The organism is Acinetobacter sp., from assembly GCF_041919735.1.
Classification (GTDB): Bacteria; Pseudomonadota; Gammaproteobacteria; order Pseudomonadales; family Moraxellaceae; genus Acinetobacter.
The window spans coordinates 57,672-115,016 of sequence record NZ_JAYRTF010000005.1; the positions used below are offsets into that span (position 1 = coordinate 57,672).

General features: G+C 48.6%; 55 protein-coding genes, 5 tRNA genes and 1 riboswitch (2 of these 61 running past the window's edge). Of the genes, 25 read left to right on the forward strand and 35 right to left on the reverse strand.

The window, feature by feature from the left end; all coding sequences use genetic code 11:
* The 3 genes in view from ACE3T3_RS04250 to ACE3T3_RS04260 are tightly spaced (at most 11 nt apart) and all read left to right on the forward strand, a layout consistent with a single transcriptional unit that may run on beyond the window.
* On the forward strand, positions 1-381 hold the 3' portion of the coding sequence (locus ACE3T3_RS04250) for a Na+/H+ antiporter subunit E (RefSeq protein ID WP_374664395.1). 141 nt of this gene lie to the left of the window's left edge; 381 of the gene's 522 nt are visible here — the last part of the coding sequence; the start codon falls outside the window, past its left edge; the stop codon is at positions 379-381.
* On the forward strand, positions 378-653 hold the full coding sequence (locus ACE3T3_RS04255; protein ID WP_374664397.1) for a monovalent cation/H+ antiporter subunit F: 276 nt from the start codon (positions 378-380) through the stop codon (positions 651-653). The genes ACE3T3_RS04250 and ACE3T3_RS04255 overlap by 4 nt, the downstream gene beginning before the upstream one ends.
* An 11-nt stretch (positions 654-664) precedes the next feature.
* Positions 665-1,063, forward strand: a complete 399-nt coding sequence (locus tag ACE3T3_RS04260; RefSeq protein ID WP_374664398.1) for a Na+/H+ antiporter subunit G — start codon at positions 665-667, stop codon at positions 1,061-1,063.
* A 9-nt stretch (positions 1,064-1,072) separates the two neighbouring features.
* Here ACE3T3_RS04260 and ACE3T3_RS04265 read toward each other — a convergent pair whose 3' ends face one another.
* From ACE3T3_RS04265 to tpiA, 12 genes are all read right to left on the reverse strand, one after another.
* Positions 1,073-1,717, reverse strand: a complete 645-nt coding sequence (locus ACE3T3_RS04265) for a hypothetical protein (RefSeq protein ID WP_374664400.1) — start codon at positions 1,715-1,717, stop codon at positions 1,073-1,075.
* 83 nt (positions 1,718-1,800) lie between these two features.
* Complete coding sequence (locus tag ACE3T3_RS04270) at positions 1,801-2,205, reverse strand: ribosome-binding factor A (protein WP_374664402.1); 405 nt, start codon at positions 2,203-2,205, stop codon at positions 1,801-1,803.
* Complete coding sequence (gene infB, locus ACE3T3_RS04275) at positions 2,205-4,916, reverse strand: translation initiation factor IF-2 (protein ID WP_374664404.1); 2,712 nt, start codon at positions 4,914-4,916, stop codon at positions 2,205-2,207. The genes ACE3T3_RS04270 and infB overlap by 1 nt, the downstream gene beginning before the upstream one ends.
* A gap of 10 nt (positions 4,917-4,926) precedes the next feature.
* Complete coding sequence (nusA, locus tag ACE3T3_RS04280) at positions 4,927-6,411, reverse strand: transcription termination factor NusA (protein ID WP_374664406.1); 1,485 nt, start codon at positions 6,409-6,411, stop codon at positions 4,927-4,929.
* Positions 6,412-6,446: 35 nt separating this feature from the next.
* Complete coding sequence (gene rimP, locus ACE3T3_RS04285) at positions 6,447-6,971, reverse strand: ribosome maturation factor RimP (RefSeq protein WP_374664408.1); 525 nt, start codon at positions 6,969-6,971, stop codon at positions 6,447-6,449.
* A gap of 213 nt (positions 6,972-7,184) precedes the next feature.
* Positions 7,185-7,261 (reverse strand) — tRNA-Met (locus ACE3T3_RS04290).
* Between the two features lie 90 nt (positions 7,262-7,351).
* A tRNA-Met gene (locus ACE3T3_RS04295) sits at positions 7,352-7,428 on the reverse strand.
* 70 nt (positions 7,429-7,498) lie between these two features.
* Positions 7,499-7,575: transfer RNA gene (locus ACE3T3_RS04300), tRNA-Met, on the reverse strand.
* 70 nt (positions 7,576-7,645) lie between these two features.
* Positions 7,646-7,722 (reverse strand) — tRNA-Met (locus ACE3T3_RS04305).
* Between the two features lie 47 nt (positions 7,723-7,769).
* Positions 7,770-7,854 (reverse strand) — tRNA-Leu (locus ACE3T3_RS04310).
* 52 nt (positions 7,855-7,906) lie between these two features.
* The gene (gene secG / locus ACE3T3_RS04315) at positions 7,907-8,236 is read right to left on the reverse strand and encodes a preprotein translocase subunit SecG (RefSeq protein WP_374664410.1); all 330 of its coding nucleotides are present in this window, start codon (positions 8,234-8,236) and stop codon (positions 7,907-7,909) included.
* A 13-nt stretch (positions 8,237-8,249) separates the two neighbouring features.
* Positions 8,250-9,041 (reverse strand): triose-phosphate isomerase, encoded by a 792-nt coding sequence (gene tpiA / locus ACE3T3_RS04320; RefSeq protein WP_374664412.1) that lies wholly within the window; start codon positions 9,039-9,041, stop codon positions 8,250-8,252.
* 276 nt (positions 9,042-9,317) lie between these two features.
* Here tpiA and pilB point away from each other — a divergent pair, with 276 nt between their 5' ends.
* Genes pilB through coaE form a run of 4 tightly spaced genes read left to right on the forward strand, consistent with a single transcriptional unit; the run spans position 9,318 to position 13,764 of the window.
* Positions 9,318-11,024: a type IV-A pilus assembly ATPase PilB gene (gene pilB / locus ACE3T3_RS04325; RefSeq protein ID WP_374664414.1), complete on the forward strand. Its 1,707-nt coding sequence runs from the start codon at positions 9,318-9,320 to the stop codon at positions 11,022-11,024.
* A 35-nt stretch (positions 11,025-11,059) separates the two neighbouring features.
* Entirely contained in the window at positions 11,060-12,286 is a 1,227-nt protein-coding gene (locus tag ACE3T3_RS04330) for a type II secretion system F family protein (RefSeq protein WP_374664416.1), read from the forward strand.
* A complete protein-coding gene (locus ACE3T3_RS04335) occupies positions 12,286-13,146 on the forward strand; it encodes an A24 family peptidase (protein ID WP_374664418.1) in 861 nt (286 codons plus the stop codon). Before ACE3T3_RS04330 ends, ACE3T3_RS04335 begins: the two co-directional genes overlap by 1 nt.
* 9 nt (positions 13,147-13,155) lie before the next feature.
* The gene (gene coaE / locus ACE3T3_RS04340) at positions 13,156-13,764 is read left to right on the forward strand and encodes a dephospho-CoA kinase (protein ID WP_374664420.1); all 609 of its coding nucleotides are present in this window, start codon (positions 13,156-13,158) and stop codon (positions 13,762-13,764) included.
* A 23-nt stretch (positions 13,765-13,787) separates the two neighbouring features.
* Here the strand turns inward: coaE and ACE3T3_RS04345 are convergent, their stop codons facing one another.
* The 3 genes from ACE3T3_RS04345 to ACE3T3_RS04355 all read right to left on the reverse strand — a co-directional run bounded on the left by ACE3T3_RS04345 (position 13,788) and on the right by ACE3T3_RS04355 (position 15,961).
* Positions 13,788-14,708: a DMT family transporter gene (locus ACE3T3_RS04345; protein ID WP_374664422.1), complete on the reverse strand. Its 921-nt coding sequence runs from the start codon at positions 14,706-14,708 to the stop codon at positions 13,788-13,790.
* A gap of 41 nt (positions 14,709-14,749) precedes the next feature.
* The gene (gene rlmB / locus ACE3T3_RS04350; RefSeq protein ID WP_374664424.1) at positions 14,750-15,499 is read right to left on the reverse strand and encodes a 23S rRNA (guanosine(2251)-2'-O)-methyltransferase RlmB; all 750 of its coding nucleotides are present in this window, start codon (positions 15,497-15,499) and stop codon (positions 14,750-14,752) included.
* Positions 15,500-15,637: 138 nt separating this feature from the next.
* A complete protein-coding gene (locus tag ACE3T3_RS04355) occupies positions 15,638-15,961 on the reverse strand; it encodes a pyrimidine/purine nucleoside phosphorylase (RefSeq protein WP_374664426.1) in 324 nt (107 codons plus the stop codon).
* A 531-nt stretch (positions 15,962-16,492) separates the two neighbouring features.
* Between ACE3T3_RS04355 and recN the strand changes: the two genes are divergently transcribed.
* Positions 16,493-18,157 (forward strand): DNA repair protein RecN, encoded by a 1,665-nt coding sequence (gene recN / locus ACE3T3_RS04360; RefSeq protein ID WP_374664428.1) that lies wholly within the window; start codon positions 16,493-16,495, stop codon positions 18,155-18,157.
* 87 nt (positions 18,158-18,244) lie between these two features.
* Here recN and ACE3T3_RS04365 read toward each other — a convergent pair whose 3' ends face one another.
* The gene (locus ACE3T3_RS04365; RefSeq protein WP_374664430.1) at positions 18,245-18,481 is read right to left on the reverse strand and encodes a hypothetical protein; all 237 of its coding nucleotides are present in this window, start codon (positions 18,479-18,481) and stop codon (positions 18,245-18,247) included.
* A gap of 365 nt (positions 18,482-18,846) precedes the next feature.
* Here ACE3T3_RS04365 and ACE3T3_RS04370 point away from each other — a divergent pair, with 365 nt between their 5' ends.
* Complete coding sequence (locus ACE3T3_RS04370; RefSeq protein WP_374664432.1) at positions 18,847-19,401, forward strand: YqgE/AlgH family protein; 555 nt, start codon at positions 18,847-18,849, stop codon at positions 19,399-19,401.
* Positions 19,394-19,837 carry a Holliday junction resolvase RuvX gene (gene ruvX / locus ACE3T3_RS04375; RefSeq protein ID WP_374664434.1) on the forward strand — a complete coding sequence of 148 codons (444 nt, stop codon included), beginning with the start codon at positions 19,394-19,396 and terminating at the stop codon, positions 19,835-19,837. Before ACE3T3_RS04370 ends, ruvX begins: the two co-directional genes overlap by 8 nt.
* A 77-nt stretch (positions 19,838-19,914) precedes the next feature.
* Here ruvX and ACE3T3_RS04380 read toward each other — a convergent pair whose 3' ends face one another.
* The 3 genes from ACE3T3_RS04380 to ACE3T3_RS04390 all read right to left on the reverse strand — a co-directional run bounded on the left by ACE3T3_RS04380 (position 19,915) and on the right by ACE3T3_RS04390 (position 23,268).
* The gene (locus tag ACE3T3_RS04380; RefSeq protein ID WP_374664567.1) at positions 19,915-20,880 is read right to left on the reverse strand and encodes an HlyD family secretion protein; all 966 of its coding nucleotides are present in this window, start codon (positions 20,878-20,880) and stop codon (positions 19,915-19,917) included.
* Between the two features lie 68 nt (positions 20,881-20,948).
* The gene (locus tag ACE3T3_RS04385) at positions 20,949-21,152 is read right to left on the reverse strand and encodes a DUF1656 domain-containing protein (RefSeq protein WP_374664436.1); all 204 of its coding nucleotides are present in this window, start codon (positions 21,150-21,152) and stop codon (positions 20,949-20,951) included.
* Positions 21,145-23,268 carry an FUSC family protein gene (locus ACE3T3_RS04390; protein ID WP_374664438.1) on the reverse strand — a complete coding sequence of 708 codons (2,124 nt, stop codon included), beginning with the start codon at positions 23,266-23,268 and terminating at the stop codon, positions 21,145-21,147. The genes ACE3T3_RS04385 and ACE3T3_RS04390 overlap by 8 nt, the downstream gene beginning before the upstream one ends.
* A gap of 451 nt (positions 23,269-23,719) precedes the next feature.
* Between ACE3T3_RS04390 and ACE3T3_RS04395 the strand changes: the two genes are divergently transcribed.
* Complete coding sequence (locus ACE3T3_RS04395; RefSeq protein WP_374664440.1) at positions 23,720-24,493, forward strand: IclR family transcriptional regulator; 774 nt, start codon at positions 23,720-23,722, stop codon at positions 24,491-24,493.
* 199 nt (positions 24,494-24,692) lie between these two features.
* On the opposite strand, the gene ACE3T3_RS04400 is transcribed toward ACE3T3_RS04395, so the two are convergent.
* Complete coding sequence (locus ACE3T3_RS04400) at positions 24,693-25,340, reverse strand: alpha-ketoglutarate-dependent dioxygenase AlkB (protein WP_374664442.1); 648 nt, start codon at positions 25,338-25,340, stop codon at positions 24,693-24,695.
* 135 nt (positions 25,341-25,475) lie between these two features.
* On the opposite strand from ACE3T3_RS04400, the gene ACE3T3_RS04405 reads away from it, so the two are divergent.
* Positions 25,476-27,272 (forward strand): ABC transporter ATP-binding protein, encoded by a 1,797-nt coding sequence (locus ACE3T3_RS04405; protein WP_374664444.1) that lies wholly within the window; start codon positions 25,476-25,478, stop codon positions 27,270-27,272.
* An 87-nt stretch (positions 27,273-27,359) separates the two neighbouring features.
* On the opposite strand, the gene ACE3T3_RS04410 is transcribed toward ACE3T3_RS04405, so the two are convergent.
* The 4 genes from ACE3T3_RS04410 to ACE3T3_RS04425 form a co-directional block, all read right to left on the reverse strand.
* Complete coding sequence (locus tag ACE3T3_RS04410; RefSeq protein WP_374664446.1) at positions 27,360-28,313, reverse strand: hypothetical protein; 954 nt, start codon at positions 28,311-28,313, stop codon at positions 27,360-27,362.
* Positions 28,310-29,647: a glycosyltransferase family 2 protein gene (locus tag ACE3T3_RS04415; protein ID WP_374664448.1), complete on the reverse strand. Its 1,338-nt coding sequence runs from the start codon at positions 29,645-29,647 to the stop codon at positions 28,310-28,312. Before ACE3T3_RS04415 ends, ACE3T3_RS04410 begins: the two co-directional genes overlap by 4 nt.
* Before the next feature lie 344 nt (positions 29,648-29,991).
* Positions 29,992-30,708, reverse strand: coding sequence for a phosphate signaling complex protein PhoU (gene phoU, locus ACE3T3_RS04420; protein WP_374664450.1), 717 nt, complete (start codon positions 30,706-30,708; stop codon positions 29,992-29,994).
* An 85-nt stretch (positions 30,709-30,793) separates the two neighbouring features.
* Positions 30,794-32,158, reverse strand: coding sequence for a TolC family outer membrane protein (locus ACE3T3_RS04425; protein WP_374664452.1), 1,365 nt, complete (start codon positions 32,156-32,158; stop codon positions 30,794-30,796).
* 278 nt (positions 32,159-32,436) lie between these two features.
* Between ACE3T3_RS04425 and ACE3T3_RS04430 the strand changes: the two genes are divergently transcribed.
* On the forward strand, positions 32,437-33,477 hold the full coding sequence (locus ACE3T3_RS04430; RefSeq protein WP_374664454.1) for a hypothetical protein: 1,041 nt from the start codon (positions 32,437-32,439) through the stop codon (positions 33,475-33,477).
* Positions 33,478-33,593: 116 nt separating this feature from the next.
* Positions 33,594-33,719: riboswitch (TPP riboswitch) on the forward strand.
* Here the strand turns inward: ACE3T3_RS04430 and ACE3T3_RS04435 are convergent.
* Complete coding sequence (locus ACE3T3_RS04435) at positions 33,680-33,874, reverse strand: hypothetical protein (RefSeq protein WP_374664456.1); 195 nt, start codon at positions 33,872-33,874, stop codon at positions 33,680-33,682. It overlaps the preceding riboswitch by 40 nt.
* Before the next feature lie 13 nt (positions 33,875-33,887).
* On the opposite strand from ACE3T3_RS04435, the gene thiC reads away from it, so the two are divergent.
* The 5 genes from thiC to gluQRS all read left to right on the forward strand — a co-directional run bounded on the left by thiC (position 33,888) and on the right by gluQRS (position 38,973).
* Positions 33,888-35,801: a phosphomethylpyrimidine synthase ThiC gene (gene thiC, locus ACE3T3_RS04440; protein ID WP_374664458.1), complete on the forward strand. Its 1,914-nt coding sequence runs from the start codon at positions 33,888-33,890 to the stop codon at positions 35,799-35,801.
* 83 nt (positions 35,802-35,884) lie between these two features.
* Positions 35,885-36,505, forward strand: a complete 621-nt coding sequence (locus ACE3T3_RS04445) for an NUDIX domain-containing protein (protein ID WP_374664460.1) — start codon at positions 35,885-35,887, stop codon at positions 36,503-36,505.
* A gap of 10 nt (positions 36,506-36,515) precedes the next feature.
* On the forward strand, positions 36,516-37,325 hold the full coding sequence (cpdA, locus tag ACE3T3_RS04450) for a 3',5'-cyclic-AMP phosphodiesterase (RefSeq protein WP_374664462.1): 810 nt from the start codon (positions 36,516-36,518) through the stop codon (positions 37,323-37,325).
* 209 nt (positions 37,326-37,534) lie between these two features.
* The gene (dksA, locus tag ACE3T3_RS04455; RefSeq protein ID WP_374664464.1) at positions 37,535-38,050 is read left to right on the forward strand and encodes an RNA polymerase-binding protein DksA; all 516 of its coding nucleotides are present in this window, start codon (positions 37,535-37,537) and stop codon (positions 38,048-38,050) included.
* Positions 38,051-38,052: 2 nt separating this feature from the next.
* On the forward strand, positions 38,053-38,973 hold the full coding sequence (gene gluQRS, locus ACE3T3_RS04460) for a tRNA glutamyl-Q(34) synthetase GluQRS (protein WP_374664569.1): 921 nt from the start codon (positions 38,053-38,055) through the stop codon (positions 38,971-38,973).
* Here the strand turns inward: gluQRS and ACE3T3_RS04465 are convergent.
* From ACE3T3_RS04465 to ACE3T3_RS04495, 7 genes are all read right to left on the reverse strand, one after another.
* Positions 38,968-40,059, reverse strand: a complete 1,092-nt coding sequence (locus tag ACE3T3_RS04465; protein ID WP_374664466.1) for an MATE family Na+-driven efflux transporter — start codon at positions 40,057-40,059, stop codon at positions 38,968-38,970. The genes gluQRS and ACE3T3_RS04465 overlap by 6 nt on opposite strands.
* Positions 40,041-40,316, reverse strand: a complete 276-nt coding sequence (locus ACE3T3_RS04470) for a hypothetical protein (protein ID WP_374664468.1) — start codon at positions 40,314-40,316, stop codon at positions 40,041-40,043. The genes ACE3T3_RS04465 and ACE3T3_RS04470 overlap by 19 nt, the downstream gene beginning before the upstream one ends.
* Before the next feature lie 87 nt (positions 40,317-40,403).
* Complete coding sequence (gene ftsW / locus ACE3T3_RS04475; protein WP_374664470.1) at positions 40,404-41,600, reverse strand: putative lipid II flippase FtsW; 1,197 nt, start codon at positions 41,598-41,600, stop codon at positions 40,404-40,406.
* Positions 41,601-41,621: 21 nt separating this feature from the next.
* On the reverse strand, positions 41,622-42,968 hold the full coding sequence (murD, locus tag ACE3T3_RS04480; protein ID WP_374664472.1) for a UDP-N-acetylmuramoyl-L-alanine--D-glutamate ligase: 1,347 nt from the start codon (positions 42,966-42,968) through the stop codon (positions 41,622-41,624).
* A gap of 161 nt (positions 42,969-43,129) precedes the next feature.
* On the reverse strand, positions 43,130-43,381 hold the full coding sequence (locus ACE3T3_RS04485) for a DUF6587 family protein (RefSeq protein WP_374664474.1): 252 nt from the start codon (positions 43,379-43,381) through the stop codon (positions 43,130-43,132).
* 29 nt (positions 43,382-43,410) lie between these two features.
* Complete coding sequence (locus ACE3T3_RS04490) at positions 43,411-45,273, reverse strand: ferrous iron transporter B (RefSeq protein ID WP_374664476.1); 1,863 nt, start codon at positions 45,271-45,273, stop codon at positions 43,411-43,413.
* On the reverse strand, positions 45,270-45,533 hold the full coding sequence (locus ACE3T3_RS04495) for a ferrous iron transport protein A (protein ID WP_374664478.1): 264 nt from the start codon (positions 45,531-45,533) through the stop codon (positions 45,270-45,272). Before ACE3T3_RS04495 ends, ACE3T3_RS04490 begins: the two co-directional genes overlap by 4 nt.
* A gap of 173 nt (positions 45,534-45,706) precedes the next feature.
* Here ACE3T3_RS04495 and xerD point away from each other — a divergent pair, with 173 nt between their 5' ends.
* The 4 genes from xerD (at position 45,707) to thrC (ending at position 50,169) form a co-directional block, all read left to right on the forward strand.
* The gene (gene xerD, locus ACE3T3_RS04500; RefSeq protein ID WP_374664480.1) at positions 45,707-46,624 is read left to right on the forward strand and encodes a site-specific tyrosine recombinase XerD; all 918 of its coding nucleotides are present in this window, start codon (positions 45,707-45,709) and stop codon (positions 46,622-46,624) included.
* Positions 46,625-46,722: 98 nt separating this feature from the next.
* Positions 46,723-47,538 carry a DsbC family protein gene (locus ACE3T3_RS04505; protein WP_374664482.1) on the forward strand — a complete coding sequence of 272 codons (816 nt, stop codon included), beginning with the start codon at positions 46,723-46,725 and terminating at the stop codon, positions 47,536-47,538.
* A 124-nt stretch (positions 47,539-47,662) separates the two neighbouring features.
* Complete coding sequence (locus tag ACE3T3_RS04510; RefSeq protein ID WP_374664483.1) at positions 47,663-48,967, forward strand: homoserine dehydrogenase; 1,305 nt, start codon at positions 47,663-47,665, stop codon at positions 48,965-48,967.
* A 62-nt stretch (positions 48,968-49,029) separates the two neighbouring features.
* Positions 49,030-50,169: a threonine synthase gene (thrC, locus tag ACE3T3_RS04515; RefSeq protein ID WP_374664485.1), complete on the forward strand. Its 1,140-nt coding sequence runs from the start codon at positions 49,030-49,032 to the stop codon at positions 50,167-50,169.
* A gap of 122 nt (positions 50,170-50,291) precedes the next feature.
* Here thrC and ACE3T3_RS04520 read toward each other — a convergent pair whose 3' ends face one another.
* A complete protein-coding gene (locus ACE3T3_RS04520; RefSeq protein WP_374664571.1) occupies positions 50,292-51,353 on the reverse strand; it encodes a serine hydrolase in 1,062 nt (353 codons plus the stop codon).
* Positions 51,354-51,562: 209 nt separating this feature from the next.
* Here ACE3T3_RS04520 and ACE3T3_RS04525 point away from each other — a divergent pair, with 209 nt between their 5' ends.
* The 3 genes from ACE3T3_RS04525 to ACE3T3_RS04535 are packed head-to-tail and all read left to right on the forward strand — an operon-like array spanning position 51,563 to position 55,215.
* A complete protein-coding gene (locus ACE3T3_RS04525) occupies positions 51,563-52,198 on the forward strand; it encodes a response regulator (RefSeq protein ID WP_374664487.1) in 636 nt (211 codons plus the stop codon).
* 20 nt (positions 52,199-52,218) lie between these two features.
* Positions 52,219-53,784, forward strand: coding sequence for a PAS domain-containing sensor histidine kinase (locus ACE3T3_RS04530; RefSeq protein ID WP_374664489.1), 1,566 nt, complete (start codon positions 52,219-52,221; stop codon positions 53,782-53,784).
* Positions 53,785-53,799: 15 nt separating this feature from the next.
* Entirely contained in the window at positions 53,800-55,215 is a 1,416-nt protein-coding gene (locus tag ACE3T3_RS04535; RefSeq protein WP_374664573.1) for a sigma-54-dependent transcriptional regulator, read from the forward strand.
* A gap of 28 nt (positions 55,216-55,243) precedes the next feature.
* Here the strand turns inward: ACE3T3_RS04535 and ACE3T3_RS04540 are convergent, their stop codons facing one another.
* Both ACE3T3_RS04540 and gpmI read right to left on the reverse strand, forming a co-directional pair.
* Positions 55,244-56,416, reverse strand: coding sequence for a S41 family peptidase (locus tag ACE3T3_RS04540; RefSeq protein WP_374664490.1), 1,173 nt, complete (start codon positions 56,414-56,416; stop codon positions 55,244-55,246).
* A 27-nt stretch (positions 56,417-56,443) separates the two neighbouring features.
* Positions 56,444-57,345: the 3' portion of a 2,3-bisphosphoglycerate-independent phosphoglycerate mutase gene (gene gpmI, locus ACE3T3_RS04545; protein ID WP_374664492.1), read on the reverse strand. The gene runs 643 nt beyond the window's last position; only the last 902 of its 1,545 coding nucleotides appear in the window; the start codon falls outside the window, past its right edge; its stop codon occupies positions 56,444-56,446.

Here is a 57,345-nt window from a genome sequence, read left to right on the forward strand (position 1 = left end):
CGCCTCGTCAGCCCGTTCATCACCAAGACCCCCCATATTGCCTGGCTGCCCGCCATCCGGTTATTTTTTGTCGTGCTGTGGGACATCATTGTCTGCAACCTTCAAGTGGCTAAACTGGTACTAGGGCCGATGCACAACATGCATCCGAAATGGTTCCGCGTGCCGCTGGAAACCCAGCATGAAGAGGTCAATACCCTGCTGGCGATGATCATCACCACCACCCCCGGCACGGTCTCAGCCGGCATTGATCAAGAGCGCGGTGATATTTTGGTGCATGCTTTAAGCGCCGATGATGCTGAGGCTGAAATTCAAAATATTAAAGACCGTTATGAAAAACCGCTGATGCAGATTTTTGGCGCCCAATCCGGAGAGCAGTCATGACCATCTTGCCCTATGCGCTGGCGATTTGCCTGGGCGCAGTTACCATTTCCATGCTGCTGTGCCTGATCCGCCTGATTATCGGCCCGTCCATTGTTGACCGCTTGCTGGCCTTGGATACCTTGTTCCTGAATGCCACCTGCCTGGTCGTGATCTTAGGCATTTATTGGGTCAACACATCAATGTTTGAAGGCGCGCTGCTGGTGGCCATGCTCGGCTTCGTTTCGACAGCGGCGCTGGCGCGCTACTTTACCACCGGCCATGTGATTGATTAGGAGCACACGCTATGCAGCTTGCTATGGAAATTGCTGTTTCAATTTTTCTCATTATCGGCACATTTTTTATGCTGGTCGGCGGGATCGGGATCGTGCGCCTGCCCGATTTATTCATGCGCCTGCATGCGCCAACCAAATCCAGCACCTTAGGGCTCGGCAGTTTTTTAATCGCCGCCATTATTTTTTCGGCATTTCATGGCCGTTTCGGTTTTGCAGAATTGCTGCTGACGCTCTTGGCTTTCATTACTGCGCCTGTATCAGCCAATTTGATTGCACAGGCTGCGCTGCACTTGCGCCTGCGCTCCATGAGCGGTGATGTGCCTGAAACGCTGAACCGCCCCTTACCCTGGCAACGCACCCGCCGCCGCGCTTTTCACCCAAAGCATGAAGATAAGGAAGATCAGCTGTAAAACATAATGCTATTCATCATACAAAAATAAATACATTTCTAGCGCTTCAGCACTAACTTGGTGCTGTTGCGCCAATTGATGCATCTGGGCATTGTACTGACGGTAATGTTCAAATTTATCAGAGGGTTTCACATCAATTAAATTTACCAGTGTTGGCGGGCAACTCAATCTGACTAATGACCGAGCAACTCGGATATCAAATATTAAAAAGTAATCTGAGTGCCCCAAAGCGCGAGTTGAAAAATAAAGCAATTTAGAAATATAACTAATATTCAATCCTTTAATCGATTTTAATATTTTATATGCTTGCTGAATATTCTCCTCTTTTACATGCATAAAAGCTGACTGCATTCGCTTTATATTCTCTGCAGTATAATATTTATTGGTTCTATATGTGCCATAGCCAGTATCAGCAAAACCCCAAATCATTGTCAGCACAAAAGGAAGTTCCACCCCAACTTTCTGATCAAAATAATTTTTAAAACTTTCAATCACATCTTCCCTTGAAATATCATCATCACAATAATTTTGTGCAGCAGATTTCAAGTCTGGATGCAGATTACTCCATCGCTTAGAATTATATTCAAATTTGGATGCATTTAACGGATCAAGGTTTCGAATCACCAATAATTGGCGCTCGCTCAGATATAGCATTTTTAAGATCCCTCACTATTTTATCTAATCACAAGTCATAAAAAAGCCGCCCGAAGGCGGCTTTTTTAGTGTCCTAGCAGGACTTATTCATCATCTTTTTGCGCTTCAGCAGGAGGCAAATCCTTCACTGCTTCCGCAATCAGGCCAAACATATAGTTGCCGTAAGCATTGGTCTTGTCATAATGGAAACGCAAACGCGGCGTTACACGCGTTTTAATGCGGTGGCCAAGCTCGTGGCGCAGGAAACCGGATGCCTTATTCAAGACTTCCAGAGTTTCCTTATTCGCCGCTTCGCTTTGCTCATCGCCTAATTCACGTCCCATCACAGTGACATAAACTTCAGCATAGCCTAAATCTGGGCTGACTTTCACTGCTGAGATGGTCACCAGACCACCTAAGCGCGGATCTTTAAGCTCCTGACGGATCAGTTCAGACAACTCGCGCTGAACTGTATCGGCCATACGCTTAAGACGCTGACTACCCGCCATTAAAGACTCCGTTTAATCAATTGAACATCATAAACTTCGATCTTATCTTTCGCTTTGATGTCTTTATAGCCTTTCACTGCAAGGCCGCATTCCATGCCGGCGCGAACTTCTTCAACCACTTCTTTATAGCGGCGAAGCGATTCAAGCTCACCTTGGAAAATCACCACGTCATCACGCAATACACGGATTGGCTTGTTGCGGTGCAATACGCCTTCCAGAACCATACAGCCTGCTGCAGCGCCGAATTTGCTTGAGTGGAACACTTCACGCACTTCAGCAACACCCAGAATTGTTTCACGGTGTTCTGGCGCAAGCTTGCCGCTCATGGCTGCTTTCACGTCATCAATCAGTTCATAAATCACTGAGTAATAACGGATATCAATGCCGTCTGCATCCGCTTTTTGACGCGCTGCAGTATCCGCACGAACGTTAAAGCCGAGAAGCACAGCTTCTGAAGATTCTGCAAGAATTACGTCAGATTCAGTGATCGCACCGACACCTGAACTGATCACGCGCACTTTCACTTCATCAGTTGCAAGCTCAGCAAGCGCAACATGCAAGGCTTCCAAAGTACCGCGCACGTCTGTTTTCAGAACCACATTCACGATAGGCACATCTTTTTTGCCCATCGACGCCATGAGGTTCTCAAGACGCATCGCGCTTTGACGTTCAAGACGCTTTTGGCGCTCACGGTCCATACGCGCATCAGCCACTTCACGCGCTTTTTTCTCGTCATCAACCACAAGCACTTCATCACCTGCCATTGGCGCTTCTGGAAGACCCAGAATTTCCACAGGAATAGAAGGACCCGCTGATTTGATGCGCTGGCCGTTTTCATCGGTCATTGCACGGACACGGCCGTAAGATGAACCGGCAAGGACCAGGTCACCAATTTTCAATGTGCCGTTTTGAACCAGAATAGACGTTACCGCACCGCGGCCTTTGTCTACACGCGCTTCAATAACCACACCTTGCGCTGCGCCTTCTTCAGATGCTTTCAGCTCAAGCATTTCCGCTTGAATAGAAATCAAATCAAGAAGTTCATCAATACCCATGCCTGAATGCGCAGAAACTAGCGCAACCGGCACATCACCGCCCCACTGTTCAGGAACGATTTCTTTTGCAGTCAATTCGTTCAATACGCGGTCTGGATCAGCAGACTCTTTATCCATTTTGTTGATGGCAACAATAATTGGCGTACCTGCTGCACGCGCATGGTCAATCGCTTCTGCAGTTTGCGGCATAACACCGTCATCTGCAGCAACAACCAAGACTACGATATCTGTCGCTTTCGCGCCGCGCGAACGCATGGCTGTAAACGCTGCGTGTCCCGGTGTATCCAAGAAAGTAATAATGCCTTTCTCAGTTTTCACATGGTATGCGCCGATGTGCTGCGTGATGCCGCCCGCTTCGCCTTGTGCAACTTTAGCGCGGCGGATGCGGTCAAGAAGCGATGTCTTACCATGGTCTACGTGACCCATGATTGTCACCACTGGCGGACGGGTTGTTTGCACACCGCGCGCTTCTTCTGCCGCTTCAAGCAGGTTGTCTTCTGCCGCTGTTTCAGAAACAAGAACCGGATTATGGCCCATTTCTTCAACAACCAAAGCTGCAATCTCTTGATCAATGGCTTGGTTTTGCGTAACCAATTCACCCATTTTCATCAATGATTTAATAACTTCGCGCACCTTGATCGCCATTTTGGCTGCCAAGTCAGCAACAACAATCGTCTCACCAATTTCAACATCATAAACTTGTTTTTTAACTGGTTTTTCGAAGCCGTGCTTGTTCGCCTGGCTGGTTTTCAAACCGCGTTTATGCTGATTATGGCTGAAAGACTGCTCTTCCTGGCCGCGTCGGCCGCCTTTCTTCGGACCGCGGCTTTCTTTAGTGCCGCCGCCGCGCTTGATTTCACGGTCTTCTTTGTTGAATGAATCTTCATACGCTTGGCCAACCAGGCCTGCAGCCAATGGAGAATCATCGACAACACGGATTGTTGCAGCGGTGTCTTCAGCAGAATACTTAGACGCCATTTGACGCATCTGCTCTAAAGTGCGCTGCTGCGCTTCTTCAGCGGCTTTGCGGCGTACTGCTTCTTCTGTTGCTTTCAACTGAGCAGCTTGCGCTTCACGCGCTTTTTTCTGTTCAGCCGTTTCAGCGACTTTAACCGTTTGCTTTACAATCGGCTTGTTGTTTGATTTGCGTTTCACCACAACGGCAGCTTTAGGCACTTCCTGCTTGGCAGTTTCCTGTTTTGCTGCTGCGCGCATCGCTTCCAAAGCTTGCTTCGCTTTAGAATCACCTTGTTTTGGCGCTTCTTTGTGCTGAACGGAAGCCGGCTTTTCAGCTTCTTCACGCGCTTTTTGATCCGCTTGAGCTTTCGCTAAAGCTTCAGCTTTAATCTGTTCTGGATCCGGCTTGGTAAACGTATGCTTCTTGCGAACTTCTACGTTAATAGTCTTAGCCTTGCCTGAGGTACTCGCTACTTTAGCTGTACTGGTCGTTTTACGTTTCAACGTGATCTTTCCTGCATGTCCATCGTCTTGGCCATGAACTTTCTTCAAATGGTTGACGAGCACATTTTGTTGTTCGGCGGTAATAATGTCATCAGCTTTACCTTGCGGCAAACCTGCTTCACGAACCTGTTCCAGCAGCTTCTCAACTGGGGTCCCCACGTTGAGCGCCAACTCTTTAATCGACTTGTCCGTCATATATTACCTCCTAGTTAAACCATGATTCGCGCGCTTTCATAATCAGTTGACCTGCTTTTTCTGTACCTAGGCCTTCGATATCAGCAATATCGTCAGTCGCTTGGTCAGCCAAGTCATCTACTGTAATCACACCGCGGGCAGCAAGTGCGTACGCGATCTCTTGAGTCATGCCTTCCATCGCAGCAAGTTCAGGACTCGGCTCTTGAATATTTTCCTGCTGTTTCAATGCATCCGCCAAAGCCACTTCTTTTGCGCGGCTTTGCAGCAATTCAACAGTTTCGGCATCCAATTCAATTTCGTCGAATGTTTCCGCAGGAACATAAGCAACTTCTTCAACTGAAGTGAAGCCCATTTCAACCAATGCCATCGCAAGGTCTTCTTCAATATCCAGACGTGTGACAAACATATCCAAATATTGCTGCGCTTCATTTTGCTGACGTGCGTGATACTCGTCTTCCAGCATCATGTTCAGCTTATAGCCTGTCAATTCAGACGCCAAGCGCACGTTTTGGCCTTGAGAGCCAATGGCGCGCGCCAACTGATCGCTGGCAGCGAAGATGATGTCCGCAGTACGCTCTTCTTCATCAATCACAATGCCGGATACATCCGCAGGCTCTAAAGCGCTGGCGATATACTGCGCAGCATCATCAGACCAGACAACCACGTCAATGCGCTCGCCGTTCAGCTCTTGCTGCACCGCTTGGATACGCGTGCCGCGCATGCCGATACACGCGCCGACTGGGTCAATGCGGTGATCGTTGGTTTTCACAGCGATTTTAGCACGGACGCCCGGCTGACGCGCAGCTGCTTTAATTTCAATGATTTCTTCAGAAATTTCAGGAATTTCCTTTTTCATCAAAGCAATCAGCATTTCAGGCTTAGAACGCGACAATAACAATTGTGCGCCGCGGCCTTCACGGTTCACACTGTAAAGAATCGCATTCACACGCTGTTTAGGACGCAGAATTTCTTTGGCGATCATTTCTTCACGCGCAAGATACGCTTCCGCATTGTCGCCTAAATCAATGATAAAGCCGTCTTTGGTTTGCTTTTTCACTTCACCGTAAATCAGCTCGCCGACTTTGGATTCATACGCATCCGCGATTAAAGCGCGTTCAGCTTCACGGATCTTCTGCACGATCACTTGCTTCGCGATTTGCGCAGCAATACGGCCGAAATCAATCGATTCAACTTCCAGCTCGCGGATATCGCCGATTGACCATTTTGCAGGATCAACATCAGAAATCGCGTCCTGGCATGCAGGCATTTCATGATCTTCATCAGCCACCACTTCCCATTGACGGAAAGTTGCATAGTCACCGGTACGGCGGTCAATTTCTACACGAAGGCGCGCTTCTTCAGAATTTGTGCCTTCGTAGAATTTCTTTTTAGTCGCAGCAACGAGAGCTTGTTCAAGCGCTTCAAAAATTGCATCGCGAGGTACACCCTTTTCATTACTAACCGTTTCTACTACGGTAAGAATTTCACGTGCCATAAGTCACCTATTCGTTCAGATTCTTATTTATTGAATTAATCTTGGTAGATTAAATTTGCTTTATCAATATTGTGACTGTCAATATCCAGTACTTGCTGCTTTTCAACTTCAACCTGAATCATTTCATTTTCAAGGTCGACTGCAACCAGTTTTGCCTGGAATTTACGGCGGTTCTCTACAGCACTGATAAGGCGCAATGCAATCTGCTGGCCAACATAGTCAGCCATTTGCTCCAGCTTGAAGAACGGTCGGTCCCAGCCTGGAGAGGATACTTCTAAAGCGTATTCGCCTGAAATCGGATCATGCACATCCAGCATAGCGCCAACCTGCTGCGTTACACGCACGCAGTCCTGCACGCCAATGCCGCGGCCTTGCTCTTCTTCACCATCTTCATTCAGAACGGGCGCTGCGTTTTCATCTACCGGCTTGTCGATATAAATGCGCAATAGCGAGCGCTTGCCCTGAGGCACAAAATCAATACCCCAAAGATCTACATCACATGCCTGCACAGCGGGTGCAATTAAGTCCTGAAGTGCTTGAGTTTTATTTGATAGCTTCATTTACTCTCGTCAAAATTATGAGATTTCATGGCCGGAATGACCACCACAGATCGTGCCGGCTATTGTAGTAGCGAAACATGACGATTTGACCAAATTTCTATCAATACTACGCAATAGCCAATAAAAAAGGGCGTAATCGCCCCAATTGTGCACAGAAAACCTTAGTCCACTGTGCAAAAAGGCCCACCTAGTTGTGAGCCTCTTTTAGAAACTTGGTAGCGGGAGCTGGATTTGAACCAACGACCTTCGGGTTATGAGCCCGACGAGCTACCAGACTGCTCCATCCCGCATCAACGTGCAAAAATTATATACAATTCTTAAGTGATTTTCAATCGAAAACAACCTGAAGAATTGCCCTGCTGATTTGCAAATCAGAGGATTGGTAGCGGGAGCTGGATTTGAACCAACGACCTTCGGGTTATGAGCCCGACGAGCTACCAGACTGCTCCATCCCGCAACAATATGCAACAATTTATCCCGCTTTAAATCGATAAAGCGCCTATTTCAGTGTGCTTCTAAAATAAGATTGGTAGCGGGAGCCGGATTTGAACCAACGACCTTCGGGTTATGAGCCCGACGAGCTACCAGACTGCTCCATCCCGCATCAATGTGCAACAATTTATCCCGCTTTAAATCAATAAAGCGCCTATTTCAGTGTGCCTCTAAAATAAGATTGGTAGCGGGAGCTGGATTTGAACCAACGACCTTCGGGTTATGAGCCCGACGAGCTACCAGACTGCTCCATCCCGCATCAATGAAATCCGCTGCATACACCAACTTATGTTCTGGATTATAAGTTGGTGCGGAAGGGGGGACTTGAACCCCCACGCCCGAAAGCACTACCACCTCAAGGTAGCGTGTCTACCAATTCCACCACCACCGCAGCTGTGACGCATTCTAGTCGCAACACGTCAAAAAAGAAAGAACTAAATAAATTATTCAGCCGTTTTTGGCGCAGTTGGCGAAGTTTCAGCCGGTTTTACTGGCGCAGCTGGTGCTGAAGAAATTGAATTCAGGCTATATGCATCTGTGGTTTGCTTCTTCGCATAGACCGCCAAAGTCAAGCTGGTCACAAAAAATAACGCCGTCAAAATTGCAGTGAGCCGGGTTAAAAAGTTAGCCGAACCGGAAGCGCCGAATACAGTCGCTGCGCCGCCGCCGCCAAAAGATGCGCCCGCATCCGCCCCTTTGCCATGCTGAACTAAAATCAAGACAATCATCATAATGGCTAAGATAATATGCACTACCAGCACAAAAGTTTGCATGCTGCACTCCTAATTATTTTGTATTTGCAAATGCTTGAGCAATTTTATAGAACGACTCGGCATTTAATGATGCACCGCCAACCAATGCACCATTGATGTCTGGGCAGGCTGCTAACTCTACTGCATTTTCAGGCTTTACACTACCGCCGTATAAAATCGCCATGCCCTGACCTGCCGGGCTGATTTGACTCAGGCCTTCACGGATTTTGGCATGCATCGCCTGCGCATCTTCAGGAGATGCGGTTTTGCCGGTGCCAATCGCCCAGATCGGCTCATATGCAACGATGATTTTATTCCATTGTTCAGGCTGAACAACAGACGCAATATCGCAAATTTGCTGCAAAACCGTATGTTCCGCTTGGCCGCTTTCACGCTGCTCCAAGCTTTCACCTACGCAATAAATGACGGTTAAGCCTGCATTGAGCGCATTTTTAATTTTTTCATTCAAGACGGCTGGCGTATCACCAAAAACCTCACGGCGTTCAGAATGACCCACCAGTACACATTCAACAGCGCTGTCTTTAAGCAATTCCGCACTGATTTCACCCGTATAGGCGCCCGTTCCAGCAACGCGCGACAGGTCTTGAGCCACCATGCTGATGCTGCGGCTGCAATCTGAAAATTGCGCTTGAATGCTTTGCAGCTCCAAAGCAACCGGTGACACGCCAATATGGCACTTCGACTCTTCAATATTTTGATTTAGAAGCAGTTGTTTTAATTCTTGCACCAACTGTTTGGCATCAGCCCGCATTGGGTTCATTTTCCAATTGCCAACAACCCAAGGTGTAATCGCCGGACCCGACATAAATAACCTGCAGAAACTTTAGATGAAAACGGCCACATTCTACACGGAATTGCAATTTTTGATGATAAATTTCAGCAGGCAATTTAAGCATCCTCAGCCGAAAACCCAAATTTCATCCCGCATTTCAAAAAAAATCCCCGTGATTTAAGGACTGGTTCAAAGTTTTGATCAATTCTTAGGTAGTGACAACACTTTAAGATGTGGTATTTTTAAATAACAAAAGTATAATTTTAGTATACCAATTATAAACAAATTGACGCATAGGCAAATTAACGCATGACAGCATTACAGGGATCTCCACGATTTACAGGATTTATTCGGCGCCTGGTCGAAGAAGGACACGTATCTGCTGAAAAAATGCGTGATGCGCTGTTGAATGCCAAAAAAGCCAATCAGGACATCGTGGCCCATCTGACGCAAGAATTGAAAGTCCCAGCATTGACCATTGCCGAAACCATTTCAACTGAATTCGGTGAGCCGATTTTTGATCTTGCAGCTTATGATGCCGGTTTAATTGTCCGTGAAGATATTGATGAAAAGCTGATTACCCGCTACCGGGTGCTGCCGATTTTTAAACATGCGAATGTGCTGTATGTTGCGACCAGCAATCCGACCAACATTGAGGCGGTCGATGCCATCCGCTTCAGCAGCAAGATGAATACCGAAACCATCATTGTTGAATACAACAAGCTGGAAAAACTGATCGAACAGCAGTTTGCTGAAGAAAGCACCTTTGATTTTGATGATGACTTCGATCTTGATATTGATACAGATACTGCGCCAACTGAAGATGACGGCGAAGAAGAAAAAGGCGAAGAAGCGCCGATTGTCAAATACATCAACAAGCTGCTGGTGGATGCCATCCGCATGGGCGCATCGGATTTGCATTTTGAACCCTATGAAAAATCTTACCGCGTCCGTTACCGCGTCGATGGAGTTCTGCGCACCATTGCCAACCCGCCCTTGCAGCTGGCGACCCGTTTAGCCTCACGCCTCAAAGTGATGTCGCAAATGGACATTTCTGAAAAGCGCGTTCCGCAAGATGGCCGGATTAAGCTGAAATTATCTAAAAACAAAGCCATTGACTTCCGTGTCAACTCGCTGCCGACCCTGTTTGGTGAAAAACTGGTGCTGCGTATTCTGGATCCCTCCAGCGCCATGCTGGGGATTGATGCGCTTGGCTATGAACCTGAACAAAAAGAGCTGTTCATGCAGGCGCTGGATAAGCCGCAAGGCATGCTGCTGATTACCGGTCCAACCGGTTCGGGTAAAACCGTATCGCTGTATACTGGCTTGAACATCCTCAACCGTGAAGACACCAATATTTCGACCGCTGAAGATCCGGTGGAAATCAACTTAGAAGGCATCAACCAGGTCAACGTCAACAATAAAGTCGGCCTCACCTTTGCCGCCGCGCTGAAATCTTTCCTGCGTCAGGACCCGGACATCGTCATGGTCGGTGAGATTCGGGATTTGGAAACCGCAGAAATTGCCATTAAAGCGGCGCAAACCGGCCATATGGTCATGTCGACCCTGCACACCAACAGCGCCCCAGAAACACTGACGCGTTTGCGCAACATGGGCGTGCCATCCTTCAATATTGCAACCTCCGTCAATCTGGTGATTGCACAGCGCTTAGCGCGCCGTCTTTGTTCACAATGCAAAGAAGCCGTCGAAATTCCACAGCAAAGCCTGCTGGAAATGGGTTTCACAGAAGATGATTTAAACAACCCTGAATTCCAGGTTTATCAGCCTGTGGGCTGCCCGGAATGCCGCGAAGGCTACAAAGGCCGTGTCGGCATTTATGAGGTGATGAAAGTGACGCCAGAAATTTCCCGGATTATCATGGAAGACGGCAACGCGATTGAAATTGCTGAAGCGGCAGATCAAGCAGGATTTAATAATTTACGCCGTTCAGGCTTAGTGAAGGTTATGCAGGGGGTGACTTCACTGCAAGAAGTCAATCGTGTAACCAGTGAATAATTGCTGTATTTTAAATTTAAAATAAGGATAAATTCATGGCTGTCAAAAAAGCGCAGATGATGCCAACCTTCAGTTATGAAGGCATTGACCGTAAAGGGGCCAAACTTAAAGGGGAACTTCCGGCGCGCAATATGGCGCTGGCCAAAGTGACACTGCGCAAGCAAGGCGTCACCATCAAAAACATTCGGGAAAAACGTAAAAATATTCTCGAAGGCCTGATGAAAAAGAAAGTCTCTACTTTAGACATCACCATTTTCACCCGCCAGCTGGCGACCATGATGAAAGCCGGCGTGCCGTTAGTGCAAGGCTTTGAAATTGTTGCTGAAGGCCTGGAAAACCCATCGATGCGTGAAGTTGTACTCGGCATCAAAGGTGAAGTGGAAGGCGGCAACACCTTTGCAGGCGCACTGCGCAAGTATCCGCAGTATTTTGACAACCTGTTTTGCTCTTTAGTGGAATCCGGTGAACAGTCCGGTGCTTTGGAAACCATGCTGGACCGGGTAGCGATCTATAAAGAAAAAAGCGAACTGTTAAAGCAGAAAATTAAAAAAGCCATGAAATATCCAGCTACGGTTGTTGTCGTTGCCATTATTGTCACCATCATTTTGATGGTGAAAGTAGTGCCCGTTTTTGAAGATCTTTTTACTTCATTTGGCGCAGACTTGCCTGCTTTTACGAAAATGGTTGTCAACATGTCCAATTGGATGCAGCAATATTGGTTTATTCTCATCATCGCGATCGGCGCAGCTATTGCTGGGTTTATGGAAGCGAAAAAGCGCAGCAAAAAATTCCGGGATTTGCTGGATAAAGCCGCGTTGAAAGCGCCTATTTTCGGCGATCTGGTGTATAAAGCGATTATTGCCCGCTACAGCCGCACCTTGGCGACGACTTTTGCGGCCGGTGTCCCATTAATTGACGCCTTGGAATCCACTGCCGGCGCAACCAACAATGTGGTATACGAAACAGCCGTAATGAAAATCCGTGAAGATGTGGCTACAGGCCAGCAATTGCAGTTCGCTATGCGGGTCACGGATAAGTTCCCATCGATGGCCGTGCAGATGGTCGCAATTGGTGAAGAATCCGGTGCGCTGGATTCCATGCTGGATAAAGTGGCGACGCATTATGAAAATGAAGTCGACAATGCCGTGGATGGCTTAACCGCAATGATGGAACCCTTAATTATGGCGATTTTAGGCGTATTGGTCGGCGGTTTGGTGATTGCCATGTATCTGCCGATTTTCCAAATGGGTTCTGTGGTTTAATGCTCGAACTAATTCAATATTTCATTCAGAATCCAGCAGCACTCTATATTGCTGTTGGATTATTCAGTTTATGCATCGGCAGCTTTCTCAATGTTGTCATTTACCGGACACCGAAAATGATGGAGCAGGAATGGCGCAATGATTGCCAATTTCTGCTTCATCCTGAACAGCCGATCATTGATGAGAGCAAATTCACTCTCAGCAAGCCGGCGTCCACCTGCCCCAAATGCAGCAGTCCGATTCGCTGGTATCAAAATATTCCAGTCATCAGCTGGCTGGTTCTGCGCGGCAAATGCGGCAGCTGCCATACCCCGATCAGCATCCGCTATCCGCTGATTGAGCTATTGACCGCCGTTTGCTCCTTAATCGTTGTGGCTGTATTTGGCCCGACCATGCAAATGCTGTTTGGCCTGATCTTCACCTGGGCATTGATTGCGCTGACCTTCATCGATTTTGACACTCAGCTGCTGCCAGACCGCTATACCCTGCCTTTGGCGGCTTTAGGCCTCGGCATCAACAGCTATGGCATTTATACCAGCCCAACCGCATCCATATGGGGCTATATCATCGGCTTCCTGTGCCTATGGATTGTCTATTACATTTTCAAGATCGTAACCGGCAAAGAAGGCATGGGCTATGGCGACTTCAAACTGCTGGCAGCCCTAGGCGCATGGATGGGTCCCATGATGCTGCCGCTGATTGTGCTATTATCTTCTTTGGTCGGCGCGATTATCGGCATTATTTTGCTAAAAATCCGCAAAGAAAATCAGCCTTTCGCTTTTGGCCCCTACATCGCCATTGCAGGCTGGATCGCCTTTTTGTGGGGCGAACAGATTATGAAGATCTATTTAGGTCAATAAGGAATCGGCATGGCATGGGTGGTGGGATTAACAGGCGGAATCGGCAGCGGCAAATCAGCAGCCAGCGCATGGTTTGAATCCCAAGGCATTACGGTTATTGATGCCGATGTCGTCGCACGGGAAGTGGTGCAAAAAGGCCAGCCCGCATTAGCGCAAATCCATCAAGCTTTCGGTGACTGGGTTCTGCAGGATGATGGTGAACTGGACCGGCGCGCGCTGCGCGAGCATATTTTCAAATCACCTGAAGCGCGCCAAACTCTAGAGCGTATCACCCATCCTGCGATTCGGCAGTCAATCATTCAGCAATTGTCGCAAGCGCAAAGCCCTTACGCCATTTTGGTTTCTCCCCTGCTGTTTGAAACCAATCAGCATGAATTGACACAGCGCACGCTATTGATTGACGCCAGTGAAGAGCTGCAGATTCAGCGCGCCTCTCAACGTGACGGGCAAAATGCAATGCAAATTCAAAAGATCATTGCAGCGCAAATGCCGCGCGCGCAGAAACAGCAATCAGCAGATGATATTGTGCTGAATGACGGCCATCTGGATCATCTTTACCAGCATCTTGCGCCCTTGCATGAACGGTATTTAAGGCTGGCTAAGCACCCTGATACATAACGTTCATGCATAAAAAAGCAGCCTTAATCCGGCTGCTTTTTTTGCTCGTCCAATTGCCGCTGCAATGGATCCTGATGCTGCAGCCAGCGCCATGGCTGCAGCGCACCAATGCCCATCCCGATCAGCCCACAAATAATGGCAAAGTTCAGCGGTTCATCCAGCAGCGGCACGGCAATAATCGCCGCCATAAACGGCGCCAAAGTGACAATACTTCCCGTTTTGAATGCGCCCAAACGCTTAATCGCTTCCACATAAGTCAGGGTCGCAATAATCACCACGAAAATCCCGTGAAAAAGCACCTGGGAAATTAAATGCACAGGAGCTGGCTCACTGAGATGCTTAGGAAGAAACAGCAGATAAATCGGCACATAGATAATTGCTGACCAGATAGCTACGCCTGCCATGGCATGCCATGCGGAGAGCTTCCAGAACCGCAGCAAAACGGTAAATATCCCCCACCAAATCGCACTGAGGAAAAACAGCAAATCACCCAAGCCGAACGCTTGGCCTGTCTGCAAATACATCAAATAGCTCATTGCGCTGAGTGAAATCAGCATGATCGCCAGGCTGATCCAGGTATTGCGGTCAAAAGACTGCTGAAATAAGGCATAAGCAGCAATGGCTGTGCATAGCGGAATGCAGCCATTTAAAAAAATAGCGGCATGCGCTGCAGGCGCATAATGAAATGCACTATAGGCGGTTAAGCAATAGATGACCCCACCGATCAGCCCCAGAATCAAAGGCTCTTTTTTCCATAAAAATGCGGTGTCTTTTTTATAGATCAGAATCGGCATCAAAATGGCAAAAGCCAGCAGAAACCGCAAAGCAGTCAAATCCCACGCACTGATGCCCCAGTTGGCGCTCAGCCGCGCTGTCAGGGTAAAACCGCCCCAGATGCACATGGTAATGACGATGTATAAATAGCCTTGCTGTTTCGGGGACATTGCTCTCAGCTTTTGCTTAAATAAAGTATGGGATCATTCGCTTATTGATTGCGTTGGCGGCAAGCTTCGTACAGCGCCATACCCGTTGCAACACTCACATTGAGGCTCTGCAAATTGCCCGCCATCGGGATATAGACTTTTTGATCGCACTGCGCTTGGGTGATTGGACGCAAGCCGGTATCTTCCGCGCCCATCACAATGCAAACCGCCGCGCCGCTAAAGTCAAATTTCTGAATCGGCAGAGCCTGCTCGTCCAGCATGGTGCCGACAACCTGCACATTAAACTGCTCTTTAATTTGGCTTAATGTACGCGCCAAGTTAGTCACTTGAATGAACTTCACTTTTTCCGCGCCGCCGGCTGCAACTTTGCGCGCGGTTGGCGTTAAGCTGGCTGAACGGTCACGCGGCACAATCACCGCTTCGACGCCCATAGCCGCCGCGGTACGGATGCAGGCGCCTAAGTTATGCGGATCCGTCACCTGATCTAAAGCCAGCAGCAAAGGCTGATGCGATGCATTCAGCAAGTCTTCCAAATCTTTTTCGTTCAGGGTCGGATGCGGGCGCACGGCCGCAACAACGCCCTGATGAAACGGCAAGCCGGCCAGCTTTTCCAAAGTATCGCGGCTGGCTTTTTGAATACTGACGCCAAAAGGCTCCGCCAATTCAAAAATATGCTGCAGGCGCTGATCTTCACGGCCTTTCAGAGCGAATAAAGTTAAAACACGCTCAGGTTCAAGCTCCAGCAATGACTCTACAGAATGTACGCCATAATAATATTCAGGTTTCGCCATGAACGGCCTCTAACTTCAATGAATTTTTCAAAAGAAAAATCCTGTAAAGCAGACTTTACAGGATTGATGCTCAATGCTTAGTTTAACTGATTCAGGCTGAAATTTCTTGGCCTAAATCAGTTCACCTTTCGGAATAAATCAGCCTTCTAGATGGCAAACATAATCCAGCACTTCATCTGTCTCAATTTTAAAGCGGCTGTTGCCCGGCACATAAAAAGACTGGCCGGCGCGGAACAGTTCGCTCTCAGTGCTGTCAGCGATCTGCACGCGGCATTCGCCTGAGATGATTTCCATGCGCTCAGGAACATGCGTTTCAAAAGTTAAGGCTTGTTCAGTCGGTAAAATCACCCCTAAAGTTTTTTTAGTGCCATCTTCAAACTGCACGGTATGGCTGATGCAAAGGCCGCCAAAATAGACATTGGATTTTTTGATGACTGATACATGATCAAACTGAGCTGACATGCTTATTTTCTCCAGATAAAGCATATTTATAATATTCGCTTAAAGCAGTTTAATGGCGCTGCTTCAACTAATCAATCCATGTTTTGCACAGATCGACCAAAGACTTAGACACGGGCTGCATGCACTGATTTGCACGGCTCTGCGCCAAGCTTTCCCCAAGTGCCAAAGAGTCTAAAACAAGTCTTTCAGCAGCACAAATCTCTTTTGCATGCTCATCGCCAAACTGCTGCGCAAAATACCGAACCCGCTGGAGAATTCAGCTGCCGCCTGTTCTCCACAGCGCCATCGCCATGCCGCCTTACTGCAACTTTAAATGCGCATGGCAAGGATCGCCCGGCAGCATGTCATTCAGATGAATTCAACGCATCTTGCCGCGCCTATTTGCATGCAGAACACACTGAATTGGTAGTTTTATTGGCAAATTCATATAGAATTGCAAGAATTACGGTGATTTAAAAATAAAAACCGTCTTGTGACAAAAACAAAACTTGTCTATCTTAAACTCGAACTTTTCGCAGCTTGGATGCGTTTATGCTGACACACTTAACTCTGATCAACTTTGCTTTAGCTGAACATTTAGCCATTGATATTGAACAAGGTTTCAACGTTTTAACTGGTGAGACCGGCGCAGGCAAGTCCTTGCTGCTCGATGCGCTGTCAGCATGCCTAGGCGAGCGTACCGATACCAATTACGTGCGTTTCGGATCAGAAAAAGCCGATGTCACTGCAACCTTCAGCTACCAGCAGGGTTCTCCTGAAGCGCTGTGGCTAAAAGAACAGGAACTGGATGATGAATCCGGCGAGCTACTGCTGCGCCGCGTCATTTTCGCCACAGGCCGCAGCAAAGCCTGGATTAATGGCCGTCCAAGCAGTTTGGCCGAATTAAAAGAAATCGGCCGTTTGCTGGTGCAACTTTACAGCCAGCACAGCCAGCAGCAGCTGCTGGAACCGCCCTACCCTAAACGCTGGATTGACCGCTACAGCAACTTTTTCGCGCCTGCGCAAGCTGTGCGTGATGCCTACAGCAAATGGCAAAAAGATATCCGCCTGCATCAGGCCGCGCTGGATGCGCAAGCAACCCGCAAACAGCGCCTGGATACGCTGGAATTACAGCTGGAAGAACTCGAGCCGCTGGTTCAGATGGACTATAAAGACATTGAGCAGGAGTTCGACCGCCTCAGCCATCATGAACACATTATGCAGGACTGCAGCTACAGCTTGACGGCGCTGGATGATGCCGAACAGAATATCAATCAAGAAATATCGTCCATTTTACGGCGCATCGAGTCACATGCCGGGCGCAGCGAACAGCTGTCTGAAATTTACACCTCCATGCTGAATGCGCAAAGCGAACTGGAAGATGCTACTGCCAATTTGCGCCAGTTTATGGACCGCCAAAGCTTTGATCCTGAACGCATGGAAGAGCTGAATTCACAGCTGGAAGTGTTCCACCGCTTGGCGCGCAAATACCGCACCCAGCCTGAAGCGCTGAAAACCGAATATGAAAGCTGGCAAGCGGAACTGCAGCAGCTGCACGAACTGGAAGATCCGGAAACGCTGGCGGAACAGGTTGAGCTTTCCCATCAAGATTTCTTAGCGAAAGCGCAGCATTTGGATGATATCCGCCGCGAAGCCGCTGCGCCGCTGGCCAAACAGCTGACTGAGCAAGTCAAACAGCTGGCGCTGCCGGAAGCGCATTTTGAATTTAAATTTGAGCCTTTAGATGAAGTCTCCAGTGAAGGCCTGAGCTTTATTCAGCTGCTGTTTACTGCCAATAAAGGCATTCCTGCGCAGCCTCTGGCACGTGTGGCCTCTGGCGGTGAACTGTCGCGTATTGCGTTGGTGATGCAGGTGATGAACGCTGAAAAAACCGATGCCGAAGTGATTGTGTTTGACGAAATTGATGTCGGCATCAGCGGCGGCACAGCGGAAATCGTCGGCCGCTTGCTGGCGGGCTTGGCGGAACATGTGCAAATCCTCTGCATCACCCACCAAGCGCAAGTGGCTGCGCAGTCCGATCAGCATTTGCTGGTGCAGAAGAAACAGACCGATCCGGCCAGCAGCACCATCTTTGAGCTGGAAGAAGATGGCCGCATTCAAGAGCTGGCCCGCATGACCGGCGGTGTCGAAATCAATGAAACCACCGTGCAGCATGCAAAGCAATTGAGACAATTAAAGTTTCAGCATAGTTCATAATTTCAATGAATAAAAAGCCTTTGTCGCGATGATCAAGGCTTTTTTTCTGGCATATGATTTTTTGATTGCCGATAACTATTTCAAAATTCATTGATATACAAAAACTTTTCCAACTAAGTAACGTAAATATTTATTTTTCGGCTGATATTTTTCATTTATAGGCACATCGCCTTGTTTCGCTAAAGCAGAAAAATCATAGTTAAAGCTGCTCTCCTCGCCCGATATAATGTCCAGCACGGCACTTTCAATATCGCTCTTCACTTCATAAAAATTCTGCTGTTTAAATTTTTGCAGTACTTGCCTTCTTGTTTTTGCCAGCTCCATACATGAGTACAAAGTTTAAGCCTGAAACAGGGTCGATCAGGAGGATAAACGACTATTTATAAGCTATAAGTTTTTTTCATTTTTATCTTTGATGATTCTGAAAAATACTTTTAAACATAGAAAATTTTAGCAAATACTTTTCGAGTAGAAATCAGCCCATTCTGGACTTACCCCAATAGGCTCGGGTATCCAATGAAGATTTATATTCTAGATGAGCAGTATGCTCTAATTCTGTCAAACAAAAAAATGTGACCGGAATCAAATTCGTTTTTTGCACAAAAACTCATTGTTGAATCAGATTTTGTTTAGTATGTTGATAAATACATAATAATTCATATTGATTCAAGATAAGGAGAACGGCCTAGGTGTCTAAACAATATCTGACGCATCGCTGCCTGATTGCTCCGCCAGATATGCAAGATGACTTCTTTGCAAATACAGTCATTTACTTGGCCCGCCATGACCATGACGGCGCGCAAGGCATTATCATTAACCGGCCTTCAGGCATCCAAATTAAAGAATTGCTGAACGACCTTGAAATTGATGCGGACAATGTCAATCCGCATGCGGTGCTGCAAGGCGGCCCTCTGCGCCCAGAAGCCGGCTTTGTGCTGCATACCGGTCAGCCGACCTGGCATTCCTCGATTGCAGTCGGTGAAAATGTCTGCATCACCACCTCTAAAGATATCTTGGATGCCATTGCGCATAATGAAGGCGTAGGCCGCTATCAGGTCGCTCTCGGCTATGCCAGCTGGGATAAAAATCAGCTGGAAGCGGAAATTGCGCGCGGAGACTGGCTGATTTGCGATGCAGACATGGATTTGATTTTCAATTTGCCGTACGATGCCCGCTGGGATGCCGCCTATAAAAAAATGGGGGTAGACCGTATTTGGTTATCTTCAGAGATTGGACATGCCTGATTTAAATGCGCCGCAAATGATTATGGCGTTTGACTTTGGTACGCAGAAAATGGGCATGGCCGTGGGCCAGTCCATGATTGAAAGCGCAAATCCGCTGGCGCTGTTCCCAATGAAAGATGGCATTCCCAACTGGGATGAGCTGCTGAAAATTGTCAAACAGTATCAGCCGACCCTGTTTTTGGTCGGCCTGCCGCTGAATATGGATGATACCGAATCTGAGCTGTCGGCCCGCTCGCGCAAATTTGCCCGCCGCCTGCGTCATCAGACCAATATTGAAACCTTAATGGTGGATGAACGGCTGACCACGCGTGAAGCGCGCGGCGAACTGGAACAGTACCAGTCGCAAGGCCGAGGTAAAAAACTGGCGGCCGACAGCATTGCCGCGGCTCTATTTATCGAAAGCTGGTACCGCTATCCGGAAGGGTTCACCCCTTAACGCAAATATTTGTACCGGCCAGAAAAATAAAAGCATCCATAGGAATGCTTTTATTTTTTGAAATGCTGAGCGCCGGACTATTTTTTCTGTTCTTCAATATGCACTGTTGCGGTCCGTCCCGCCACAAAGGCCAATTGATTCTTCGGCATTTCATCCAGCACAATTTTCACCGGCACGCGCTGCGCCAAACGCACCCAGCTGAAGGTTGGATTGACATTGGCCAGCAGGCCGGTCGTTGAAGTGCGTTCGCGGTCTTCAATCCCGCTGGCAATGCCCTGCACATGGCCTTTGATTTTTTGAGCATCCCCCATCAGCTGAATTGCCGCAGGCGCGCCCACATAGATTTTGTCCAGTTTGGTTTCTTCAAAATAGCCGACGATGTACAGTTTTTGACGGTCCAGCAATGCCGCCACCGCTTGGCCGGCTTTGACATAATTGCCTTCCTGCATTTCAAAGTTTGAAAGCGTGCCGTCTGCCGGCGCCACCACTTCTGAGCGGTGCAAATTCAGCTCTGCCAAATGCAGATTGCTATTGGCGGCTTGAATCAGGGCTTTTTGCTGCGTGATATTGGCCTGCGCCTGTTCAATCGCTGCGCTCATTTGCTGATGCTCTGCATGTGATGCATCACGGGCAGCAAACATTTGATCCTGTTCCTGTTTTGAAATAGCGCCGTCCATTAAGTTGGCATAGCGGGCCGCGTTTTTATCCGCCAGATTGATATTAGCCTGAGATTTCACCCAATTGGCTTTCGACTGCGCCAATGCGGCTTCAGCCTCCGCCAAGCCCGCTTGGGCTTTATACAGATCTGATTTGGCCTGCTCCACATCTAAAGCCTGACGCGCAACATCAATTTTAAACAGCGCTTGGCCTTTTTTCACGGTTTGGTTGTCCTGCACCAGCACTTCCGTCACTAAACCGGAAATATCTGAAGACACCTGAATGACATCGCCGCGCACCCGCCCATCGCGTGTCCACGGTTCAGAATTGTAATAATTCCAAATATGCCGCAAGACCAGCAGCGCGATGACCGCCGCAGCCAGCATCAGGATTGGCCGCACATATTTCCGCATATTCGCAGATGTCATTTTCCACCTCAACATTTCAAAAAATTTTAGAACACAGCTGTATGCAGCCAGTGCAGGCAGCCCAGTAGGATGACGTATAGGCAGAGGTAAAACACGCTGGGCATGGGCACCCAGCCTTGTTCAACCCATTGATCCAAGAGCCGCATGATCAGCCGCAGGACGGCATAGGCCGCTGCAGCCAGCACCAGCAGCATGGGCACATACACGCCATAAATATTCATTTCACCCATGTTGAGCTCCTGCTGCCTGCATGTCAGATTCGACTGACGTTTTTAATTGATGATGCCCATCGATGCGCGGCACATGGCATAAACTGCTTTGAATATTGTTGAGCGATATCTGCAGCCGTTCTGCCGTTTCAGCATCGTCTAATGCCGCGCTTTGCTGCTGAATCGAGGCAATTTTCGCCAGCACCTGATCTTTCAGCTGCGGCTCAGGATGCATCAGCTCTTTTTTACGGAAATACTCATCTAACAGCTGAATCAGATCTTCGATGCTCACGGCTACATCACGCTGGGCGGCCAGCTTTTGCATGAGTTCCTGCAGCCGCGCCAAATCCACCGCCGCACTGGCTTCAATGAGCGCCCGGTTAATGTCACGCTGTAACGATTCGGATTGCACCGCTTTGCTGTTTAAAATGCCAATGCGGTCGAGCATATTGCGCAAATGCATGCGGAACGGCACGCCATAAGGAATATAAAGCGCTTGACGGATCGCTTTGTAATGCAAGGATAAAATCCGCTGCACCGCCATTTCCGGCGACATGGCGCGGACCAAATGAATGATGTACACCGAAATAATCGGGCCGATCACGGTGCCGATCGAAGCATCAAAAAACATGATCTGATCGAGGCTGAAACGGTTCTGAAAGTTCAGCCCCATGACCGTTCCCATCAGCAGCGGCAGGCCGATGCCGACCAAAGGCGGATGCAGAAACAGCGTGAGGCAGTACATGACAAAAGGCGCCAGCACCAAACCGAGCTGCCAAAATGCCGTGACCTGCGGAAAGATGCCGTAGGCATAAATAAAGACGGCAAAGGCGGCGTAAATATTGGCGCGGATAAACATTTTCAGCGCAGGAACAGGATTATCCAGCGACGTCAAAATACAGGCGCTGATGGCCGCCATTTCCGCCAGCATGAATCCCGCTTTCCAGCCGCTGAGGATCCAAAATCCTGTGGCAATCATAATGATGAAAAAGGCAGACAATCCGCCGCGCACAGCCACGCCATGATCGCGGTGCAGATTCGGATAATTCACGGTCAGTGCCGTAACCGATTCAGGCAATGCCGCATCGCCAAGATTGATGCGCTGCCAAATCAGCTTGATGGCGCGGATATTTTGAATGAAATGCCGGATATCCATTTTCAGCCCCGCCAAGATGATGCGCTGATCCTGCGCAGCAGGCTGCATCAGCTGGTCAAAATCGGCATCAAATTCAGCGGGTAGCTGATTCAGATCAGACTCCTGAATTTCCCGATAATCCCGCATGAACGCATGGATATGCGCATGCAGAAGCCTGATGCTTTCTTGAAAGCGCCCATCGTGATTGAACAGCTCCAGCTGGCTCATGCGCTCGGACATGGCGACTAAATTACTGAGCAGCATGGTCATTTGATGGAGCATTTCCTGCAGCGGCTTGGTCATCCCTTTCAGCGTGGATTTTTCATAGCTCAAATGCACCGCCATCACATGAATATCCGCAATATCCCGCGCCAAACTGCCCAGGGATTGCGCATACCTTTTTTCATGCGGCTCCGCCAGCAAAATGCTGTCAAAAATCTCCTGCGTGTCTTGGAAAGTCTGATTGACCCGCACTTTCACTGCCGGGCCGATGTGCATTGGGAAGACGGTTGTCGTCACAATTGCGCTGCACACCACCCCGACGGTAATTTCCAGAAAGCGCCCAACGGCCATGTCAAAAATCGAAACCGTGTCGATATAGTAAACCGCGTTATAAGCGATAATCACCGTGGTATAGCCCGCCAGCATAAAGACATAGCTTCGCGGCGTCCGGTCCAGCAGAGACAAATACAGGCACCAGCCCACCCATGCCGCCAAAAATACGGTAAACAGCCACGGGGTGTTAATCAGCGCAGGCGTTGCAATGACTGACATCACTGCGCCGATCAGCGTGCCCAAAATACGGTAAATGCTTTTTGATGAGGTCATGCCGGAATAAGGATTGGCGATGACAAAGACTGTGCCGATAGCCCAGATGGGATAGGCTAAATTGAGTTCAAAAGCTGTAAAAAGCGCCAGCAGGCCTGCTGCAAACGTCTTAGACGCAAAAATCAAATCCATTTTATTCGGACGAAATGCGAGTAAAGGTTTGATCAGCAGCATATGGGCCCTCAGCAAGGAATGATTTTTTTGAGATGACTTCAGCGCGCCATTTTTTCAAATAGCGTAAACACGGCCCTAAGGCGCAATTGGAAAGCATTCAAAATACAGAGATGCGTACTGCCGGACAGCAGTCAGCAAAAAGAAATAACCAAAAGAACTTAAATCAATAAAATTAAAATGATTAATTATTCACCATTGGATATTTTGTTTGGTTATTTTTCCAAATAAAATATTTAATGTCAATAAAAATATCTCAATATGATAATTTGATTGTTTTCAAAAGCACATAATCACAAAAACACGCTAAATTTATCAGTTTCACCTATACTCATCTCACATGTTGAGAATAGCGCCATGAAATTCATAAAAACCCTGCAGAATTCTAAAGATTTTGTTATATAGTAATTACATCTCCAAATTTCTGATTTTCGGTCTCAGCAAGCAGGTTTCTATGGCGCTTTCCAGTTTTGGCAAAATTCTTACGGTACTTGATATTTTTTCACTCTCCCGCCCTGTCATTAATGTAGATACCATCAGTGAAGAACTGGGCCTGTCCAAGCCCACCAGCTACCGCTATCTCAAGGAGCTGGTTTCGGCAGAGCTGCTGCAGCGCCTCAGCGGCACATCCGGAGATTACACCCTCGGCTCAAAAATTGCGGTTCTGGACTACATTTCCCGCACCACAGATCCGCTGGTGCAAATCAGCATTCCCTTCATGCAGGAAATCGTGGAGCGCACGGAATTTTCCTGCCTGCTGACGCATTTGAACTATGATTCCTGCATCGACCTGCATGACGAAGTGTTTAAAAACACCTTGCTGCTGTCTTATGGCCGCGGCTGTCCGCGCCCAGTCTTTGTCGGTTCATCCGCCAAAGTGATGATGTCCTATTTGCCGAAGCAGCAGATTTTGGATTATTACCAGCGCTATGCCGCTCAGCTTAAAGAGGTCGGTTTTGCTGAAGATGAAAGCGACTTTCTCGGCAAAATGAAAAAGATCAAAAAACAAGGCTATTATTTTTCCAACGGCGAATTGGATCCGAATATTGCCGGCGTTTCTGTTCCTGTTAAATTTTCCAGTAAAGAGCCGCCTTTGGCGCTGACCCTGCTGGCATCTAAAAACCGCTTTGAATTCGTAAACTTGCAAAAACTCATTGAGACTTTGCAGGAAAATGCCTCGCTGATTGAAAAGAAATTCATGACTCTGTCTGAGCCTGAAATCCGCTGAGATTTTCAATAATCAGTTATTTTTACTGATTAAAAAACCGTTGCATTTTTAATTAAATTCTCATAATATGATTATTGTTCTTCACAACCATTATGTTCCATGACATGCTGGCAACGACATGAAGACATCCCTCAGAAGTCAAAAGCTCATGATTGCCATGGGCTTTTTTCTTGCCTGAAATTCTGTTTACGCTCTCTGCTCAATGCGGGAAAAAATAACGGAAGGTCAGATTAATGCGCGGCTGCACAATCTTGGCAGATTTTGCAATGCAGTGTTTCCAGTATTGCTGCGTTTGCCCGCGCATCACAATCAGCTGCCCGCTCTGCAGCAGAATATCTGCCTGATGCGGCCGGAACTTATGCTGAAAACGCATTTTCCGCGTTGCGCCAAAACTTAAAGATGCAATGACGGTTTCATTGAGGGCTGCATGCAGAGATTCATGGCCCTCACGCGGCAGCAAAGACGGTTCATCATCACTGTGCCAGCCTACGGCCTGCCGGCCATTTTCATACAGATTGGCCAGGCAGGAATTAAACGGATGCCCCGCCAGCTGCTCAATATGCTGTTTCAGCCGGTAAAGCCCCGGGTTCCATGCCTGCGCCTGCTTTAAACTGCCTGAGTAACGGTATTGATAATGTTCATCGCCATACCACACCACTTTGCGTTCCGTAATATAGCGCTGCCCATGCAGCACCACTTCATCCGGCTGCCAGGCCAAATGCTGCAGAAAATAGCGCAGATATTGGCTGCTCTGCGCTTCATTCAAAATCAGGCCATAATTCTGCACCATGCCGTCACACGGCAGCAGGTTGTCTTGGCATTCCGGCGCAAATAATTCCAGCGTCATGTCGGCACCTCCGCAGTTGTTGCCCTCAGTGTACTGAAAAAATGCGCGTCACAAATCAATACAATGCCGCAGCTTGTCGCTTTAAATTTTCAGGCTTAGACTCGAAAGCAGGTTTCACAATAAAAATAACCGCTTATGAATTTATGGCATGTCTTTCAAAAGCTGCGCCCCTTTGTCCGGCCCTACCGGCTGCTGGTCATTGCCACCCTGATATTAACTTTAATCGGATCATTAACGGCGCAGGTCAATGCCCTGACCCTGCAATATGCCGTCGACAGCATCAACAAGCTGGTCGAAGCCGGCCAAGGGCTCTCTGCGGGCTGGCATATTCTGATCACTATTTCCGCAATTTTGCTGGGCAAAGAAATCCTGAATGCCTTTGTGCAGTTTGGACAGAAATTTTACGGCGAAAAACTGCGGATTTTTGTGTCGCAGGATTTAGCGCAAGGCATTATTGAAAAATTCCTCACCTACCGCCTGAGCTTTTTCAATCAGGAGAACAATCAGGCCGGCAAGCTGCAAACCCGGATCGACCGCGGCATCGGTTCTTTAACCCGGCTGGTGCAGATCTTTTTTATTGATATTTTACCGCTATTTACCAGTGCGATTGTGGCGCTGGGCCTGATGTTCTATGCCAATTTTTATGTCGGGCTGGTGGCGCTGTGCATTGTGCCGATTTACTTTTGGCTCACCTACAAGCAGGCGCAAAAACTCGGCGGCTGGCGCAGAAACCTGCGGGATGGCCGGGAGCGCAAAAGCCAAGGCATTCTCGGCATTATCAATTCCATCACGGTGATTAAATCCTTTAACCGCGAAAGCATTGAGGCTGAAAAACAGCTGAAGCTGCAGAAGGAACTCACCGACAACCAAATGCACACCCGCCAAACCAGCTTTCTGTTTGACGGACTGAAAACCTTTATTGAACAAATCGGCATCGTGCTGATCATCATTCTGACCGCGTATTTCGTGCTGGATGGGCAAATGAGCATCGGCATGATCATGTACCATGTGCTGCTCTTTAACAACGTGTCCGCACCGATCCGCTCCCTGCACCGCATTTATGATGAAGTCAACGATGCGATGATTTACTCCGAAAGCTTCTTCAGCATACTGGAAGCGGATGATGAGGTTGAATCCACCGGCCAGCAAAAGCCGGTCATTCACGGCGAGTTTCAGCTGGAAAATGTGGATTTTTATTATCCCAATGGCCACCATGCGCTGAAAAATATCAATATGGTGATCCGGCCGAATAAAATCACTGCGCTGGTGGGCCTATCCGGCGCCGGCAAATCCACGCTGATCAGCCTGCTGGATAAGTTCTATGCGCCTGAGCGCGGCGTGATTAAAGTTGACGGCATCGACATTCAAGATATCAACACGCATTACCTGCGCGAACACATCGGTCTGGTGCTGCAGAAAAATCATATTTTTCAGGGCTCTATTTTTGAGAATATCCGCTACGGCAGAACCCATGCCAGCCTGGAGGATGTAGTGCTTGCCGCGCAAAAAGCCTCAATTCATGAACAGATTCTGCAGCTGCCGCATGGCTATGAAGCCGATGCGCTGATGCTTTCCGGCGGCCAGCAGCAGCGTATTGCTTTGGCGCGCATGTTTCTGAAAAATCCGCCGATTATTTTTCTGGATGAACCCACCGCCAGTTTGGATGCCATTGCGACTGAGCAGATCAAGCAGAGTCTGGATGAAATCAAACAAGGCCGCACGGTAATCATGATTTCACATAGCCTGTCGCAAATTATTGATGCGGACTATACCTATGTGATGAAAGAGGGCTATGTGGCCGAACACGGCGAACATGATGCGCTGTACCATCAGGAAGGCGTGTATAAAGAGATTTTTGATGCGATGGCGAAAAGCCTGAATATCGAAAAAATTGCCCGAACCTTTGAAGAAGATGAAGAAACGCATAGCTGATAGCAAAGCGATCTTCAGGCAACAATTTGATTCAGCAGCGCGCGCCCTATTACGCTGCTGAAGCATATCTGAGCCAGCCGGACCGCCTTAGAAACGGATGACCCACTCGCCTTTCAAATAGCCGAAATCGTAGTCAGGCCCATAATATGAAGCGCTTCGATTATAGCCTGCGCTTAAATTCAGATATTGTGCGCCATGGATTGGACTTTGCAGGCTCATTTCCAGCAAATGGGTATTCTGCGAAGCATCATGATTAATCTTTTCACGGCCCAGACCCGCCGTCACGCCTGCAGTCCAGCCTGAAAAACGCTTGCGCCAGCCTATAGCCAGCATGCTTTCTTGATAATCTTCAGGATTAAAATAATAGCCTCGCAGCTCAGTTTGATCACTATGGAACATGCGGTAACGCGCCTGCAGCGTCAGACCCGAATTCAGTGAAGGCTGATAAATCAATTTTAACCGACCATGATCACGGCGGTTGTCATCCGAGAAAAATTGCGAACCGGCCAGCCCAACCAGCGTAATATGCTCACCTAAGCCTTGGTCAAAACTGGCGCCGGCAAAGGTAAAATGAATGCCCTCTTCCAAAGCTGGTTTGGTTTCCACCCAATCACGGTTGGCAAAGATTTCAACAGCAGTTTTTTCTGCAAGCGCTGTACGGTAACTTCCATCAAAAGTCAGCAAGGTATGCCTGCCCTGATTAAAAACACCAGCATCGGCATACCAGCCATTTGCTGTTTTCGGATCAATATGCTTGGCGATATAGGAAACTTTTTGCCCGTCTTCACTCCAGTCTGCAATTTTATAATGGTAAGCGCTGGCCCGGATACCTTGATAATCGCTGGCATGCGTGTAGTCCATCAAAAATTCTGCTGAGAGCTTTTGCGTTTGAAAACCTTCGCTGTCATCACTGAAAAAGAATTCCGTGCCGGCGGCCCGCTCCAAGCTTTTTTCAGCAGGCGGTTCAGCGGCATTGCCAGCGGAACTGGCTAAAAACAGCAGCGGCACTGCCGCATAAATATGCATTTTCTTGTTATTCATTTGGTTCCCCATGTTTTTCGGGTTTTAAATATTTCATCCATATAGCCCAGCACGCTCGCCGGCTGCAGCAGAAAACTGTAGGCCAGCACGTAAACCAAAAAGCCGCTGAAATTTTTACGCACTTTCAAATTCATGTCTTTAAACATTCTGCACTCAATAGAATAATTCAGCAGGCCCAGCAAGAACGCCATCGGCAGCAGCACCAAAGTCATAATGCCGACAATCCAATAATATCCAAAGCATGCCAGCACCAGCCCCGGTACAAAGCCTAAAGTAAAGGCTAGATCCAGCCATGGAAAAAACAGATTCCAGTAAATAAAAAAAGTGGACAGCCTTGGCTTCACTAAAATGGCAGGATGCTGAATAAACGCTTCCATCATGCCCCGCACCCAGCGCTGACGCTGCTTCACGAAAACTTTTAATGAGGTTGGCGCATTGGTAAACAGGCAGGCATCTTCGCAGTGCCCTACCCGGTATCCGGCGTTCAATAGTGCCCAAGTCAATACAATATCTTCACCCACGCATTCCGGCCAACCGCCCACTTCAATCAGCGCATCACGGTCATAAATTGAAAATGCGCCTTGCGCAACCAAAGTACCTTGATACAGCGACTGCATGCGTTTGGTTGCGGAAATTCCTAAAAAATAATCCCATTCTTGGGTTTTTGTCAGTAAATTTTCACGGGAATTACGTACTAAAATTTTACCGGCTACCGCACGGGTATTCGGCGGATCCAGCTTATAGCGCTCGACAATATTGACCAAAGCGATGCGGTGCAGATAAGAATCTGCATCTACCGTAATAATCAAATCATGGCGCGCCAATTTCAGCCCTTGATTCAGCGCATTTGCTTTGCCTGCGTTCTGTTTCAGGTCTAAAAGCGTCAGCCACGGATATTTTGCCTCGGCTTGGCGCACAAGATCCGCTGTTTCATCTTTAGACCCGTCATTAATCACGATCACTTGCAGATCCGCTGGATAGTGCTGCAGGCTGATGCTCACTAAGGTATCTTGAATGCAGGCAGCTTCATTATAGGCAGCGATTAAAATCGTGATGCCGGGATACTCACTCAACGGCTGGCGTTTAGGCCGTCTGTCCATCATCAGGCTGATGGCCGCAAAAGAGTTCATAAACCCTGGAATAATCGCAATGCCGTAAATCAGAAAAACTGCTGCGAAAGCGCCGATCAGATTGCTCAGATCGTGCATCCAGTTTTGAGCCATCCAGATAGAGAAAGCCGTCCATAAAATTGCGCCGATCAGCGCAATCACAAATTTCAGCTTAACAGAAAAATAAATACCGGATTTCTTTCTGTTTTGCGCTGCAGCAACCATTGGCTTTCTCCCCCGCATCACTCTGTCCGCAGCGCTTTCAACGGACTCAATATCACTCAATCAAATGCGGTTTACACGCACTCTAAATTCACAAGTGTTTAGGCATTTTTATGACAAAAAAATCATGTGAATAATTATTTGTGTTAAATAATATATTATTTTGTAGTTGTTTTGATAACAAAATCACACTTTATTTACAAACCGTGTCCCAAGGACGCTTGTCTGATAAAGAAGTATCCGGACAAAGATCAGTTCAAGCGCTGCAAGTTCGGCCTAAATAAATGAAAAGACAAAAAAAAGCCCATCATCCGATGAGCTTTGCTGTCTCGCAAAGGGCGTCAGTATCAGCGCTGCACTTTCTGCTCAATTTCTTCTACGCTGGTATGGCGCACATCAAAGCCTTTGACCATATAGATCACCTGCTCAGAGATATTGCGCGCATGGTCACCGATGCGCTCCAGTGAACGCAGCACCCACAGCACATTGATCACGCGGGAGATATGCCGCGGATCTTCAATCATATAAGTCATCAGGGTGCGGGTTGCAGACTGGTATTCACGGTCAATATCCGCATCCGCCAGCAGCACTTTCAGCGCCTGATCCACATCTAAACGCGCAAAAGCATCCAAGGCATCATGAATCATGACCCGCACTTGGTTGCCGATGTGCCGGGTTTCCATATAGCCGCGCGGTGAACCGCCCTCTTCACATAAGCTTTGCGCAATGCGGGCGATTTTTGAGGCTTCATCGCCAATGCGTTCCAGATCGGTATTGGCTTTCGACATGGCGATCACCATGCGCAGGTCAATCGCGGCAGGATGGCGGCGCGCCAGAATCAGCGTCAGCGCTTCATCAATTTCAGTTTCATAACGGTTGACCGTATTGTCCTGAAACTGCACATCAATGGCCATGGCCGCATCAGTATCCAGCAGCGCGTGAATCGCATTCGCCACTTGCTGTTCGACCAAACCGCCCATGGTCATGAATTTGGTGTTCACATCCTGTAATTCTTCATTAAATTGAGAAGAAATATGGTGATTCAACACAGGATTATTTGGCAAGGAAGGCACTCCACAGCAACTGAATTGAGATAAAAATTTAAGCTGATATTAAAGCATAAACATTGTTAAAGTTTGATGACGGCGCTTATTTCTTTGCAGCCGCTGGATTTGCCGCAGGCTGATGGGCAGGTGTTGCCAGCCACGCATTCATTTCCGCCAGATCATCAGCGCTCAAGCGGCCCACCGATGCTTTCAGCTGCAGCACATGCAGTAGATAATCATATTTGGCATTCAAGTAATCCTGCTTGGCGGAAAACGCATTGCGCTGCGCCAGCAGCACATCCACCATGGTTTTCAGCCCTTCCTGATACTGCGCCGCGGATGCTTTGGACACTATAGCGGAGGAATCCATGGCCGCTTTGCGCGCCTCCAGTTTGGCTTGATCGGTTTCAACTTGCATATAGGCTTTTTTTACATCGGTTGACGCCTTGCGTACTGCAGCATCGACCAGCGCTTCGCTTTTCTTCACTTGAAGGGCCGCCTGCCGAATGGATTTTTGCGTACGGCCGCCATTGTAGGCATTCCAGCTCATCTCCAGCCCCACCTGATCAAACTTGCCGTCCTGCGACAGGATGGATTCCGGGCTTTGCTTGCTGTAGCCATAAGTGCCGACAGCTTCAATCTGTGGATAAAGTGCGGCTTTTTCCACACGCTTTGCGTCTTCTGCATAGCGGCGCTGGGTTTTAGCCTGCAAGATGCCCAAGTTTTGGCTCATGGCTAAATTTTCCCAGTCCTGAAGATTGTCCGGCACAGGTTTCTGAAATTGAAAATCATCCCGCAGCACCGCCAAATTGTCACGGTATGGCCCGATCAGCTGCTGCAGCTGTTCCTGCGCCAAAATCAGCTGCACATGCGTCGACATACGGTTGGCGCGCGCATTCTGATACTGCGCATTGGCTTCGCTGACATCGCTTTTCGCAATCAGTCCTTCCTTCAGCTTGGCATTCATCATTTTCAGCTGTTCAGACAGCGCCTGCTCTTCCTGCAAATTGGCCACGGTCAGCGCCTGCTGGCGCAGCACATTAAAATAAGCATCCGCCACTTGCAGAATATGATCCTGCTGCTGCAGGCGCAGGTTGATTTCACTCAGCTCAATAGAGGTTTTGACTTGCTTCAGGCCTTCCCACGCATCCCAGCGGAACAGCGGCTGGCGGGCCGTCAGGGCTATTTGCTTCGCCGTGGTGCTGCCCGGCATCTCCAGCCCGTAAGCGGCCGCATTGTTATTGGCATCTTGATTTTTACGGGTGATATTTCCGGAAACCGTGATGGTCGGCAAAAGATTGCTATTGGCAATGCCTAAATTCAGCTGATCGGCTTCATATTGCAATTGATTGGCTTGCCAATTGGGATCTGCCTGCTGAGCGCGGCTATAGGCGTCCACCAGATCCAATGCAAACAGCTGGGAACTTGCAGACAAAAAACAGGCGCCGAATAAAGCTTTTTTCTTCATTTGTTATCGTAAATCCATCACAGCCACCCCAGTCAAGCATGGCACTGACCACCAATTGTATGTAAATCCTCAAATGATTGATGCAATTTCCCGTATATTTTTTATTAATTTTTTATGCATTTATACCTACTCCGCCGCATTTTTTCATCAGAGCGGGAATTGCTCACCATGCGGTAACAAACAACTTCACAATACTACACAGTATGATGCAATTTCAGCTATAAAATATCAGCATTCCATCAGGCAAATACAGTTTTCCATTTTTTCATCGAGTCTCTGTGTCGAAACCATTTCTTAGCGCGGCAAAGCTCAGCTTTGCGAGTTTCTGCTTATTCTTGCTTGCAAGCTGCCAGCAGCAGCCTGAACCCCAGCCTGTGAAAGAACAGCTGGAATCATCGCATGTGCAGAACGATGCGGTAGATTTGACGTTGCTGTGCCAAAAACTGGAAAAAAACATGCTGGATATCAATAGCCAGCGCACGACCTTCGCTTTGGAACAGATCAATCACGATTTAAAAATCTGCCTGCCTTTGCAGACCTTAAGCCAACAGCAGCAGCTGCTTTCGCGCTCCAATGAAATGTATCAAAACTTTCTGCATGTAGACCGCACAGCAGCGCAGCAGCTGGCTTTTGAACAATATGCCTTTGATATGGCGCAGCATCCGACCATTCACCAAAGCCATTTCGAGCAGCTGCATATCCGCGATCAGTACCTGCTGAAGCATCAGGGCCAAGCTTATGTGCAATTGGCGGATTCAGCTTCTTCCGCCATCCATTACCAGCGCGATCCGGACTATCTGGCCAAAATTTTCGCGCCTTACATGCCGGAGGCGGAACGGGTCTTTATTGAAAATTTAGCCTTGCAGAATGTTGAGCCGGCTTTTGCCAATCAAGCTTTGCTGATTGAGCCTTTTGAAATTTCACGCCGCGCGCTGGTCTGGGAAGAGTACATTCATAAATATCCGAAAAGCAGCTACCGGAAAGATGCGCAGCACCTGCTCTATGAATATAAACTGTTTTTATTCAAAGGTTTAAAAAAATCACCTGTCTCCAGCAACTATGCAGACCCTCAGGATGTGCACGTCAGCTCGCTGGAAGAAATCAAAAAAATCTCCCGGCTGAACCATTCTGAACTGGCTTTGCAGGCCAAAAAATTCCTGCAGTTTTTAGAGATGGACAGCGGGCAGCGCCTTCAGGCCGCTGGCGCTAAAACCGGGCTAAGCGCATGGCAGCAGCTCGAGCTGTATCTCAACTTGCGCAACCCTGTACCGCATTACAAAAAAGACTGTTTTTCAGACGCCATCTGCCTTGAACGCTGACGCCAAGGTTTTCAATTCAGGCATTTGCCATCATCTGCGGAACAGTCTTGGCCGCTCTCCCTTTTCTGCTGCAATTGCTGGCTGTTCTTTATGCGCAGACTCCGTTAATATGGACGCATCGCTTGACGGAGCGCGGGTAATCACCCGCTGAGATCACTAAAAAGCATTTGATGTTTTTGATGGTGAGTACCGTTGAACCTGATCAGGTTAAGACCTGCGTAGGAATCAAGCCATCTGAAAACTGAACGCTTTGCATTGAATTATTCAGCAGAAATGCATTGGAATTGAACTCACCGCCGGCTGCAGCAGCGCTGCTGAGGGTGAAATCAGGACCTTTTGAAATAAGCTCAATCCCGCTCCCGTTTTTGGCCGTGCTTGATTCGTTGATGTCATTCATAAGGATCATTGCAATGAACCAGTTAACGAATCTTTCTTCTGCCCAAGAAGACCCATCCCGCCCTCAGCAAGACCAGCATGAACAAGATGCCAAAGATCTGACCCGCATTTTGCCCGCTTCGCGCAAAGTCTATATCCAGGGCTCCCGTTCCGATATTCAGGTGTCGATGCGCGAAATCGCGCTGACCGACACGCCGACAGGCTTGGGCGGCGAAACCAATCTGCCGCTGATGGTGTATGACACCTCAGGCGCCTATACCGATCCCAATGCGGCCATTGATTTGAATCAAGGCCTGCCGAATATCCGCGAAACGTGGATTGCCGAACGCGCAGACACTGAACGCTTAGACCAGCTGAGTTCTGAATTTGGACAGCAGCGCCTGAAGGATATCCGCACGGCAGGCATCCGCTTTGCGCATATTCAAAAGCCGCGCCGCGCTCAAAGCGGCAAAAATGTCACGCAGATGCATTATGCCAAACAAGGCATCATTACTCCGGAAATGGAATACATCGCCATCCGTGAAAATCAGCGCCAGCATGAAGGCGCCGATATGCGCCAGCATGCCGGACAAAACTTCGGCGCGCGCAACCTGATGGAAATCACCCCGGAATTTGTGCGCAAAGAAGTTGCTGAGGGCCGCGCTATTATTCCGGCCAATATCAATCACCCTGAATGCGAACCGATGATCATCGGACGCAACTTTTTAGTGAAAATCAATGCCAATATCGGCAACTCAGCGCTGGGTTCATCCATTGATGAAGAAGTGGCGAAAATGACATGGGCGACGCGCTGGGGCGCCGATACCATTATGGATCTGTCGACGGGGCAGAATATTCATGAAACCCGCGAATGGATTATCCGCAACTCGCCGGTTCCAATTGGCACAGTGCCGATTTATCAGGCTCTGGAAAAGGTCAATGGCGTAGCCGAAGATCTGACCTGGGAGATTTTTAAAGATACCCTGATTGAGCAGGCGGAACAGGGCGTAGACTATTTCACCATCCATGCCGGCGTCTTGCTGCGCTATGTGCCGATGACCGCCGGCCGCCTGACCGGCATTGTCTCCCGCGGCGGCTCCATCATGGCGCAGTGGTGCCTGGCCCATCATGAAGAAAACTTTCTGTATACCCATTTTGATGACATCTGCGAAATTATGAAAGCCTATGATGTATCATTCAGCTTAGGCGATGGCCTGCGTCCGGGCTGCATACAGGATGCCAACGATGAAGCGCAATTTTCCGAGCTGCGCACCTTGGGCGAACTGACCCACCGCGCCTGGCAGCATGATGTGCAAGTGATGATTGAAGGCCCTGGCCATGTACCGATGCATATGATTAAAGAAAATATGGATCTGCAGCTGGAAGTGTGCAGCGAAGCGCCCTTTTATACCCTCGGCCCGCTGACCACGGACATTGCGCCGGGCTATGACCATATTACTTCCGCGATTGGCGCGGCCATGATCGGCTGGTACGGCACAGCCATGCTGTGCTATGTCACGCCAAAAGAGCACTTGGGCCTGCCGAATAAGAAAGATGTCAAAGACGGCATTATCACTTACAAAATTGCCGCGCATGCCGCTGACCTCGCCAAAGGCCACCCGGGAGCGCAGGCGCGGGATAATGCCCTATCCAAAGCGCGTTTTGAATTCCGCTGGGAAGACCAGTTCAATCTCAGCCTGGATCCGGACACGGCGCGCTCAATGCATGATGAAACCATGCCCAAAGAAGCGCATAAATCGGCGCACTTCTGCTCCATGTGCGGACCAAAGTTCTGTTCGATGAAAATCACCCAAAATGTCCGGGAATATGCGCAAAATCAGCAAAATGAGAACTTAAACGCAGCAGACCGCGCTGAGATTGAGGCCGGCATGCAAAATATGAAAAACACCTATCAGGCACATGGTCAAAAGTTGTACCACAAAGTGTAACTTGATTAAAAAAAAATTGGTGTTCGTATAAATCTCAGTTAGGATGAAAACAGCAGTTTTCATCCTTTTCACTTTATAAGCGTATGAATATTATTAAACAAGCGTCATATAACAACAATGATTTCGCGATTGAAGGACGTGATTATCAATTTAAAGGCTTTATTCAAGTTGAAAAAGTCAGCCTGCGCCATCGGCTGTTCGGGCAGGCCCAATACACCCCCATCATCCATCGGGAGCTGATTCATCGGCCGGAAGCCGCAGGCGTGCTGATTTATGACCCGAAGCAGGCCAAATTCGCCCTGATTGAACAGTTCCGCATTGGCGCCATTGATGATGCAGAATCCCCTTGGCAGCTGGAAATCATTGCCGGCGTTCTGGATGGCGATGAATCGCCTGAAAGCTGCATCCGCCGTGAAAGCCTTGAGGAGTCCGGCTGCGAGCTGAAAGAGATGCAGCATCTATTCAGCTTTTACCCCTCTGCCGGCGCCTGTTCGGAATTTTTTCATTTATATGCGGCGGAAGCGGACCTGCCGGAACACGGCGGCATTTTCGGCATGCCGGATGAAGGCGAAAATATTCTGCTGCATCTTTTTGACTATGCCAGCCTGCCGGAACTGCTTGCCGGCGGTCGGCTAAAAAATGCACCTGTCATTATGGCCTTGCAATGGCTGCAGCAGAAAATTCATACTATAAAGAATGTCTAAGGGGAAGGACATGCCTTTATCAAATCTTAAAGCAAGTGCATCGGACTGGACCATTGTCCAGATTTCCGATACCCACTTGATGGATCAGGACAATCTTGAATTTGCCTCGATGAATCCTGAAAAAAGCTTTCATGATGTCATCCGGCACATGATGCAGCATACGCCTGAAATTGACGCCATTATTCATACCGGCGATGTAGCGCAAGTGCCCGTGCCGGAAACCTATAGCCGCTATCTGCACTTTATGCAGGCGCTGGATCTGCCGCATTTCCAGATTCCCGGCAATCACGACGATACCGCCATTTTCCCTTTTTACCGCCAGCAGGACCGCGCGCATATGCTGAGCTTCGGCAATTGGCGCCTGATTCTGCTCAACAGCGCGGTAAAAGGCAAAGTCGACGGCTGGGTCTCGCAGGAGCAGCTGAGCCAGCTGGATCAATTGCTGAGTGAACAGGCACAGCAGCACGTCATCATTGCCTGCCACCACCACCCTTTCGCCATGCAGTCTTCATGGATCGACCAGCATAAGCTGAAAAATGCCGATGACCTGCTGGCCGTGATCTCCAAGCACCGCAACGTCAAAGCGGTTTTATATGGCCATGTGCATCAAGCCTCCCGCAACGACCTGCATGGCGTGCAGTTTTTATCGACGCCGTCCACCAGCGTGCAATTTAAGCCGCTCAGCGAGTCTTTTGCGCTGGATGCGTCCTATCCGGGCTACCGGGTGCTGCATTTGAACGACAATGGAGAGTTTTCCACGGAGGTAATCCGTGTAAAAATCGATCAGCCTCAAATTAATGGTGAAATTTCAGGTTATTAACTTTTCATTTGCTTTTTTTTCCATTAATTTAATGCCTCTGATGGAAAAGCGATAGTCAAGCACCAAACATCTAAGACTATCAAAATCGAAAAAAAGTCTATATGATGACGGCCCCTGCTGGAAGAATCTTCTGCAAGGGTCGATAAAAAACTTGCATATCACCATATTTTTTGCGTATAGATATATGCATATGATGAGGAATGCCCTATATGGCGAATGACAACCAAAATCAAGTCTTGGACGAACAGGCTGATACTGCTGTGAAACGCGTCCGCAAAACCAAGCCAAAGGCTTCTGAAAGCGGTTCTACAGCTAGCTTATTTGGTATTGAGCCTTATCAGCCGAAAAAAAATGAAGAATATATGTCTGAAGGCCAGCTTGAGCACTTCCGCCGTATTTTATTGGCATGGAAAGCTGAGCTGATGTCTGAAGTCGACCGTACTTTAAACACCATGCAAGATGAAAACACAGCGCTTCCTGACGTGAATGACCGTGCAACGCAAGAGGAAGAATTTGCGATTGAACTGCGCACACGTGACCGCGAACGCAAGCTGATCCGTAAAATTGAACAGTCAATCGAAGCCATCAAAAACGATGATTACGGTTTCTGTGAAACTTGCGGCATTGAAATTGGCCTGCGCCGCTTAGAAGCGCGCCCGACTGCGACTTTATGCATTGACTGCAAAACCCTTGCAGAAATCAAAGAGAAGCAAAATAACGGTTAATGATGTTATTCAATAATCCTTCCCTAACCTCTCCTTTGCCAAAGGAGGGGGACAGCAGGATGGCTTATGTGGGCCGGTTTGCGCCATCGCCCACCGGCCCTTTGCATTTTGGCTCTTTAATTACCGCTGTCGCCAGCTATTGCGACGCCCGCGCCCATCAGGGCAAGTGGCTGGTGCGCATTGAAGACACTGATATTCCCCGCATTTATCCCGGCAGCGAAGCGCATATTCTGCGCTGCATCGACGCCTTTCAGTTTGATCCCGACGCGGGCATCATTTTCCAAAAAGACCGGCTCGATCTGTATGAAGCCGTCATTGAACAGCTGCATCAGCAAGGCTGGGTCTATGCCTGCCAATGCACCCGCAAAATGCTCGGTTCCAATCATATCTATCAAGGCACTTGCCGTGATTTAGGCTTGGCGCTGCAAGATCAAGCGATTCGGGTCAAAGTGGATGCTCAGGAAATTTGCTTTACTGACCGCCTGCAAGGTACACACTGTTCCAATCTTTTACAGGATTTAGGCGATTTTGTGCTGAAACGCCGTGACGGCATTATCAACTACCAATTGGCTGTGGTGGTGGATGATTATCTGCAAGGCATGACCCATGTTGTGCGCGGCGCAGACCTACTCGACAACACAGAACGCCAGATTTGGTTAGGCCGGCTGCTCGGCTATCCAAAACTTGAATATATGCACCTGCCGCTGGCCATGAATGAGCAGGGGCAAAAGCTGTCTAAGCAGAACATGGCGCAGGCGCTTGATTTAACCCAAGCGCCTCAGCTGCTGCAGCAAGCACTGCAGGCCCTGCATCAAGCGCCTGTCGATCTGGATGCGCCACGCATCATGCTGCAGCAAGCGATTGCACAATGGGATATTGAACGGATTCCAAAAGGTACCGCACTCAAAGGAATATTTTTATAACGGCTTGACCGCTGCATGTTCTGCGGCTGATTTACCTTGCGGATGCCGCAGCCTAAGATACTGCATAAAGGTCACAAAACTGTCCAAGACCAAACTCAGCCCAAAAATAAGCAAGATATTGGGCAAGCTCACCGTAATCAGATTCATTCCATATAAGAGATAAACCGTACCGTAAAATAATCCATTGACTGCAATCGTCTGATACAAAATCAAATCGATACGCCCAATACCATAAAAGTACTGATCAAATACGCTATTCCATGCAAAAAGCATATAGCAGCCGATCATCCCGATCACCCAGTGTGTAATTTGCTGAGCATGCTCAATCCCCATCACCTGACGAATAAAGGTTTCCCACCATGGCATGGTACAAAACCAAAGTAAAATGACCCCAGTCATCAATACTAAATATGCTTTTATTCTGAGTGGATTCAAAGCCTGATGAACCGCCGCATCTTGCTTAACAAGCTGTGCAATGGCGAAAACCGGCAGCAATAACCAGCCCCAAATAAACTGATTCATTAACCAGAAATCACCCGAGCGCTCAGCCATATTGATCATTTTTAAAACAATCAGCGCAAAAACGATGTTTCGGATTCCCGACTCTATGCCGGAAATTGCAGCTTTTTGATAATAATCTTTGATCCAGGCATGGCCCTTCAAGCGGATCTGGCTCAAACGTATCCCTTGAGCATAAAGCGCTGCGCATGAAATGCAGGCCAAGATCAAACTCACCGCAATATTGCACAAAGCCACCCCAAACAAGCCCAGCTGTAAAGAAAAGCTGAAAGAACTCACCAAAACGCTGTCCAAAATCAAAATCAGCACGCTTTGCAAGATCAGCAGCAAATAGAGAAATTTATGATGATTTTTTAAAATCAGAATCAGCTGGAAATAACTAAACAGGCTGGAGAATAGAATCGCAACAGCTTCTAAACGGATATATTGAACCGTTTGCACATATAGCTGCGGGCTTTGCTGCATAAAGTGGACAGCGTCTGGCACATAGATGAAAAACAATAGCGTGACTGCCGCATAAACGGCAAAAAATAGGCTTAGGGTGGCGGCTATCCGCTGCCGCCACAACTCTTTATCCTGAACACCTGGCCTAAAATAAACGCCAACGGCAATAACAGGGCTTCATTCAGCACTTCATACAGCAAAGACATCCAGGTGACTTGCGCCGCAATATTGAACGCAGCGCCGTCTTCCATCTGGCCAATCCAGTAAATCCGGAATGTTGAATAAAGCAGCGGAATCAGGCTGCCAAGGGCCAAGAACAGCAATAATTGATAATTTATTCCTGCCAGCTCCTTCAAGAGCAGGAACTTCCCCTTTTTCATCTGCATCAGCGGCCAATATGAATCATAAAAAAACCTGCTGATATCTTACAATCAACAGGTTTTATATACTTATGTTTTTAAAGCAATTTAGAAGCTGGATTCTTCCTTGCTCGGGTTGGTCTGATTGGTGGTCGACTCAATTTTCAGCACCAGGCTCACCATGACAGCACAGATAATCAGGGATGAGCCGCCATAGCTGATGAAAGGCAGCGTTAAGCCTTTGGTCGGCAGCATGCCCATATTCATGCCGGCATTCACCAGAATCTGCAGCAGAAAAATAATGCTGATGCCATAAGCCAGATAGCCTGCGCGCAAGTACTGATTTTTCAGCGCGCGATGGCCAATTTTAATGCAGCACACCACCATGGTGAATGACAGCACCAATACCGTGGTAATGCCGAAAAAGCCGAATTCTTCGCCCAAAATCGCCAGCATGAAGTCAGTATGCGCTTCCGGCAGATACGACATTTTCTGAATGCTGTGGCCCAAGCCTACGCCAAACCATTCCCCGCGGCCAAAGGCCATTAAGGCATTCGACAGCTGATAGCCTGTGCCTAATGGGTCTGCCCAGGGATTGGTAAAGGACAGCGCGCGCTGCAAGCGGTAAGGCTCAAACACGATTGCTACCGCCAGGCCTGCAATAATGAAGGCCATAAAAGCAATGAACTGAATTGCGGGTGCACCGGCCAAAAAGAATACGCCCAGAATCATCAGGACGATGACCGCGGTTGCCCCTAAGTCGGGTTCCGCCAAAATCAGGCCGACCGTAATGATCATCACTGCGCCCAAGCGCATAAGGCCGGAAACACTGGTTCTCACCTCTTCCGCCCTGCGCACCACATAATCGGCAGTAAAAATCGCCATCATGACTTTGGCAATTTCCGAAGCCTGCAGGGTAAAGCCCGCAACCCGGATCCAGCGCGTTGAGCCGTTGACTTCCGTTCCGACCACCAGCACCGCCGCCAGCAGGCCAATGGTCAGCAGCCACAAAGGGAATGTGTTGTTAAACCAGACATTCATCGGCACCTTATAGACAAAGTAGGCCGCCGTGCAGGCCACAATAATTGAAATGCCGTGGCGTGTTAAATAGTGAAACGCATTTTCATGCAGGCGGTCTGCATACGGCATGGAGGCCGATGCCACCATAATCGAGCCGATGCACAGCAAAGCCAGTACGCAAAAAATCAGCACATTGCGCATATTCACTTCGGCAGGCAGACGCGGCGCCCACCGTTCATAGACTTCATTTATTTTACTGATGGTCGTCTGAGCTAAGCCAGCCATACAAGCTTCCTTATCATTCTTTTATGCCAGTGAATTGACGCAATCAACAAATTGATGACCGCGTTCGCTGTAACCTTTAAACATATCAAAACTTGCGCATGCAGGCGACAGCAAGACCACATCATTGGCCTGCGCATGCTGCCGGCAAATTTCAATGGCCTCCTGCAGCGATTCGGCATGCACCAATTCAGTAGTGCCGGCAATCGCTGTTTCAATAATTGGACGGTCTTCACCAATCAATACAGCCACTTTTGCATATTTCGCCAATGAGTCACGCAGCGCAGTAAAGTCCTGCCCTTTGCCTTGTCCGCCCAAGATAATCGCCACTTTGCCGCCTTTGGCTTCAATCGCAGCGCCCAAGCCATCAATTGCCGCCAGTGTCGCGCCAATATTGGTGCCTTTGGAATCGTTATAATAACGGACGCCATGCAGTTCTTTAACAAACTCACAGCGATGCTCTAGACCTTTAAAGGTTTTGAGAGTTTCCAACATGCCTGCAAGTGGCAAGCCAATCGCTTCACCCAAAGCCAAACAGGCCAAAGCATTGGCCACGTTATGGGTGCCTTGCATGTACATGTCTGCACTTTTCAGTAACCGTTCACGGCCACGTGCCAACCAAATGGTGCCATCGGTATCACGCAAAATACCAAATTGATTCATATCTGGCGCATTTAAGCCAAAGCTTTGCATTGGCGTGCTATCGGGTACCAATGGACGGGTCAATGAATCATCACGGTTAAAGACCACTTTTTTCACAGCTTGGAAAATACGGTGTTTGGCGGTGTGGTAGCCCATCATGTCGCCATGGCGGTCCAAATGGTCTTCACTCATGTTTAACACCACCGCCACTTCAGCCGCCAAGTTCGATGTGGTTTCCAATTGAAAACTTGAAAGCTCTAACACATAAAGCTCAGGATCATCTTTGGTTAAATCTAAGGCCGGACGACCTAAATTACCGCCAACCGCAACTTTTTTGCCGGCATCTGCGGCCATTAGGCCAAACAGTGTAGTGACGGTGCTTTTCGCATTCGAACCGGTAATCGCCACAATTGGCTTGTCGGTTGCACGGCGTAAAATTTGAATTTCAGACACCACCGGAATATTGGCTGCAAGCGCTGCCTGAATTTCAGGTAGTTTTGGGTCGAGTCCCGGGCTAATAATAATTTCTTCAGCTTGGAGCAATAAATCCTGATCAAGCTTGCCAAAACGGGTTTGGACTTCACTTGGAATTTGATCATGACCGGGCGGAACTTCACGTGAATCGGTCACTGCAACGCGGTAGCCATGGTCATGTAAGAAATTCACTGCGGAAACACCAGAGATACCTAAACCGGCAACAACCTTCAATCCACCACGCTGTATTAACATTTCTGCCCCATTTTTTGGTCTGTTTTTAAAACTGCCAAAATGTTAGCACTTTGCTGTTTTGAATGCCTTTTATGTTTTCACTTTCTCACAGTTTTTTTGTGTCCGCACGTAAAAAAACCGTCATTGTTATGACGGTTTTTTCAAGTTCGATACTTTTTCGTTTATTTCCATTTCACCGCTTGAACTTCAGGCTTTTTCGCTGATGGATTTTCTGCCGCAGAACAGCCGCATCCGCCTGCACAGCCAGCGGCCATTTTCGGTTTTAACCATTTGGCCAAACCCGTCCAGCCTTGACGTTCGCATGTTTGCGACAGAGAGCTGAAGACTGAATTTGATGTTTTTGGAAAAACCTTCTTAAACACCACGACAGCACTCCAGATCACCAAAGCAGCCACAATTAAAATTTCAATCATTTCAGTCTCCTTTTACCGATTCGGTAAAATTATCCAAAGTAGCGTGAAGCGATTTGATAAGTGAGGAAGGACATCAAATAAGCCAAGCCAAATAAGTAAATGGTCATGAAGCTGACGGTTTTCAATGAGCCTGTTTCACGTTTCACCGTTGCCAGTGTGGCCAAACAATGCGGCGCATAAATAAACCACACCAAGAGAGACAAACCAGTCGCCAATGACCAGCTTAAAGCGCCATCACCGCTGATGATCTGCGCCAAACCTTGAGATACCGCATCATCATCTGTTGCCGATAAGGCATATACCGTACCTAAAGCCGCGACCACGACTTCACGTGCCGCCATGGCTGGAATCAGTGCAATACAGATTTGCCAATTAAAGCCCAGCGGCGCAAAGATCGGCTGTAAAACATGCCCAAGCATCCCCGCCAATGAATAATCAATATCCGGCAAGGTTGCGCCTTCTGGCGGCTGTGGGAAGGTACACAAGAACCACAGTAAAATCGACAAGGCAAAGATAATGCCGCCGACACGCTTCAAAAAGATCTTGGCGCGATCCAATAGACCAATCCAAACGCTTTTAATGTCCGGAAAACGGTAACTTGGCAGTTCCATCAGCAGCGCATGCTGCGATTTATCTTTTTGGAAAAATTTCAGCACGGTTGCAACAATTAAAGCGCTCACAATTCCGGCCATATACAGCGCGAACAGCACCAGGCCTTGCAGGTTGAACACGCCCCAAACCATTTTTGCGGGAATAAAGGCTGAGATCAATAAAGCATAGACCGGCAAACGAGCCGAACAGGTCATCAGCGGCGCCACTAAAATTGTGGTTAAACGGTCACGCGGGTCGCTGATGCTGCGCGTCGCCATAATGCCCGGCACAGCGCAGGCAAAACTGGACAGCAATGGAATAAATGCACGGCCACTGAGGCCGGCTTTAAACATCAGCTTATCCAGCAGGAAGGCTGCACGCGGCAAATAACCGGATTCTTCAAGCACCAAAATAAAGAAGAACAGGATCAGAATCTGCGGCAGGAACACCACCACGCCGCCAGCACCGGCAATGATGCCATCGACCACCAGAGAGTTCAGCAGCGGATGTGAAATATGCTGTCCGATAAACTCACCCAACCAGGCAAAGCCTGCTTCAATCCCATCCATAAATGGTGCAGCCCAAGCAAACACTGCTTGGAAGATGATAAACATCATCACGGCAAGGCTGATAAGGCCCCAGACAGGATGCAGAAAAATTTTGTCCAAGAAATCTGAACGTTTATCTTCTTGGTCTACAAAGACCACAACATCTTTTAAAATCTGTTCAATTTTTTCGTGCTTGGAACCTGAAAGACTGGTGTCGCTCAGTTCAGTATCTGGCGTTCTGAATGTTTCGGCATCCAAAGCGCCCATTAAGTTTTCAATACCGGCATTACGCACAGCAACGGTTTCAACAATCGGAATACCCAAACGCTGTGACAGCTTGTGCGTATTAATTTGCATCCCACGACGGCGTGCTTCATCCATCATGTTCAACACAAGTAAAATTGGGCGTCCCAGCTCAATCATTTCCATGACCAAACCGAGGTGTAATTTTAAGTTGGTCGCATCCACCACACACAAGAAAGCGTCTTGATGGCCTTCTTCTACAATTTTACCTTGAACCACATCTCGGGTAATCGCTTCATCTGGACTGGTGGCATCTAAACTATAGGTGCCGGGTAAGTCCAGCACGCGCACAGGCTTGCCGGAAGGTAACGTGAATTGACCAACTTTACGCTCAACCGTCACCCCTGCATAGTTGGCAACTTTCTGGCGTGTTCCGGTTAAATGGTTGAATAATGAGGTTTTACCACAGTTAGGATTCCCAACGAGGGCAATACGTAAAGCATCACTCATTCTGATGCCCCTTCCATTGCTATTTCCACTTTTTCAGCTTCTATCTTACGGAGTGCGAAACGGGTAAACCCGACTTGAATTAAAATGGGGTCACCACCAAAAATTCCTTTGGTGATTACCTGTACTTTTGTACCGGGAACAAAGCCCAACGTCTCCAGACGGCTCGCTACTAAATCCGTCTGAGCATTGTTGCCATTCTGGTTACGATGCACCTTATGAATGACTGCGCTTTGTTTCACTTTCAAATCAGATAATCGCACGCATCTAACCCTAAAAAATTTTGAACATTATACAAGCAAATGAGAATAATTACCAAATCAGATTCGATTTCAATTCTCATTACCCAAGCCCGATTCGACAGGAAAAACAAATTGCTTTACATTGCATACAGCCCGCATTGATGCCAGGGCCAGCGTCAAGAAGTTGAATTTCAATGTTAAATAAAAAACCGCGCATTCCCGCGCCCGTAAGCATTCCTGAACAGCTGAGTTTTCTGCAGGGATTCAGAGACTTTTTAATTGCGCAAACGGTCAGCCCGCATACGCGCAATGCCTATTTGTCCGATTTGATTCAATGCAGCGCATGCTGCAGCGCCGCCATGCCCAATTGGAGCAGTGACGATATTTCCGATGTGCTGCTCAGCCTGACCAAGCAGGGCAAAAGCCCGCGCTCGATTGCCCGCACGCTGTCCGCATTGCGCTCATTTTTTAAATTTCTGCGTGAACAGAAACTGCGGGATGACAACCCAGTCAGCACGCACAAAACGCACAAACTGGGCCGCGCCCTGCCGAAAGATCTGTCGGAAGCCGATGTCGAAGCGCTGATCAATGCGCCCGATCTCTCTACGGCCTTAGGCCTGCGCGACCGCGCCATGCTGGAAGTGCTGTATGCCTGCGGGCTGCGGGTGAGCGAACTGCTGAATTTAAGATTGGATCTGATCAATTTGAAACAAGGCTATCTGCGCATTGTCGGCAAAGGCAATAAAGAGCGTCTGGTGCCTTTAGGCCAAATCGCCTGTGAGTGGGTCGGAAAATATCTGGCTGAGGCCCGCCCTGCGCTGTATAAGACCTCAACCGATTACCTTTTTTTGACCCAGCACGGCGGCATCATGAGCCGGCAGAATTTCTGGTACGCCATTAAGCGCTATGCCCTGCAAGCGCATATTCAGTCTGAGCTGTCCCCGCATACCTTAAGGCATGCCTTCGCCACGCATTTGCTGAACCACGGCGCGGACCTGCGTGTGGTGCAGATGCTGCTGGGCCACAGCGATTTATCCACCACGCAAATTTATACCCATGTTGCGCAAGTGCGCATGCAGCAGCTGCATGCCGCGCATCATCCGCGCGCTTAACGCATCCAAACCATATAAGACTAAGAAATTTTATGACAGCTGGATTTTTTGCTATGCTAACCCACCAGTTTAATAAAGCTAAAAGAAAAGGGTTATTCATGCTATTTACCCGTTCAACATTTTTTATTGCATGTACGCTTGCCGCTGGCATGGGGTTAAGTGCATGCTCAAAATCCGATAATGCTGAAGACAAGCAAGCGCCCTTAACCGCCAGTACGCCTGCGACGGGAGAAGCATCCACCCTGACTGAACGCAATGCGCAGCAGCGCTTGATCAGCACCCTGCAGGACGGCCTGAAAAAAGCCAATATCAATGCCAAAATTACCGATGCGCAGCCGACTGAAGTGCCGAATTTATATTGGGTCAGCTTTGAAGGCATGCCGTCTGTTTACGCAACTGCTGACGGCAAATATATTCTGCAAGGTGAAATTGTGCGCTTAGGCGGCAAGGAATTGCACAACGTCAGCCAAAACCTGCAGGCAGCCAATGCGAAGAAATTATTCGATAAGCTGAAAACTGAAGATCTCATTGTTTATCCAGCCAAAGGCAAAACCAAGCATGTGGTCTATGTGTTTACCGATGCCAGCTGCCCGTATTGCCACAAGCTGCATGAGCATATGGATGAAATCAACAGTAAAGGCATCGAAGTGCGCTATATCGCCTGGCCGCGCGGTGAACAGTTCATTCCGACAATGGAAAGCGTCTGGTGCAGCCCTGACCGCCGTGCCGCCCTCAATCAAGCGATTTCCGGCGCACAGCTGCCAGCCGCGAACTGCAAAAACCCGGTGCGCGACATGTACCAGATGGGCCTGAATATCGGCGTGAACGGCACACCGGCCATCTATACCGCTGACGGCGTTTATCTGGGCGGCTACATGGAGCCAGGTGAATTGGCTGAACGCTTAAATAAATAAATTTTATTGGTTAAATTACTGTTTTTTATAGATAGAGAGAAAGTTGTGAATCTCCTAGAGTCAGCGCATTTTTTTAGCTATGATCTAGGTTCGCTTATCGTTGATGAATATTATGGAGTGTGACGTGAAACCAGTTCGTCTGGCAATCCTCGGTCTAGGTACTGTGGGTGGTGGTGCCCTTAAACTATTAAAAGAAAATGCTGCTGAGATTAAACGTCGCACCGGTCGTGAAATTGAAATTACCCATGTCGGCACGCGCCGCCCGCGCCCGGATTTAGATCTGCCGGCATCGGTAAAGCAAAGCGCTGACTTGATGGACATCGTGCGTCAGCCGGATGTGGACGTGGTGGTTGAAGTCATGGGCGGCATTCATCCTGCTTATGAAGTCATCGCTGAAGCGATCAAGTACGGCAAGCAAGTCGTCACTGCCAACAAAGCGCTTCTAGCGGAATACGGCAATGAGCTGTTTAAGCTGGCCGATGATCATCACGTGCAGATTGCTTATGAAGCGGCGGTTGCCGGCGGCATTCCGATTATTAAAGTCATGCGTGAAGGCCTGGCAGCCAACCGCATTGACTGGCTGGCCGGCATCATCAACGGTACAGGCAACTTTATTTTGACCGAAATGCGTGAAAAAGGCCGCGCATTTTCTGATGTGCTGAAAGAAGCGCAAGAATTGGGCTATGCCGAAGCAGACCCGACTTTTGACGTTGAAGGCATTGACGCTGCGCATAAACTTACCCTGTTGGCCTCGATTGCATTCGGCATTCCATTGCAGTTTGACAAAGTCTTCACCGAAGGCATCAGCAAAGTCACTGCGCAAGATGTCAAATATGCTGAAGACCTGGGTTTCCGCATCAAGCATTTAGGCATTGCGCGCCGCGCGGAACATGGCATTGAGCTGCGTGTTCACCCCACTTTGATTCCGGAAGATCAGCTGATTGCCAATGTGAACGGCGTGAAAAATGCCGTCTTGGTTCAAGCCAATGCTGTTGGTCCAACTCTTTACTATGGCGCAGGCGCCGGTGCAGGTCCAACGGCTTCTGCGGTTGTCGCTGACGTGGTCGATATCGTCCGTGATATTTCCTATACCGAAGACGGCGCAGGCACCATTCCGCAGCTTGCCTTTGAAGCGCTGGCGGATCTGCCGATCCTGCCGCGTGAAGAAATGACCACTGGCTACTACATCCGCATTAATGCCGAAGATCAAACCGGCGTTCTTGCTGATGTGACCACAATTTTAAGCCGCGCCGGCATCAGCATTGACGCGATCATGCAGCAGTCGCGCTTAAAAGACCTTATTCCTATCGTGATTCTGACTGATCCAGTCAAAGAATCAAAAATGGATGAAGCCCTTCAGCAAATTCAAGCATTGCCCGTCATTCATGGCGAAATTGTACGAATTCGTTTAGAATCGCTTGATAATTAATCGGGTCGAGGGGAATATTTCCGTTCCTCTCGCCAAGCTCTACACACAATTGGAACATCATCATGTCGAATGCCAATCGTTATACTGGTTTAGTTGACCGCTATCGCGACCGTTTACCCGTATCTGCAACTACTCGCGCAATCTCTTTAGGCGAAGGCAACACGCCGCTGATTAAGCTTGAGAACATTCCACGCATTATTGGTAAAGATGTTGAAATTTATGTGAAGTACGAGGGCTTAAACCCGACTGGTTCATTTAAAGACCGCGGCATGACTATGGCTGTGACTAAAGCAGTCGAAGAAGGCTCTAAAGCCATCATCTGCGCATCTACAGGCAACACTTCAGCCGCTGCGGCAGCGTATGCTGCGCGTGCAGGCATCAAAGCTTTCGTTTTGATCCCGGAAGGCAAAATCGCCATGGGTAAAATGGCGCAAGCGATGATGTACGGCGCGGTAACCATGCAAATTCACGGCAACTTTGATGACGGCATGCGCCTCGTGAAAGAAGTTGCAGACCAGGCGCCGGTAACGATTGTGAACTCAATCAACCCATACCGCCTGCAAGGTCAAAAAACCATTGCATATGAAATCGTGGATGAATTGGGCCGCGCACCGGACTACCACTGCTTGCCTGTAGGCAACGCCGGCAACATCACCGCGCACTGGATGGGTTATACCGAAGCGGTTGCCAACCAGCCGAAAGAGCAGTTTGAACAAGTGGTTTATGATCCTGAAACAGATCAATTCACAGGTCCAAAACCTGCCGGCTTACCGATCATGGCAGGCTATCAAGCGTCTGGCGCTGCGCCATTCCTTCGCGGTGCTCCGGTTGAAAACCCAGAAACGGTTGCAACAGCGATTCGTATCGGCAACCCGCAAAGCTGGAATCACGCCAAAGCCGTTGTACGTGATTCAAACGGCTGGTTTGATGAATTAACCGATACGGAAATCTTAGAAGCGCAGCGCCTACTTTCGATGTACGAAGGTGTCTTTGTTGAACCTGCTTCTGCAGCTTCAGTCGGCGGCGCAATCCGTGACATTAAAGCAGGTAAAATTGCGGAAGGTTCTGTGATTGTTTGTACTGTAACCGGCAACGGCCTGAAAGATCCGGATACAGCAATCAAGCAATGCCAAGACGCAGTAATGCTGTCGATTGATGCCACCATGGATCAAGTCCGTGATTCAATTCTGTCAAATATGTAATTGATATTTTGACCGAATAAAAAAAGCCCTGCAATGCAGGGCTTTTTTTATGGCTTCCGTCTCATCAGCATTTAAACGTTGAGTAAATCTAAATGCTGATGTCCAGAAAAGCCGGCAGTCGATTAAATACGTTTTGGAAGCTGTGAAACCCAAGTCATCAAACGGGTGGCATCATTGGTGCGGGCCACTGAAGAATCGGCGCCCAGCAGCACCACAACCGCAGGACGGTTATTCAGCGTAGTATGCATCACCACACAGCGCCCTGCTTCATTGATATAGCCGGTCTTCGACAAATTGATATTCCAGCCGCCGTTGCGCACCAGCGCGTTGGTATTGTTGGATTTCAGCACACGGTAGCCCAGATTGAAGTCATAGCTTGGTGTGGTTGAAAATTGACGGATCAAGCCATATTGCGCAGCGGTATTCACCAGAATGCCCAAATCACGCGCAGAAGCGACGTTGCCTGGGTGCAAGCCTGTCGATTCAACATAGTGGGTTGAATTCATGCCCAATGAACGCGCTTTGGCATTCATGGCTGCAAAAAATGCAGGACGGCCGCCCGGATAAGTCCGCGCCAAAGCCGAAGCCGCTGGATTCTCAGATTTCATCAACGCAAACAGCAACGCTTCTGCACGGTTCATGCTGTCGCCGGCGCGCAGGGTTGAACTGGAGCTTTTGCAGCCTGAACACGAAAAATCGCCTTGCTGCAGAGTAATTTTTTCCGACATATTCAAGCGGGAATCAGAGATCACCACTGCAGTCATCAGCTTGGTCAATGAGGCAATCGGGAAAGCGGTATTGCTGTTTTTGCTGTACAGCACTTCACCGGTTTGGCCATCCATCACCAATGCCGCGCGGGCATTGACTGAAGGCTGGTTTGAATAGCCGCTGGCGCTGGTGTCAAAGATCTGCACCTTTTTAGCCGGAGCAGCCGGCGCGGCGCTATTTGAACTGCGCACAGTCGTGCTGACTTTAATTGAACCTTGCGGTGAAGGTTCGCCTTCATCACCTGCAGCAGCAGATACGTCGCCATTCAGCAGCTGATTGGCTTCTTCTGAAGACCAGCTGAGATTAGCTTGACTGGGATTAGAATTCATCACAAGATCGGCATAGCTCAATGAACTCATGCCAAACATGAATGAAATTCCCAGTACACGCATTATAGATTTATTTGAATTCTTCACCATGATTCACTCAACTCAATAAGGCAATATTTGCGTATTGCCTCTAATATGCCGTACATTTACACAATAGAGAACAATTGCCATTCAAAAAGAAGTTTAATACGTTCTCCATTTTAGATAAGAATAGCATTGCTAATTTTGTCGTTTCATTGCAAGCTTATTTTGCGTTATGTAACAAAAAAGACGTTTTTCAGACAGGGAGAGTACAGGTGATCACAGTTTTAGTTGTAGATGACCATGAATTGGTACGCACAGGGATTTGCAGAATGCTCGAAGACCATGCCGAAATTCAGGTTATTGGCCAAGCTGAATCTGGTGAAGAAGCGATTTCCTTAGTCCGCCAGCACCACCCCAATGTCGTGCTGCTCGACGTCAACATGCCGGGCATCGGCGGTGTTGAAACCACGCGCCGCCTGCTGCAGACCGCACCGGAAACCAAAGTTCTGGCCGTCAGCGGCTTAGCGGAAGAGCCGTATCCCTCTTTATTGCTGAAAGCCGGCGCCAAAGGCTACATTACCAAAGGCGCGCCTGTTGCAGAGATGGTCCGCGCCATCAATAAAGTCATGCAGGGCGGTAAATACTTCAGCGCGGATATTGCCGAACAGCTGGCCAGCTCTTATTTGTCCGATACGCAGCAGTCGCCTTTTGACGCGTTGTCTGAACGTGAAATGCAAGTGGCCATGATGGTAGTGAACTGCATCAGCGCGCAGGAAATTGCCGATAAACTGTTTGTCAGCGTCAAAACCGTCAACACTTACCGCTACCGTATTTTTGAAAAGCTGAATATCGACAGCGATGTGAAGCTCACCCATTTGGCTATCCGCTACGGACTCATTAAACCTTAACCTTTTCTGCAGCAGGTTTTATGATTCAGCGAGCCAACACTTCAGAACTCAATCAATATCATTTGGGCATCTGGTACAGCGCCTACCGCTTTATTATCAGCTTCTGCCTGCTCATGGTCTTTTTTGTGACCTACGGCCAGCTGAATGAACAATATCAGTACCCTAAACTGTATTTGTATGTGCTGACCGTTTATGTGGTGATCACCAGCCTGCAGTTTTTTGTACTGCATCGAATTCGAAGCGCCATTTCCAAGCAAATGGTGCTGATTTTTTTTGCGGATGTCTGTGCGCTAAGCCTGCTGACCCTGGCCTTGGACGGCCCCAACCTGCATCTCAGCCTGCTGTTTGTCATCACGATTTTTGCCGCCTCGATTCTGCTGGATGCAAAAAAAGCGCTGATAATCACGCTGATTGCGGTCATCAGCGTGGTGTACCAGCTGTTTCTCGGTTCGATTTTAGATTTTGCCTCGCTGCGCAATATCGGCAACAGCGCCCTGCTGGCGTTTTTGTTTTTTGTCGTCTATGGGTGCGGCCAAATTGCGGTCCGGCGCTTTCAAATTCTGGAAAATTTAACCTTTTCGCAATCGATCGAACTGAACCAGCTGCAGAATATCAACCGCTATATTTTGGAACAGATTGAAACGGGCTATTTGGTTCTGGATGAAAATTGCCATGTGGTGCTCAGCAATCCGGCCGCCTGCCATTTGCTGGGCATGCCTGCCTCTTACAGCGCCGATAAATTTCCGCTGTATAAAAGCCAGCCGGACTTGTTTGCGCTGCTGGAATTTGAAGACCTCAGAGACGGTGAAAAATTCCAGTTTGAGTCTCAGCAAAGCCTTTATCATATCCATGTGCATGTCAAAAAACTGATTGTGCCGCATCAAATGCTGACGCTTTTGGTGCTGCAGGATGCGCAAAAACTCAATCAGCAGGTGCAGCAGCTGAAACTGGCGGCGCTGGGCCAGCTCTCCGCCAGCATCGCGCATGAAATCCGCAACCCATTGGCGGCCATTGTTCAAGCCAATGAACTGCAGAACGGCAGCGATCCGGCGCAGCAGCAGATGCTCAGCGGCATGATTGCCAAACAGGCCAAACGGATTGACAGCATTGTGCAGGATACCCTGAACATGGTGAAAAACCGGGAAACGCATGCCGTTGAACTGAATCTCAACCGTTTTATCCCGCTGCTGATTCAGGAAGATCTGGCGGATATCCGCAAAAAAATACATCTGAATATCCAGTCCAATTGCGTAATTTATTTTGATGAAGCGCAGCTGCGCCAGGTGCTGATTAATTTGATCCGCAACGCCATTCGGCACAATGATCCTGAAGTGTCCTATATTGAGCTGAATATTTACCCGCACGAAAAAATCATGCGGCTGGATGTCCGCGATTTTGGCCAGGGGGTTGCCGTGCAGCACCGCGCGTCACTATTTCAGCCTTTTTTCAGTACCGAAATCACCGGAACTGGTTTAGGATTGTATCTTGCACACAGCTTTTGTGAAGCCAATCAGGCTCAGCTGACTTATGTAGAACAACAACGGGGCGCCTGCTTTAGGCTCATTTGCCAACGTGCAGCGGTTTAATTTTTTTGGGGTGAAATTGTGGAAAAACGGCCACTGGTATTACTTGTAGACGACGAAGAAGACCTGTGCCTGCTGATGCAGATGTCTTTATCACGCATCGGCATCGATACGCACAGCGCGCACAGCTTAGGGGAAGCAAAAAAATGCTTGGGCGAGCATGCCTATGATGCCTGCTTAACCGACTTGAACTTGCCGGATGGCAATGGCCTGCAGCTGCTGGACTGGATCAATGAACACTGTTCCAACCTGCCTGTAGCGGTGCTGACCGCTTATGGCAATATGGAAATCGCCATTGCCGCACTCAAAGCCGGCGCATTTGATTTTGTCAGCAAACCGGTCAATCCGAAACATTTGGAACAGCTGCTGCAAAAAGCGCTGAATAAGCCGGTCGAACAGAAGCAGCAGCAGGCCGAAATGCTTGAACATAAAATGCTGATTGGGCAATCCCTGCCGATTCAGCAGCTGCGTGTCACCTTAAAGAAAATCGCCCGTTCCCAAGCGCCGGTCTTTATTACCGGCGAATCCGGCACAGGCAAAGAAGTGGTCGCCAATTTGGTGCACCGCCTGAGCAACCGCAATGAAGGCCCTTTTATTGCCATCAACTGCGGCGCGATTCCAACAGAATTGATGGAAAGCGAACTTTTCGGCCACAAAAAAGGCAGCTTCACCGGTGCGACCCAAGATAAGCAAGGCCTGATTCAATCAGCGCATGGCGGCAGCCTGTTTTTAGATGAAATTGCCGAACTGCCGCTCAGCATGCAGGTCAAGCTGCTGCGTGCGGTGCAGGAAAAACGCATCCGTCCGGTCGGTTCCGACAGTGAAATTGATGTCGATTTCCGGGTCATCAGCGCCAGCCATCAGGACTTGGAGGCGCTGGTGCAGCAAGGCCGTTTCCGTCAGGATTTATTCTTCCGCATCCATGTCATGGACTTGATCCTGCCGCCGCTGCGCGAGCGCGGTGATGACATTCTGCTCTTGGCGCATCATTTTATCCAGAAAATCAGCGCTGAATGGGGCATTCCTGCGAAGCAGCTGACTGCGCGCGCAAAAGAATTCCTTATAGGGCAATACTTCCCCGGCAACGTCCGCGAATTGCGCAATATCATTGAGCGCGCCATTACCTTAAGTGATGACGATGCGATTGACTTGCCACAGCTGCAAAGCGCGCCGCAACGCCAGATGGCGCAGCAAATCACAGCTTCAGCAGAGCCTGCAGCTCAGACGTCAGTGCTTGATGCTCCGTCAGCCCCAAGAAAACTGCCGGAAGAAGGGCTGGAAGCCTATCTGGAAAAAATAGAAAAAGAGATTTTACTGAATGCGCTGAATTTAACCCATTGGAACCGGACCATTGCCGCCAAGAAACTGGGCATGACCTTCCGCTCTTTGCGTTACCGCTTAAAGAAATTCGGCTTGGATACGGATGAAGACTGAAGCCGCTGCGCGCTTTAGGGCCGCGGCATTATTTTTGCAGCAGCAGTAAATCCGCAATGTGGTCCACATAGCTGTCCTCTTTCGCGTCATGCGGGAGAGGATAGGTCAGATTCGGCTGAATGCCGATCCCTTCAATCATATGGCCATTCGGCGTGTAGTATTGCGACACGGTCATTTGCAGCGCTGCGCCATTGCTGAGCGGAAACAGTTTCTGCACAATACCTTTGCCATAGCTTTTTTCACCGGCGACCCATGCGCGCCCATGCTCTTTCATGGCTGCCGTAAACACTTCCGCCGCTGAAGCAGAGCGGTTATTGATTAAAATGCCGACTTTCAGATTTTGAAATTCAAAACTTGGCAGCGCCTGAAACTGCTGATCGCCCTCAGAACGGCTCTTGGTCGACACAATCACGCCCTGATTCAAAAACAAATCGGCCGACTCAACGGCTGCGGACAGCAAGCCGCCGGGATTGTTGCGCAGATCGAACAGCACCGCTTTGAGCTTCGATGAGCTATGGCTTTCAATCAGCCGCTTCACTTCATTGGCCGTATCCTGCTGGAACACTTTGATGTGCAGCACCAGCACCTGATTATTCAGCAGGCGCGACTCTATATCCGTTTCAATTTTCGTGTTGCGGACCAAATTCAAAGGCACGCTGTTCGGCGACAGCTGCAGGCTTAAGGTCGATCCGATGGCGCCATCCAGCAGATGCTTCACCTGATCCTGATTGAGTTTTTTAAGTTCCTGATCTTCAATTTTATAAACCGTTACGCCATTTTTCAGGCCTAATTTGGCCGAATCGGCATCCGGCTTCAAATTATAAATCACCCAATGCTGCAGCGCGGTATCATAGCGTAGGCTGAAATCTACCGAAGCCAAATCCCCTTCGGTATATTGCATCAGCTGTTTATAATCTTCTGGAGACAAATAGCGGGAATAGCGGTCTAAGCCGCCGACTAAGCCTTTAATGGCTTGCTGAAACAGTTCATCGTCATTTTTTTCTTTGACATAATTCTCTTTGACGATGCCATAGATTTGCACAAATTGCTGAATCGACTCTACCGGGATTTCTTGGTAGTTTTCTTCATAATCTCCATCAAACGCATCGGAAGCAGGCGCTTTACCTGCTCCCCATGCCAAATGGCCAGCGCACATCAATGTGGTGAAAAGTACCGCAGATCGCCAATGCGCTTTCGCCATTCTTTTATCCTTGCATACGCTTAAAACTTAAGCCTTCGGGTGAATTAAATTGCGGCCTTGCATTTCTGCAGGGACTGGAAGATGCATCAAGTTCAGCAATGTCGGCGCAACATCCGCCAAGACACCGCCTTCATCAATCTCTGCATCGGTCGGGCCGACATAAATAAACGGCACCAATTCAGTAGTATGCTGCGTATGCACCTGGCCGCTGACATAGTCCTGCATTTGCTCCACATTACCATGGTCCGCAGTAATAATCATGTGGCCTTTGCGCGCCATCACCGCTTCATAGACACGGCCAAGGCACGTATCGACCGCTTCGACCGCTTTGACCGCCGCATCAAAGACGCCGGTATGGCCGACCATATCGCCATTGGCATAGTTCACCACCAGCAGGTCAAACTCACCTGAATTAATCGCCGCCACCAATTCATCAGTGACTTCATACGCGCTCATTTCCGGCTTCAGATCGTATGTTGCCACGCTTGGCGAAGGGATCAGAATGCGTTTTTCACCCGAATATTCTTCTTCACGGCCGCCGCTGAAGAAGAAGGTCACATGCGCATATTTTTCAGTTTCTGCAATGCGCAATTGGGTTTTGCCCAGGCTCGACAAGTACTCGCCAATTGAATTCACCAACGCTTCCGGCATATAGGCTACAGGCGCATCAATGGTCGCTTGGTAACGGGTCAGCATGACAAATTTAGACAGCGCCAGCACCACTTTGCGCTCGAAACCGGCAAAATTTTTTTCGACAAAGGCTTTGGTGATTTCACGTGCGCGGTCTGCACGGAAGTTCATGAAGACGATGCTGTCGCCGTCCTGCACTTTTGCAGTGTCGCCAATGCGGGTCGCTTTGACAAATTCATCAGACTCTTCCGCTGCATAAGCCAATTCCAAGCCTTCAACTGCTGTTGCTGCAGTACGCA

Excerpts from the sequence above, each read along its gene's own strand:
- ftsW (WP_374664470.1), bottom strand. The coding sequence starts at position 41,600 with ATGGCTGGCTTAGCTCAGACGACCATCAGTAAAATAAATGAAGTCTAT.
- ACE3T3_RS04425 (WP_374664452.1), bottom strand. The coding sequence starts at position 32,158 with ATGAAGAAAAAAGCTTTATTCGGCGCCTGTTTTTTGTCTGCAAGTTCC.
- ACE3T3_RS04330 (WP_374664416.1), top strand. The coding sequence starts at position 11,060 with ATGGCTGTCAAAAAAGCGCAGATGATGCCAACCTTCAGTTATGAAGGC.
- ACE3T3_RS04470 (WP_374664468.1), bottom strand. The coding sequence starts at position 40,316 with ATGAAAAAGGGGAAGTTCCTGCTCTTGAAGGAGCTGGCAGGAATAAAT.
- ACE3T3_RS04380 (WP_374664567.1), bottom strand. The coding sequence starts at position 20,880 with ATGCTGGCTGCGGCGGTCATCGCGCTGCTGGTCTTGCGGCATATTTGG.
- ACE3T3_RS04390 (WP_374664438.1), bottom strand. The coding sequence starts at position 23,268 with ATGCTGCTGATCAAACCTTTACTCGCATTTCGTCCGAATAAAATGGAT.
- dksA (WP_374664464.1), top strand. The coding sequence starts at position 37,535 with ATGGCGAATGACAACCAAAATCAAGTCTTGGACGAACAGGCTGATACT.
- thiC (WP_374664458.1), top strand. The coding sequence starts at position 33,888 with ATGAACCAGTTAACGAATCTTTCTTCTGCCCAAGAAGACCCATCCCGC.
- ACE3T3_RS04485 (WP_374664474.1), bottom strand. The coding sequence starts at position 43,381 with ATGATTGAAATTTTAATTGTGGCTGCTTTGGTGATCTGGAGTGCTGTC.
- murD (WP_374664472.1), bottom strand. The coding sequence starts at position 42,968 with ATGTTAATACAGCGTGGTGGATTGAAGGTTGTTGCCGGTTTAGGTATC.
- ACE3T3_RS04490 (WP_374664476.1), bottom strand. The coding sequence starts at position 45,273 with ATGAGTGATGCTTTACGTATTGCCCTCGTTGGGAATCCTAACTGTGGT.
- ACE3T3_RS04270 (WP_374664402.1), bottom strand. The coding sequence starts at position 2,205 with ATGGCGGGTAGTCAGCGTCTTAAGCGTATGGCCGATACAGTTCAGCGC.
- ACE3T3_RS04365 (WP_374664430.1), bottom strand. The coding sequence starts at position 18,481 with ATGGAGCTGGCAAAAACAAGAAGGCAAGTACTGCAAAAATTTAAACAG.
- ACE3T3_RS04445 (WP_374664460.1), top strand. The coding sequence starts at position 35,885 with ATGAATATTATTAAACAAGCGTCATATAACAACAATGATTTCGCGATT.
- coaE (WP_374664420.1), top strand. The coding sequence starts at position 13,156 with ATGGCATGGGTGGTGGGATTAACAGGCGGAATCGGCAGCGGCAAATCA.
- ACE3T3_RS04260 (WP_374664398.1), top strand. The coding sequence starts at position 665 with ATGCAGCTTGCTATGGAAATTGCTGTTTCAATTTTTCTCATTATCGGC.
- ACE3T3_RS04395 (WP_374664440.1), top strand. The coding sequence starts at position 23,720 with ATGGCGCTTTCCAGTTTTGGCAAAATTCTTACGGTACTTGATATTTTT.
- ACE3T3_RS04265 (WP_374664400.1), bottom strand. The coding sequence starts at position 1,717 with ATGCTATATCTGAGCGAGCGCCAATTATTGGTGATTCGAAACCTTGAT.
- ACE3T3_RS04335 (WP_374664418.1), top strand. The coding sequence starts at position 12,286 with ATGCTCGAACTAATTCAATATTTCATTCAGAATCCAGCAGCACTCTAT.
- ACE3T3_RS04410 (WP_374664446.1), bottom strand. The coding sequence starts at position 28,313 with ATGAATAACAAGAAAATGCATATTTATGCGGCAGTGCCGCTGCTGTTT.
- rimP (WP_374664408.1), bottom strand. The coding sequence starts at position 6,971 with ATGAAGCTATCAAATAAAACTCAAGCACTTCAGGACTTAATTGCACCC.
- ACE3T3_RS04530 (WP_374664489.1), top strand. The coding sequence starts at position 52,219 with ATGATTCAGCGAGCCAACACTTCAGAACTCAATCAATATCATTTGGGC.
- thrC (WP_374664485.1), top strand. The coding sequence starts at position 49,030 with ATGTCGAATGCCAATCGTTATACTGGTTTAGTTGACCGCTATCGCGAC.
- ruvX (WP_374664434.1), top strand. The coding sequence starts at position 19,394 with ATGCCTGATTTAAATGCGCCGCAAATGATTATGGCGTTTGACTTTGGT.
- ACE3T3_RS04385 (WP_374664436.1), bottom strand. The coding sequence starts at position 21,152 with ATGGGTGAAATGAATATTTATGGCGTGTATGTGCCCATGCTGCTGGTG.
- nusA (WP_374664406.1), bottom strand. The coding sequence starts at position 6,411 with ATGGCACGTGAAATTCTTACCGTAGTAGAAACGGTTAGTAATGAAAAG.
- rlmB (WP_374664424.1), bottom strand. The coding sequence starts at position 15,499 with ATGGCGAAACCTGAATATTATTATGGCGTACATTCTGTAGAGTCATTG.
- ACE3T3_RS04540 (WP_374664490.1), bottom strand. The coding sequence starts at position 56,416 with ATGGCGAAAGCGCATTGGCGATCTGCGGTACTTTTCACCACATTGATG.
- secG (WP_374664410.1), bottom strand. The coding sequence starts at position 8,236 with ATGCAAACTTTTGTGCTGGTAGTGCATATTATCTTAGCCATTATGATG.
- pilB (WP_374664414.1), top strand. The coding sequence starts at position 9,318 with ATGACAGCATTACAGGGATCTCCACGATTTACAGGATTTATTCGGCGC.
- ACE3T3_RS04405 (WP_374664444.1), top strand. The coding sequence starts at position 25,476 with ATGAATTTATGGCATGTCTTTCAAAAGCTGCGCCCCTTTGTCCGGCCC.
- ACE3T3_RS04345 (WP_374664422.1), bottom strand. The coding sequence starts at position 14,708 with ATGTCCCCGAAACAGCAAGGCTATTTATACATCGTCATTACCATGTGC.
- tpiA (WP_374664412.1), bottom strand. The coding sequence starts at position 9,041 with ATGTCGGGTCCGGCGATTACACCTTGGGTTGTTGGCAATTGGAAAATG.
- ACE3T3_RS04415 (WP_374664448.1), bottom strand. The coding sequence starts at position 29,647 with ATGGTTGCTGCAGCGCAAAACAGAAAGAAATCCGGTATTTATTTTTCT.
- ACE3T3_RS04255 (WP_374664397.1), top strand. The coding sequence starts at position 378 with ATGACCATCTTGCCCTATGCGCTGGCGATTTGCCTGGGCGCAGTTACC.
- ACE3T3_RS04435 (WP_374664456.1), bottom strand. The coding sequence starts at position 33,874 with ATGAATGACATCAACGAATCAAGCACGGCCAAAAACGGGAGCGGGATT.
- gluQRS (WP_374664569.1), top strand. The coding sequence starts at position 38,053 with ATGTTATTCAATAATCCTTCCCTAACCTCTCCTTTGCCAAAGGAGGGG.
- recN (WP_374664428.1), top strand. The coding sequence starts at position 16,493 with ATGCTGACACACTTAACTCTGATCAACTTTGCTTTAGCTGAACATTTA.
- xerD (WP_374664480.1), top strand. The coding sequence starts at position 45,707 with ATGTTAAATAAAAAACCGCGCATTCCCGCGCCCGTAAGCATTCCTGAA.
- ACE3T3_RS04400 (WP_374664442.1), bottom strand. The coding sequence starts at position 25,340 with ATGACGCTGGAATTATTTGCGCCGGAATGCCAAGACAACCTGCTGCCG.
- infB (WP_374664404.1), bottom strand. The coding sequence starts at position 4,916 with ATGACGGACAAGTCGATTAAAGAGTTGGCGCTCAACGTGGGGACCCCA.
- ACE3T3_RS04355 (WP_374664426.1), bottom strand. The coding sequence starts at position 15,961 with ATGTCAGCTCAGTTTGATCATGTATCAGTCATCAAAAAATCCAATGTC.
- ACE3T3_RS04505 (WP_374664482.1), top strand. The coding sequence starts at position 46,723 with ATGCTATTTACCCGTTCAACATTTTTTATTGCATGTACGCTTGCCGCT.
- cpdA (WP_374664462.1), top strand. The coding sequence starts at position 36,516 with ATGCCTTTATCAAATCTTAAAGCAAGTGCATCGGACTGGACCATTGTC.